Raw genomic sequence first — 57,671 nt, 5'->3', positions numbered from 1 at the left:
CGTTCATGTGGTGGGTCTCGGCGGAGAGGACCTGCTCGGCGTGCGGGTCGTAGATGACGACGTCGGCGTCGGCGCCGGGGGCGATGGTGCCCTTCGTGGGGTACATGCCGAACATCCGGGCCGGGGTGGCGCAGGCGATCTCGATCCAGCGACGGCGCGAGATGTGCCCGTCGACGACGGCCTGGTGGAGGAGGTCCATACGGTTCTCCACGCCCGGCATACCGTTGGGGATCTTGGAGAAGTCGCCCCGGCCCAGCTCCTTCTGGCCGCTGAAGCAGAACGGGCAGTGGTCGGTGGAGACCACCTGGAGGTCGTTGGTGCGCAGCCCCTTCCACAGCGCCGCCTGGTGGTCCTTGGGGCGCAGGGGTGTCGAGCACACGTACTTCGCGCCCTCGAAGCCGGGCTCGGCGAGGTTGTCGGTGGACAGGAACAGGTACTGCGGGCAGGTCTCGCCGAACACCGGCAGTCCCTCGTCGCGGGCCCTGGCCAGCTCGGCGACCGCCTCGCGCGCCGAGACGTGCACGACGTACAGGGGGGCGCCCGCGACCTGTGCCAGGCGGATCGCGCGGTGGGTGGCCTCGGCCTCCAGCAGGGCCTTGCGGACCTCGCCGTGGTAGCGCGGATCGGTCTCGCCGCGGGCGAGGGCCTGCTCCACCAGGACGTCGATGGCGATGCCGTTCTCGGCGTGCATCATGATCAGCCCGCCGTTGTCGGCGGCGCGCTGCATGGCCCGCAGGATCTGGCCGTCGTCGCTGTAGAAGACCCCCGGGTAGGCCATGAACTGCTTGAAGGAGGTGACACCCTCCTCCACCAGCAGGTCCATCTCCTTCAGCGTCTCCTCGTTCACATCGGAGACGATCATGTGGAAGCCGTAGTCGATGGAGCAGTGCCCCTCGGCCTTGGCGTGCCAGGCGTCCAGGCCCTCGCGCAGGGAGCCGCCGACGCTCTGGATCGCGAAGTCGACGATGGTGGTGGTGCCGCCCCAGGCGGCGGCCCGGGTGCCGGTCTCGAAGGTGTCGGAGGCGTAGGTGCCGCCGAACGGCATCTCCATGTGGGTGTGGCCGTCGACCCCGCCCGGGATCACGTACTTGCCGGTCGCGTCGATGGCCCGTTCGGCGGTGAACGCCTCGGCGGCCGGGGTGCCGGAGGCCGCGAGGGCGGCGATACGGCCGTCCTCGATCAGGACGTCGGCGTGGATCTCGTCTGCGGCGGTGATGACGAGGCCGCCGCGGATGACGGTACGGCTGCTCATGCTCCCTCTCCTGCCAGGTGGACGGTTGCGGTCACGGGGCGGTCAGCGGCGTGTAGGCCCCCGGCGCGCGGTCGCGGTAGAACTGCCAGCGGTCGCGGACCTCGCGCAGCTTGGCCAGGTCCAGGTCGCGGACGACGAGTTCGGTCTCCTTGTCGCTCGCCACCTCGCCGACGAACTGGGCCTCGGGGTCCACGAAGTAGGAGGTGCCGTAGAAGTCGTTGTCCCCGTACTCCTCGACGCCGACCCGGTTGATCGCGCCCACGAAGTACTCGTTGGCGACGGCCGCCGCCGGCTGCTCCAGCTGCCACAGATAGCCGGACAGGCCGCGTGAGGTGGCCGAGGGGTTGAAGACGATCTCGGCGCCGGCCAGGCCCAGTGCGCGCCAGCCCTCCGGGAAGTGCCGGTCGTAGCAGATGTAGACGCCGACCTTGCCCACCTTGGTGTCGAAGACGGGCCAGCCGCTGTTGCCGGGGCGGAAGTAGAACTTCTCCCAGAAGCCGCGGACCTGGGGGATGTGGGTCTTGCGGTACTTGCCGAGGTAGGAGCCGTCGGCGTCGATCACGGCCGCGGTGTTGTAGAGGACGCCGGGCTGTTCCTCCTCGTACATCGGCAGGACGAGGACGATGCCCAGTTCCTTCGCGAGCGCCTGGAAGCGCCGGACGATCGGCCCCTCGGGGATCTGCTCGGCGTACTCGTAGAAGGCCGGGTCCTGCACCTGGCAGAAGTACGGGCCGTAGAACAGCTCCTGGAAGCACAGGACCTGGGCGCCCTGCGCGGCGGCGTCGCGGGCGGCCTGCTCATGGACCTGGATCATGGATTCCTTGTCGCCGGTCCAGGCGGTCTGGAAGAGGGCGGCACGGATCACACGGCTCATCGGGACCTCCGCTCGTTCGGTGTGCGGGGTGTGCGGTGTCCGCAGAGCGTAGGAAGCCGGCCGGTCCGCTTTGAGGTGCACCGTGTCACGTCCGCGGGGGTGCGGCGTGCCACCGTGTCACTCGGGCTCCGTGCCATGTTTCACCGCCGTTTCCCCAGGTGGTCACGGGTTTCACTGCTGTTGCGCGTCGTGCGCGAGGAGGGCTATGTGCACCGAGGCGGCCTGTTCGAAGTCGTCGAGGTCCACCCCGAGGCGGGCCTGTATGGCCTCCAGGCGGCGGTAGAGCGCGGGCCGGGAGACGTGGTGGAGCTGGGCGGTGCGGGACTTGTTGCGGCCGGTGGCGAGGTAGGTGCGCAGCACGGCGAGCAGATCGCGGTCGGCCCGGCACAGCAGCCCGTTCAGCTCCCGCTCGGCGAAGGACTGCACATGAGGGTCGTCCCGCAGCAGCCGGACCAGGCCGCGCAGGTGCACGTCCCTCAGCCGCACGACGGCCGGGAGGTCGAAGGCGGGGGCGGAGTCCGCCACGGCGTCGGCGACGTGCCGGGCCTCGCGCAGCCCGGCGGGCACGTCGTCCCAGGCGGTGCGGGCGTCCGCGGCGGCGACGACCGTGCCGGCCCGGTGCGGCTCCACCGTGCCGGCCCGGTGCGACTCGGTGCGCAGCCGGACCGCGAAGCGCTCGGTGAGGGCGTCGGCGTCCTGGTCGCGGGCGAGGCTGAGCAGGACCGCGGTGGAGCCGTCGCCCTGCCCGCCGATCTCGGCGACCAGCCCGCGCAGCCCCAGCAGCCGCAGCAGCCGGTCGAGTTCGGCGGGCTCGCCGTCCCGCACCACGAGGGGCACGAACGTGCGCCGGTTGACGGGCAGTCCGGCGGCGCGCGCCCGGGGCAGCAGCTGCCGGGCCGGTACGACGCCGCTGAGCAGGTCGGTCAGCAGGCCCTGCGCGGACTGCTCCTCCCAGGTGCGGCCCGCGGCGCCGCCGAGCATCCGGTGCAGCACGAGGGCCTCGGCGGCGCGGTCGGCCAGCAGCCGTCCGGTGGCGATGTCCCCGCGGTGCCCGCACAGCACGATCCGCCCCCACCGCTCCCCGCGCCCGCCGAGTTCGGCGCGGATCCAGCCGTCGCCCTCGCTTCCTCCCCCAGTGCCTGAACGGCCTGGGTGGTGCCCCCATGCCTGTCGGGCGATGCGTTCCCAGTCGCGCAGCACGTCGTCCACCGCCGACCGCTCCCCCGCCGTGGCGAGGACGCGGTGGGCGAGGTTGGTGACGACGACGGGGCAGGCGCTGTGCTGGGCGATCTCGTCCAGCAGCGCCTGGAGCGGGGCGCCCGCGGTGATCAGCGCGGTCAGGGTGGTGCGGACGGACTCCGACAGGCTGACGGCGGCGAACTTCCGCCGCACCAGCCGGGACTGGACCTCCTCGGTCAGCTCGGCGAACGGGAACGGGCGGTGCAGGACCACCAGGGGCAGCCCGCACCGCTCGGCGGCCCGCCGCATCACGTCCGGCGGCCGCGGGAACGCCCGTCCGAGGCCGAGGACGACGGCGGCGGCCTCCGCGCGGTGCAGGGAGCGGATGTACTCGGCCTGTTTCTCCTCGTCGCCGGCGAGCAGCACGCCGGTGGTCAGCACCATCTCGCCGCCGTTGAGCATCACGCCGACGTCCGCCGCCTCGGCGACGTGCACCCAGCGCACGGGCCGGTCGAGGTGGCCCGCGCCGGCGACCACCTCGGGCTCCCCGGCGAGCACCCGCTCCAGGGCGAGCACCTGACGGACCGACAGGGGCGGTTCCGGGGAGTTCGACGGGGCCGGGGGCCGGTCCGAGACGGTGGTCATGGCGACGTTCCCCTCTGTTTGCGGCTCGGTTCACCTCTGCTTGCGGCTCGGTTCGCCTCCGGGGCGCGCCAGCCGGGGTCGAGGGTGCGACCGTGCTCGGTCCTCCGGGCCTCCGCGCTCCCCCACGCTCGAATCCGCTCGCGCGGGGGGACTCCCATCCCCCTCGACACCGGCGCGCCCCGTCGGCTCACTCGCCTTGCTCGGCGCTTTCCCGTGCGTACCTCAGTACGCGGCGCTCAGCGCGCCTTCCAGGATCGCGGCGCCCTCCTCGGCCTCCGCGACGGTCAGGGACAGCGGTGGGGCGATGCGCAGGGCGCTGGTGTTGTGGCCGCCGCCCTTGCCGATGAGCAGCCCGCCCTCGCGGGCCGCCTCCAGCACGGCGGCGGCCGCCCGCGGATCGGCCTCGTCCGTGCCGGGCCTGGCCAGTTCCACGCCGATCATCAGTCCGCGCCCGCGCACCTCCCGTACGCCGGGCAGGCCAGCCGCGACGGCCCGCAGCCGTTCGATGAGCAGGCCGCCGACCCGCCGGGCGTTGCCCTGAAGGTCGTGCTCCACCAGGTAGTTGAGGTTGGCGAGGCCCGCGGCCATGGTGATCTGGGTGCCGCCGAAGGTGGAGATGCTGTTGGCGTCCAGGCAGTTCATGATCTCGGCGCGGGCGACGACCCCGCCGATGGACATGCCGTTGCCGATGCCCTTGGCGAAGGTGAGCATGTCCGGCGGCCCGCTGCGCCCGTGCGCCTGCCAGCCCCAGAAGTGCTCGCCGGTGCGGCCCCAGCCGGTCTGCACCTCGTCGGCGATCCACAGGATGCCCTGCTCCCGCAGCACGTCCCGGAAGGCGGCGTACAGCCCGTCGGGGGGCGAGGTGAAGCCGCCGACGCCCTGGATGGGTTCGGCGATCAGCGCGGCGGGCGCGCGGGTGTGGCCGAGGAGGTCCTTGAGGTCCTCCACGCAGGCCGCGACGAAGGCGTCGTCGTCCAGGTGGGCGAACGGGCCGCGGCTGCGGACGCCTCCGTGGACGTACAGCGTCTGCAGCGGGGACAGGGAGGTCGGGGACCAGCCGCGGTTGCCGGTGATGCCGATGGAGCTGAACGAACGGCCGTGGTAGCTGTTGCGCATGGCCAGGATCGTGTTGCTGCGCCGGTAGGTCGTCGCCAGCAGCAGCGCGGTGTCGTTGGCCTCGGTGCCTGAGGTGGTGAAGAAGACCCGGGCGTCCGGGATGCCGCTGAGCTGGGCGATGCGCTCGGCGAGCTCCACCATGGGCCGGCTGAGGTAGAGCGTGGAGGAGTGGATGATCCGGCCGGCCTGCTCGCTCACCGCCTTGGTGACCTCGGGCAGCGCGTGCGCGGTCATCGTGGTCAGGATCCCGCCGAAGAAGTCCAGGTAGCGCCGGCCCTCGGCGTCCCACACGTACCGGCCCTCGCCGTGGGTGATCTCCAGCGGGTCCTCGTAGTAGAGGGCGAGCCAGTCGGGCAGCACGGCCCGGTGACGGTCGTACAGGTCGTTCACGGTGTGACCAGCCCTTCGTAGGCGTCGGGACGGCGGTCGCGGTAGAAGGCCCACTGCTGCCGCACCGCTTCGATGAGGTCGAAGTCGAGGTCGCGGACGACGAGCTCCTCCTTGGAGTCACTGGCGACGTCCCCGACGAACTGACCGCGCGGGTCGACGAAGTAGCTCGTTCCGTAGAAGTCGTTGTCGCCGTACTCCTCCTGGCCGACGCGGTTGATCGCGGCGACGAAGTACTCGTTGGCGACGGCCGCCGCCGGCTGCTCCAGCCGCCAGAGGTAGGAGGACAGGCCGCGGTGGGTGGCGGAGGGGTTGTAGACGAGCTGGGCGCCGTTGAGGCCGAGCTGGCGCCAGCCCTCCGGGAAGTGGCGGTCGTAGCAGATGTAGACGCCGACCCTGCCGACGGCGGTGTCGAAGACGGGCCAGCCCAGGTTGCCGGGTTTGAAGTAGTACTTCTCCCAGAAGCCCTTGACCTGCGGGATGTGGTGCTTGCGGTACTTGCCGAGGTAGCTGCCGTCGGCGTCGATCACGGCGGCGGTGTTGTAGTAGAAGCCGGACTGCTCGACCTCGAAGACGGGGACGACGATCACCATGCCGGTCTCGCGGGCGAGGTCCCGCATCCGGCGCACCGTCGGGCCGTCCGGGACCGGCTCCGCCCAGCGGTAGTGCTCGGGCTCCTGGACCTGGCAGAAGTACGGCGAGTTGAAGACTTCCTGGAACCCGATGATCTTCGCGCCCCGGCGGGCCGCCTCACGGGCGTGCTGCTCGTGCTTGGCGACCATGGACTCGGTGTCGCCGGTCCAGGTGGCCTGGACCAGGGCCGCACGGACGACGTTGGCCATGAGCTGCTCCTTCGACGTACGTCAGAGCCTGTGTCACCTCCGCGCCCGGCCGGGGTGTGACACGGACTCCCAGCCTCTACGCCCGTAGAACGAGCCTAGAGGCACGAACGTAAGCCTCCTGGGCGGCCTTGCCAAGACCATCGCCGTGAACCCGCTGAGTCGATCGCGTTTCGCAACTCCTGTGGGTGAGTGCCGGCGGGTGCCGGCGGCGCGGGGCCGCCCGTCACACCTCGACCGGTGTACAGCGCCCGACCAGCTCGTCCATCGACAGCCCGAGGGCGCGGGCCAGCGCGGCCACCGTGAAGAAGGCCGGGGTCGGGGCCCGGCCGGTCTCGATCTTGCGCAGCGTCTCCGCGGAGATGCCCGCGCTCGCCGCGATCTCCGTCATGCTGCGGCCGCCGCGCGCCTCGCGCAGCAGCAGCCCGAGCCGCTCGCCGCGTTCGCGCTCTTCGGGGGTGAGTGGGGTGCGCACCATGCCGTCATTCTACGGCGAAGACCGGGATTCAAATACCGGTATAGTAATTGGCATGGTGGAACTGAAGACGGACACATCGATCGACGCCATGTACGAGGCCGGCCAGGTCGTGGCGCGAGCGCTCACCGCGGTGAGCCGGGCCGCGGACGTGGGCGTCTCCCTGCTGGAACTCGACGAACTGGCACGTGAGGTGCTGCGCGAGGCGGGCGCGACCTCCCCCTTCCTCGGCTACCTGCCCTCCTTCGCCCCGACGCCCTTCCCCGCCGTGCTGATCGCCTCCGTCAACGACGCGATCGTGCACGGCATCCCCACCCGGTACCGGCTGCGCGACGGCGACCTGCTCTCCCTGGACTTCGGCGCCGAGCTGGGCGGCTGGGTCGGGGACTCGGCCCTCAGCATGGTCGTCGGCCGGCCGCGCCGCGCGGACCTGAAGCTGATCGAGACGGCCGAGCGGGCGCTGGCCGCGGGCATCGAGGCGGCCGTGGTCGGCAACCGCATCGGCGACATCGCCCACGCCGTCGGCTCGGTGTGCCGTGCGGCGGGCTACGGCATCCCGGACGGCTTCGGCGGCCACGGCGTGGGCCGCCGCATGCACGAGGACCCCGCCGTGCCCAACGAGGGCCGCCCCGGCCGGGGCCTGCCGCTGCGCCACGGCATGGTCCTCGCCATCGAACCCATGCTGATCGCCGGCGGCACCGACGGCTACCACGCGGCCCCCGACGGCTGGACCCTCCGCACGAACGACGGCTCCAGGGCGGCCCACGTCGAGCACACGGTGGCGATCACGGAGAGCGGCCCGAGGATTCTCACGCAACGGTGAGGTGAGAGCCCTGGGAGCGCGGGGCCGTGCCGATGTGCGGCCGCCGCCGCGTGGGCCCGACCGGCCCCGACGGAGCCGCACCCGCGCAAGGGACCACCCCCGAGCTCGTGGGCGCCCGACATGCCCGAAGAAACGGAACATGCAATCGTGGCATGAGCCCCACTTTTCCCGGTTACCCGGCGGGAGCCCCACGTCAGCGAAGGAACGGAAAACGATGACCAGCGGCTTCATCGGCCCGGAGGGCGACCCCTTCGGCGAATTCTTCGCCCGCTTCTTCGGCGGCGGACCACGCCCCGGTCCCCGGCACGTCGACATCGGCAGGCTGCTCAGCCAGCCCGCCCGGGAGCTCGTCAAGGGCGCGGCGCAGTACGCCGCCGACCACGGCAGCCGGGACCTGGACACCGAGCACCTGCTGCGGGCGGCGCTCTCCACCGAGCCCACCCGCAGCCTGCTCAGCCGGGCCGGCGCGGACCCGGACTCGATCGCCTCGCAGATCGACGAGCGCTCGGGCCCCGTCCACGGCCCCGCGGGCCAGGGCCCCGGGGGCGAGCCCCCACCGCCGACCTCCCTCTCCCTCACCCCGGCCGTCAAGCGCGCCCTGCTGGACGCGCACGACATGGCGCGGGCGAGCGGTGCCGGGTACATCGGCCCGGAGCACGTGCTGAGCGCGCTCGCCGCGAACCCCGACTCGGCGGCCGGCCACATCCTGAACCAGGCCCGGTTCGCCGCCTCCGGGCTGCCTCCCGAGGCTCCGGACACCACCGCGCCGCCGAGGGCGGAGCGGCAGCGCACCACAGCGACACCCACCCTCGACAAGTTCGGCCGGGACCTCACCGACCTGGCCCGTCAGGGACGTATCGACCCGGTGATCGGCCGGGACCAGGAGATCGAGCAGACCATCGAGGTGCTCTCCCGGCGCGGCAAGAACAACCCCGTGCTGATCGGTGACGCGGGCGTCGGCAAGACCGCCATCGTGGAGGGGCTGGCGCAGCGGATCGCCGACGGGGACGTGCCCGACATCCTGATCAACCGCCGGGTGGTGGCACTGGACCTGACGGGCGTGGTCGCGGGCACCCGCTACCGGGGCGACTTCGAGGAGCGGCTGAACAACATCGTCACCGAGATCCGGACCAACTCCGAGCGGCTGATCGTCTTCATCGACGAGCTGCACACGGTGGTCGGCGCCGGCGGGGGCGGCGAGGGCGGGTCGATGGACGCGAGCAACATCCTCAAGCCCGCCCTGGCCCGCGGCGAGCTGCACGTCGTGGGCGCGACGACGCTGGAGGAGTACCGGCGGATCGAGAAGGACGCGGCGCTGGCCCGGCGGTTCCAGCCGATCCTGGTGCCCGAGCCGTCCGTGGCGGACGCCATCGAGATCCTGCGCGGGCTGCGCGACCGCTACGAGGCGCACCACCAGGTCCGCTACACCGACGAGGCGCTGGTGGCCGCCGTGGAGCTGTCCGACCGGTATCTGACCGACCGGCGGCTGCCGGACAAGGCGATCGACCTGATCGACCAGGCCGGCGCCCGGGTACGGCTGCGGGCGCGGACCAAGGGCACGGACGTACGGGCCATGGAGCGCGAGGTCGAGCAGCTCACCCTGGACAAGGACCAAGCGGTCGCGGACGAACGGTACGAGCAGGCCACGCAGTTGCGTGACCGGATCGCCGAGCTGAAGCAGCGGATCTCCGAGACCGGCGGGGAGGAGGAGGCGGACGAGGGCCAGCTGGAGGTCACCGCCGAGTCGATCGCCGAGGTGGTGTCCCGGCAGACCGGCATCCCGGTCAGCAGCCTCACCCAGGAGGAGAAGGAGCGGCTGCTCGGCCTGGAGGAGCATCTGCACCGGCGGGTGGTCGGCCAGGAGGAGGCCGTCGGCGTGGTCGCCGAGGCGGTGCTGCGCTCCCGTGCCGGGCTCGCGAGCCCGCACCGGCCGATCGGCAGTTTCATGTTCCTCGGCCCCACCGGCGTCGGCAAGACGGAGCTGGCCCGGGCCCTGGCCGAGGCGCTGTTCGGCAGCGAGGACCGCATGGTCCGCCTGGACATGAGCGAGTACCAGGAACGGCACACCGTCAGCCGGCTGGTGGGCGCCCCGCCCGGGTACGTGGGCCACGAGGAGGCCGGTCAGCTCACCGAGGTGGTGCGCCGGCACCCGTACTCGCTGCTGCTGCTCGACGAGGTGGAGAAGGCCCACCCGGACGTGTTCAACATCCTGCTCCAGGTGCTCGACGACGGGCGGCTGACCGACTCCCAGGGCCGCACGGTCGACTTCACCAACACCGTCATCGTGATGACCAGCAATCTGGGCTCGGAGGTCATTTCCCGGCGCGGCGGCGCCGGTATCGGGTTCGGTCAGGGCGGCGCCGACGCGGACGAGGAGGCGCGGCGCGAGCGGATCCTGCGCCCGCTGCGGGAGCACTTCCGGCCCGAGTTCCTCAACCGCGTCGACGAGATCGTGGTCTTCCGGCAGCTCACCGCGGAACAGCTGCGGCAGATCACCGACCTGATGCTGGAGCAGACCCGTCGGCTGATGCACGCGCAGAGCGTCGCCGTCCGGTTCACCGACCAGGCCGTGGACTGGCTGGCGCAGCACGGCTACCAGCCGGAGTACGGTGCCCGGCCGCTGCGCCGCACCATCCAGAAGGAGGTCGACAACCAGCTGTCGCGTCTCCTGCTGGACGGCCGGGTCGGCGAGGGCAGCCGGGTCACGGTGGACGTGGAGGACGGCCGGCTGGTGTTCCGCACCGAGGACCGGGAGCCCACGGCCGCCCCTGCCGAGTGAGGGCCCCGCGGCCTTGCCGAGTGCCGAGTCAGGGCCTTGCGGTGTTCTACGGCGCCGGGTGCGCCCGCCATCGGCTACGGCGCCGGGTGCACCACCATCGCCGAGCCGCCGCCGCGCCGTACCTTCTCCGCCGCGGCCAGCCACCTGCCGTTCGGCAGGCGCTGTACGCCGGTGGCCGCGCCGATCTCCGGATTGAGCTTGAAGGAGTGCCCGATGGCCTCCAGCTGCTGCCGCAACGCGCTGTCGTAGAGGCCGGGTTCGAGTTCGGTCTGGGCCGCGTTGCGCTGGCTGGCGCGGGGTGCGGCGATCGCGTCGACCAGCGGGAGGTGCCGGTCGAGGAACCCGGTCAAGGTCTGGAGCACGGTGGTGATGATGGTGGCGCCGCCGGGCGAACCCAGCGCCACCACGGGCCGGTTGTGGGCGTCCAGCACGATCGTCGGCGACATCGACGAGCGCGGCCGCTTGCCCGGGCCGGGCAGGTTCGGGTCGTGCACGGCCGGGTTGGCCGGGGCGAAGGAGAAGTCCGTCAGCTCGTTGTTGAGCAGGAAGCCCCGGCCGGGCACGGTGATGCCGCTGCCGCCGGTCTGCTCGATGGTGAGGGTGTAGGAGACGACGTTGCCCCAGCGGTCGGCGACCGTCAGATGGGTGGTGTTCTCGCCCTCGTACGTCGTCGGGGCCGCGGTGCCCCCGGTGCCGCAGGCCGCGGGGTGGCGCGGGTCGCCGGGTGCGAGCGGGCTGGTGAGGACCGCGTCGTCCTTGATCAGGCAGGCGCGGGAGTCGGCGAACCGCTGGGAGAGGAGTCCCGCGGTGGGTACGTCCTCGAAGGCGGGGTCCCCGACCCAGCGCCCGCGGTCCGCGAAGGCGATCCGGCTCGCCTCGATGAAGTGGTGCAGGTACTGCACCTCGCTCGCCTTGGACAGGTCCGTGTTCTCCAGAATGTTCAGCGCCTCGCCCACGGTGGTGCCGCCGGAGGAGGAAGGCGCGATGGAGTAGACGTTCAGGCCGCGGTAGGACGCCCTGGTGGGGGCCTGGAGCTTGGCCTGGTAGGCCGCGAGGTCCTTCTCGGCGAGCTTGCCCGGGCGGGCGTTCCAGCCCGAAGCCGGGTCGACCGGCGGGTGGTTGACGGTCTCGACGATGTCGTCGCCGATGTCCCCGCGGTAGATCGCGCCGATGCCCTTGCGGCCGAGCTCTTCGTAGGTGCGGGCGAGTTCGGGGTTCTTGAAGGTGGAGCCGACGACCGGGAGCCGGCCACCCGGCAGGAACAGCTTCGCGGTGTCCGGGAAGTAGCGGAAGCGGGTCTCGTTCGAGGCCGTCTGCGAACGGAAGGTGTCGTCGACGGTGAAGCCGTCTCGCGCCAGCCGCTCGGCGGGCTTCAGGACCGTGCCGAGCCGCCTGCTGCCCCACTCCTCCAGCGCCTTCTGCCAGGTGGCGGGGGTTCCCGGCGTTCCCACGCTCAGGCCGCTGCTGACGGCGTCGCTGAAGGCGAGCGGCTTGCCGTTCTCCAGGAAGAGATCGGAGTCGGCGGTCAGCGGCGCTGTCTCGCGGCCGTCGATGGTGTGGACGGTGCGGGTGCGGGCGTCGTAGTAGACGAAGTAGCCGCCCCCGCCGACGCCCGCGGAGTACGGCTCGGTGACACCGAGGGCGGCCGCGGTGGCGACGGCCGCGTCGACGGCGTTGCCGCCCTTCTTCAGCACCTCGATGCCGGCCGCCGAGGCGTCCTGGTCCACGCTGGCGACGGCGCCGCCGTAGCCGACGGCCACGGGGACCTTCGGGGCCGGTCCGGGCCTCGCTGCCGGTCCGGGCTCGGCGTGGCCGGGGTGCGCGGTGGGCGGCGCTGCGGCCCCCAGCGAGACCACGGCGGCCGAGACCGCGAGAACAGCCAGTTTCCGAGCGACAGGGCGACGCATCCGCACCTCCTGGGAAGGGCCGTTCACGCAGCCTAATCCATCACCATGGTCACGTCAGGTCAGCGCGGAAACCGGTTTCGAACACGGGTTTGCGTCCGCCCGCTAACATGCGCGCCCATGAATGACGACGTGCGCAACATCGTCCTGGGCGTGATAGCGGCCGGCATCAGTGCCGCGCTCGGCTGGCTGACCCGCACCTACCTCTGGAAGCGGAAGCTGCGGCGCAAGCAGGCGTTCTTCGGGTTGCCGGAGAACTCCGAGTCGCTGCTGGTGGTGAACCGGAACGCCTCCGGACCCGAGCTGGCGGTGATGCGCCATGACGTGTTCGCGCTGCTGGAACTCGCCGCACTGATCAAGGAGTGCCGGGCCCACGCCCAAGTGCTGCCGCACGACACGGCACGTCAGGGCTTCGGTGAGCGCACCGAGTTCTGCGTCGGCGGACCGGCCTCCAACCGCCGTACGGCCGCGCACCTGGGCTCTCTGCTGCCCGGCGTGCAGGTGAACGTGGATGCCGAACCGGGGCCGGACCGCGGCGCCTTCCAGATCGGCTCCGAGCGCTATCGGCTGGAGGGCGGCCGAGCCGAGTACGTGCTGCTCGCCCGGCTCACCGTCGGCGACAGCCACGGCAACCGGCCGGTGTTCCTGTTCTGCGGTCAGACCGCGATCACCAACCAGGCCGCCACGCGCTACCTCGCCCGCAACCACGAGCGGCTGGCCCGCAAGCACGGCAGGAACTCCTTCGTCCTGCTGCTGAAAGTGGTGAACCCCCAGGCGTACGGCCCGGACGTGGTCGAACTCGTCGCGGACGTGACCCGGGCGGCCCGGACTCCGCTGCCCTCGCCGGAGCCCTCGGCCGATTCGGCGTCGAGCACCACCCGCCCGGCGCGCAGCTGACCTTCTGCTCACCGGCGGGCGACGCGTCGCAGCTGTCCGTCCCGCCGCGCGAGCAGTGATCTCCGGCTGCCGCCGGCCGGGTATGGCTCTGTGAACCGCTGTCCCCCTGCGAACGGCCGTGAACGGCACATCGTAGTCCCCGCCCTCAGTTCTCCGCGACCTCCGCGTACAGCTGGGAGAGTTCGGGGACACCGCTCTCGGCCCATGCGTGCCCGACCTCGACGACGTCGAACTCCCGTCCGGAGGCGAGCCGCACCACAGGACGGCTGCGGGGCCGGATCCGCCAGGCCGCGCCGGGGACGGTGCGCACGATGACCGTGCCCAGATACAGGCCCGCGTCGTTGCCCAGCCAGGACGCCTTCTCCGCGTCGTCCCGCCAGCGGGGCAGGAGCTGATCGAGCGCCTCCAGCGAGGCCGCCGACTCGTCGAGCCGGACGTCGGCCTCGGACGCCTGGGCGCGCAGCAGCTCACAGGTGGCGAGGAGGTCGGCGAGGCCATCGGGGTCGGGCGAGCCGTCGTCGGCGGAGAGCACCGTGCCACCGGGAGCCGGTGCCTGCTTCTTGCGCCGGTTGCCCACAAACGGGATGTTCATGGCTCCAGCGTGACACCGACAGTGTGGCGCACACCACAGGGCGTACGCCGATGTCCTGGCTACACGTCTGTCTACACGTCCAGGTCGACCACGACCGGCGCGTGGTCCGAGGCGCCCTTGCCCTTGCGCTCCTCCCGGTCGACGTAGGCGTCGGTGACCGCCTTGGCGAAGGGCTCGTTGGCGTACACCAGGTCGATGCGCATGCCGCGGTTCTTTGGGAAGCAGAGCTGGCGGTAGTCCCAGTAGGTGAACGGGTGGTCGTACTTCAGGGGCCGCGGGACCACGTCCGCGAGACCGGCCTCGCGCAGGGAGGTGAGGGCGGCGCGCTCGGCGGGGGTGACGTGGGTGGCGCCCTCGAAGGCGGCCGGGTCGTAGACGTCGTCGTCGGTCGGCGCGACGTTGTAGTCGCCGAGGACGGCGAACGGGCGGCTGCCGCCCGCGTCGCCCGCGACGGCCGCCCTCAGCGCCTCGAACCACTGGAGCTTGTAGGCGTAGTGGGGATGCTCCACCTCGCGGCCGTTGGGCACGTAGACCGACCAGACGCGGACCGGGCCGCAGGTGGCGGAGACGGCCCGGGGCTCCTGGACGCCCTCGTAGCCGGGGTCGCCGGGCAGACCCTTCACCACGTCCTGAAGGCCGACGCGGGAGAGCACCGCCACGCCGTTCCACCTTCCGGTGGCGTGCACCGCCGCCTCGTAGCCGAGGTCGCGCAGCTGGTCGAACGGGAACTGGTCCTCGGCGATCTTGGCCTCCTGGAGGCAGAGCACGTCGGTGCGGCTGCTCTCCAGCCAGGCCAGCAGCCTCGGGAGGCGGGCGGTGATCGAGTTCACGTTCCAGGTCGCGATGCGCATGCCTCACAACCTACCGGGCGGGACTGACAACGCCTCCAGCCCGGCCGTGGCGGCGGTGCAGCGGCGCTCAGACCTGCGCCGACGCGCCCGGCGCCAGCCTCAGGTGCTCCGCGCCGCCCAGGGCGCCGATCTGGTTGTCGTAGATCGGGCGGGCCAGGTCGGTCAGGAGCGCGTCGTGGATGTCGTAGGCCCGCCGCGGCTTGACCTCGCGGACGTACTCGATCACTTCGGCGATCTTGTTCCAGGGCGCCATCACCGGGAGCATCAGCGTCTCGACCGGCTGGTCGGGCACGGTGAGCGCGTCACCGGGGTGGAAGACCTTGCCGCCGTCGATCAGATAGCCGACATTGGTGATGCGCGGGATGTCCGGGTGGATCACCGCGTGCAGTTCCCCGTGGACCTGCACCTCGAAGCCCGCGGCGGTGAAGGTGTCGCCGTGCCCGACCGTGTGGACCCGGCCCGGGAACGCCGCCGAGATCTTCTCCGCGACCGACTTCAGGGTCCAGATCTCGGCGGCCGGGTCGGCCTCCATGCCGGCCCGCAGCCGGTCCTCGTTGAAGTGGTCGAGGTGCTCGTGCGTGACCAGGATGGCCTCCGCGCCGATCGCGGCGTCCTCCTCGCTGAAGGTGCCGGGGTCGATGACGAGCGTGCGGCCGTCCTTCTCCAGGCGGACACAGGCGTGGGACTTCTTCGTGAGCTTCATGCGTCCCATCCTGCCGCGCGCGACCGGCGCAGGAGCAGCATCAGGCTGGTGCTCGTGGTGCCCGGTTGACGATCACCGCGCTCACTCGGCGGGAGTCGTCTCCTCGCGTATCACCTGCTGGGCCACCCGGAAGGCGCTGCCCGCGGCGGCCATCCCGCAGTGGACGGCCGTCTGGAGCAGGATCTCCTTGATCTCGTCGGGGGTGAGGCCGTTGCGCAGGGCGGCCCGGGTGTGGGCGGCGAGCTCATCCAGATGGCCGCCGACGACCAGGGCGGTGAGGGCGACACAGCTGCGGGTACGCCGGTCCAGACCCGGCCGGTCCCAGATCTCGCCCCAGGCGCAGCGGGTGAGGAACTCCTGGAAGTCGCCGGAGAAGTCGTCGGCCCCGGCCAGTTCCCGGTCGACGTGCGCGTCGCCCAGCACCTCACGGCGGATCTTGAGACCGATGTCGTAGGTGCCGCCCCGGCCGCCGGTCCGGGGCGGTACGGCGGCCGGGGCGATCTCGGCGATCGGCGCGGCCTGCGGCGCCTGCGCCGGGGCGGCCAGGACCGGCTTGGGAGGTGCCGCGACGACGGCCATCTGTCCGGTGCCGGCCTCGACCGCGGGCTGCCAGGCGGTGGAGAAGTGCCGGACCAGCAGCTCGGTGACGGCGGCCGGCTGCTCCACCGGGACCAAGTGGGAGGCGCCGGGCACGACGGCGAGGCGGGCGTCGGGGATGCCGGCGACCAGGGTGCGGGCCTCGGCGGGCCCGGTGACCTGGTCCTCGGAGCCCACCAGGACGAGCGTGGGCACGCCGACGCGGCCGAGTTCGGCGCGGACGTCGAAGGCGGCCAGCGCCTCGCAGGCGGCGATGTAGCAGCCGGGGTCGGTGGTGCGCACCATCTGCACGGCCCAGTCGGTGATCGCGGGCTGGGCGGCGGCGAACCCGTGGGTGAACCAGCGGTCGGGCGACGTACGGGCGATGGGGTCGAGCCCGTTGGTGCGGACGATCACTCCGCGCTGCCGGAACTCGTCGGCGGTGCCGAACCGGGGCGAGGCGGCGATCAGCGCGAGCGAGGCGAGGCGTTCGGGGTGGCGCAGGGCCAGTTCTACGCCGACGGCCCCGCCGAGCGCGCAGCCCGCGTAGCCGAAGCGCTGCACGCCCAGGGCGTCGAGAGTGGTCAGCAGCCGGGCGGTCAGATCGGTGACCGACCCCGCCGGGTGCGCGGGCGCGCCGCCGTGGCCCGGCAGGTCGTACCGCAGCACACGCCACTGCTTGGCCAGCTCCGGGACCTGGCGGTCCCACATGTGCCATGTGGTACCCAGTGAGGGACCCAGGATCAGGACCGGAGCGTCTTCTGGCCCGTCAAAGCGGTATTGCAGGGTGTTCGGGGGTGTCTCACTCACGCCCCAGACCCTCTCACGTCTCACGGACGCCCCTATAACGCGGGGATGTGGGAAACCGGTCTGACCAGGTTGAATACCTCCCGGGCGGCATATCGCTTGAGGCATCGGATGATCTCACGCCGGGTCTTGCCCTCCTGGGTGCGGCGTTCGTAGTACGCCTGGGTGCGGGGGTCGTGGCGCAGGCGGGTGAAGACGATGCGGTGCAGGGCTGCGTTGGCCTGCCGGTCGCCGCCGTAGTTGAGCCGGTGTGTGCTCCGTCGGCCCGACGAATACTCGACGGGGTTGACTCCGCAAAGAGCAGCAAAGGACGCCTCGGTGTTCAGCCGCTCGGGGTTGTCTCCCATGGTGATCAGCAGGGTGACGGCACTGTCTGGACCGATGCCCACCGGTACGAGCAGTTGCGCCGCGTGGCGTTCGATGAGCCGGGTCAGTCGCTGGTTCAGCTCATTGATCTGTCCGGTGAGCTGCTCAATGCGTCCGGCCAGCATGCGTAATGTCATGTGGGTGGCCTGGGCCACCACGTCCTCGTCTCCCCCACCGTCGGGTGGGCCGAGGGTCGCGCAGGTGCGGAACAGCTCGGCATTGCCCAGGCCGGACAGCCGTTCCCGCAGGACGGGATCGGCGATCACTAGGACGGCCTTGAGCTGGTTGATCGCTTGGGTGCGGGCCTTGACCGCGGAGTCCTTGGCGAGTTTGTAGATCCGGGCGCTGTGCACCGGACCGTCGCCGGATTTCGCCTGGGCCCGGGCGCGACCGCTGAGCACGGCTCGCGCGGCGGCCTGCGCGTCGAGCGGATCCGACTTCCCGAGCAGCCGGCGGGCCGACCGGTCGGGCCGGTTCACTTCGAACACCTGGATCTGCTGGGCCAGCAGATAACGGGACAGCCCCGCGCCGAAGGTACCCGTGCCCTCCACACCGGCCCGGCGCACCGTCCCCCGCTTGCGGGCCCAGACAAGCAGTCGTCGGTAACCGGCCGCCGTCGCCGGAAAGGACTCGATTCCCAAAACCTTCCCGAGCAGGGAGATCACGGCGGCGACATGCACCTCACCGTGCGTGTCCACGCCCAGAACGACCTCGCGCCGAACGGGAGGATCCGTACTGGAGGAAGTATCGCGCTGTCCGGTCATGATGGTTCGCCTCCCGCTGTGTGAGGTGCAGGGTTATGGCACCGGCCCGCTCGGGCGGTCTGAACCGTGATGGCGCCTGAAACTCGGCAAGGCCCCTATAGGGACACACCCTGTGGCTCGGTGGCAGGCAGCATTCCGCAACGGCAGTCGACAGGTCTGTGACTGGACACTTCGGTCATAGATCTCACGAGTCAGACCCCCGCACGGGACGGCACTGCACAACCGTCCCATCGATCCCGGTACCGCGGCATGACTCGATCACTGCCGGACGACTCGGAACGAACCTATGCCAACTTGGCCCGGTCAGACTGTCATAGAGTCAACTTGTCAGGCATGCGTGACCGGCATTGACGAACGACTTGTGGCCCTGCGGAGCACTATCGTGAGCAGCCCATTGGGAATCTGAATGTGCCTGAACTCACCGACCCTATGGTTCTCTTCCGCGGCAACGAAAGCCTCTTGCTGGAGGCCGAACGAGATGTGAGCAAGCGGACCGGCCGAACCCGCACCACTACGATCCAGCAAAGACTGAACGCCGGGGTCGGCGAGAGTCGGCGAGCCGGCCACTCGGCCTCAGGAGCCGGGCCGCGACCGGCTCATCGGCGGTGCCACTCCTCTGCGAGGAGTTGGTAGGAGCGCACGCGGTCGGGGTGGTCGTGGGTGATGGTGGTGATGATCAGCTCGTCGGCGCCGGTGGCCTCCTGCAGTTGTTCGAGTTGGTCGGCGACGCGCCCCGGGGAGCCGACGAACTGGGTGTCGACACGGTCGGCGACCAGGGCCCGGTCCGCATCGGTCCAGGTGTGAGCGCGGGCCTGCTCCGGGGTCGGGAAGGGGATGGCGCCCTCGGCGGTGCGGATGCTGCGGACCCATGGGCCGTAGCCGGTGGCCAGTTCGCGGGCGGTCTCGTCGTCCTCGGCGACGACGACGTCGGCGGAGACGCTGACGTAGGGCTTGTCGAGGTGGTCGGACGGCTGGAAGGCGGCGCGGTAGCCCTCGGCTGCTTCCAGTACGGTGGCCGGGCTGACGTGGTAATTGGCCGCGAAGCGCAGGCCGTTGCGGCCCGCCACGTCGGCGCGCTGTCCGCCGCTGCTGCCGAGGATCCATACCTGCACCGCGGCGCCCTCGCCGGGGATGGCGTGTGCTTCGACCCCGTCCGGGGAGCGGTAGTCGCCGCGCAGGAGCGCGAGGATGTCGTCGACCTGCTCGCCGTAGTCCTGGGGGCCGGCGCCCGGCTGGTGCAGGAGCTGCTGCTGGAGCAGGAATCGGGGCGATCCGATCAGGTGCTCGAAGGAGAAACGTGGCGGGATCTTCAGCCCGTTGGGGGCACGCCCGTCGACGACGGGGGTCGTGGTCGGCCGGGGCCCTGCCGTCTGTCCAGGGGGACGTCCGCCCGAGCGGCCGAGGCCCAGGTCGAGTCGCCCGGGGTGCAGGGCGTCGATCAGTCCGAACTCCTCGACGGTGGACAGAGCGGTGCGGTGACCGAGCTGTACGGCACCGGCGCCGATCCTGATCGTGGAGGTCGCGGAGGCGGTCAGGGCCAGTACGACGGCGGGAGAGGTCCCGGCCACGCCCGGGTTGAGGTGGTGCTCGGCGAACCAGTAGCGGGTGTAGCCGAACCGCTCGGTCTGCCGGGCGAGGTCGATGGTGTTGCGCAGCGCCTCTGTGGCGGTGGAGCCGGACGGGATCGGGACGAGGTCGAGGACCCCGAGAGGGATGCCGGACATGGTCGGGTGGTGCTCCTCAGCGGTCGGTGGGCGCGGGTGCCCATGCGGGCGCGGATACGGACTCGGGCTCAGGTTCGGGGCCGGGCTCGGGCTCGGCGGTGACCGGAGGCCAGGGGAAGGGCGGGTCGGGGATGTCGCGTCGTAGAACGGGGGCGATGTCGGACTGGAAGAGTTCGAGTGAGGCGCGGTGCTGGGCTTGAGTGAGGCCGCCTGCGTCGGCGTGCAGATGGAGCACGCTGTGTCCGAACTGCTCGTGGTAGCGGTGCACCTTGTCGATCACCTGCTGCGGGCTGCCGATCAGCGCCGAGCTGCGTTCGACGAAGTCCTCCAGCGTGGCGAACACCGGCTCGACTCCCAGCTGCTTCTGGAACGCGAGATAGCCCTCGAAGACCGGCCGGTAGACGGCGATCGCTTCCTGCGAAGTACGGGCCGCGTAGTAGCCGGCCGTCCCTGCTCCGACGACGGCCTGAGCCGGGTCGTGCCCGTAGTGCTCCCAGCGCTCCCGGTAGTGGCGGATCAGTTCGGCGTACGGCTCGATCGGATGGGTGACGTTGGCCGAGAAGAGCGGATCTCCGTAGCGGGCGGCGAGGTCGACCGATTCCCGACTGGTCGCGCTGCCGTGCCAGACCCGGATGGGTTGCTGGAGCGGTCTGGGCCAGACCTCGGCGTCCGTCAGCTCGGGGCGGAAGCGCGGGGAGGCGCTCACCTTGTCCTGCCGCCAGATCCGGCGGAACAGCTCGTAGCTCTCGGCGTTGCGGTCCCACTGGTCCTCGGGGGTGACGTGGAACAGCTCGCGTTGGGCGGTGCCGTTGCCCTTGCCGATGATCAGGTCGAGGCGGCCCATGGACAGGTGGTCCAGGGTGGCGTAGTCCTCGTACGCGCGTACCGGGTCGAGCAGGCTGAGGGTGGTGACGGCGGTGAACAGCCGGATCCGGGAGGTCAGCGCGGCGATGTGGCTGAGTACGACCGGTGGCGAGGAGGAGATGAAGGGCCGCTCGTGGCGTTCGCCCACGCCGAAGCCGTCGAATCCGAGCTCCTCGGCCAGCAGCGCGTTGTCGATCACCTCGCGGAAGCGCTCGTTGGTGGACTTCTGGACGCCGGTCACCGGATCCGGGGCGTGCACGATGAGGGTGATGGCCAGGAACTTCACGACGCCGCCCGCCGGGTCTCCGCCTCCGCGCAGGCGTCGGGGTGTGCCAGGCCGAGGTGGTCGCGGAGCGTCGTGCCCGTGTAGTCGTGGCGGAACACACCGCGTTCCTGGAGCAGCGGGACGACGGTGTCGGCGAACTCGTCCAGGCCGCCTGGGGTGATGTGCGGGACCACGATGAAGCCGTCGGCGGCGTCCGTCTGGACGTATTGGTTGATGGTCTCAGCGACGGTGGCGGGGGAGCCGATGAACGACTGGCGGCCGGTGGTCTCGATGACCAGCTCGCGGATCGACAGGTTCTCCGCGGCGGCTCGCTCGCGCCACTGCCGGGCGACGGCGAGCGGGTCGCGGAACATCCGGACGCTGGCCCGGCCGCGAGCGATGGTGTTCTCGCCGGGGGCCGGGTCAATGTCGGGGATCGGGCCGTCCGGGTCGTAGGCGGACAGGTCCCGGTTCCAGACATGTTCCAGGTACTTGATCGCCGTCTGGCCGCTGACCTGCTGACGTCGTACCTCATGCGCCAGCTCCTGCGCCTCGGCGTCGGTGTCGCCGAGTACGAAGGTCGCCGCGGGGAGGATCAGCAGTTGGTCGTGGGTTCGGCCGTGGCGGGCCAGGCGCCCCTTGACATCGGTGTAGAAGGCCCGGCCCGCCTCCAGGGTGCTGTGCCGGCTGAAGATGGCGTCGGCGCCCGACGCGGCGAACTCGCGGCCCTCGTCGGAGTCGCCGGCCTGGAAGATCACCGGGCGGCCCTGCGGGCTGCGCGGGACGTTGAACTGGCCGGCGATGTCGAAGTGCTGTCCTTGGTGGACGAAGGCGCCGGCTTGTGCGTCCTTGAGGAAGATGCCGGACTGCTGATCGGCGACGATTTCGTCGCCGTGCCAGGAGTCGAACAACTCGCTGGCGGTGGCCAGGAACTCCTTGGCCCTGGAGTAGCGCTGATCCTGCGGGAGGAAGCCGCCGCGCCGGAAGTTCTCGCCGGTGAAGGCATCCCAGGAGGTGACGACGTTCCAGGCGGCGCGCCCGCCCGACAGGTGGTCCAGGCTGGCGAACTGGCGGGCCACCTCGTACGGCTCGTTGAAGGTGGAGTTGATGGTGCCGGTCAGGCCGAGCCGTTCGGTGACGGCGGCGAGCGCGGACAGGACGGTGAAGGTGTCGGGGCGCCCCACCACGTCCAGGTCGTAGATCTGGCCGCCCTGTTCGCGCAGCCGCAGTCCCTCGGCGAGGAACAGGAAGTCGAACTTGGCTCGTTCGGCGGTCCCTGCGAAGTGCGCGAACGAGCTGAACTCGATGTGGCTGCCCGCCCGCGGGTCGCTCCACACGGTGGTGTTGTTGACGCCGGGGAAATGGGCCGCGAGATGGATCTGCTTCAGGGGCCTGCCCGAAGCCGCCTTGCTCGTAGCCCGCGTGCCGGTGGTCGGCTTGCTCATGGTGGTACGACTCCCCCTCAGACGGCGGCGTAGCGGTTGGCGGGGCGGGGGAGCCCGAGCAGCGCGCGTAGGGTGTCCGCCTCGTAGGCGCGGCGGAAGGCGCCTCGGCGTTGGAGTTCGGGCACGAGGCCCCGTGTGATCTGCTCCAGGTCGTGGCCGATCACTCCGGGGCGCAGCCGGAAGCCGCTCAGGCCGGCCCGGCGCCACTCCAGCAGCAGGTCCGCCAGTTGTCCGGGCGTACCCGTGAACACCTCGGCGTCGCTGGTGTAGGGGTAGCCCGCGAGGCCGTCCAGGCGGGCCTTGCGGTCCTCCGCCGCCGCGGGTTCGTCGTCCAGGAACACGACCAGGTCACCGAAGATGTGCAGTGGCTCCTCCGCCCGCCCTGCGGCGGCCTGGGCGGCACGGATCTCGGCGACGACGGTGCGGGCCTGGTCGGTGTCGTGCGGGGTGACGTAACCGATGTCGGCCGAACGGCCGACCAGTTGGTACGGCACGCTCTGGTGCGCGAGCGCGCTGACGACGGGCTGTCCCTGCGGGGGCCGAGGGGTGATCGAGGGCCCTCTGACGCTGAAGTGCCTGCCCTCGAAGTCGATGTAGTGCAGCTTGTCGCGGTCGATGAAGCGCCCGGTGGCGACATCGCGGATCTCCGCGTCGTCCTCCCAGCTGTCCCACAGACGGCGCACCACCTCGATGTAGTCGGCGGCCTCCTCGAAAAGTTCGGCGATCAGGTTCCGGCCGGCCGGGGTGTCCCGATCCTCGGCGCGGAGAGGCGGGAAGGTACGGCGGCCGAAGTGCGCGGCCTCGTGCTGCCGTGCCGTCACCTGCACGCGCAGGCCCGCGCGGCCGGTACTGACGTAGTCAAGGGTGGCGATCGCCTTGGAGATGTGGAACGGCTCGGTGTGGGTGGCGACCACGGTCGGCACCAGCCCGATGTGCCGGGTCAGCGGTGCGACCCGCGCGGCGACCAGCACGGCGTCCAACCGGCCCCGCACCTGGTCGGTGCGCCCGTCCGGCTCCGTGAGGTGCGAGGACTGCGGGCCGAGCGCGTCCTCGAACGTCACGAAGTCGAGCAGGCCGCGTTCGGCCTCGGTCACGAGGTCGGCCCAGTAACCGGCAGTGAACAGGTCGTGGGGCCGGGCGCCCGGCTCACGCCATGCGGCCGGGTGCCAGCCGGTGCCGTCCAGCGCCACGGCAAGGTGAAGAGGGGGATGTGCGGACACGAGAAGGGTGCCTTCCTGGTCGACCGTACGTGATCACCAGTCCTCGTGCGGAAGGACTCGGTGGCGAGGAACAGGTCAGGAACGACAGAGGGCGCCCGCCACCCGTTGCAGATCGATGTGAGGCCGGGAGTACAGGCGGACGCAGCCGCGCGCGACGAGAACCCCGGCAGCCGGGACGAGCACGCGGGACACGGGGGACAACACCGTCACCTCCGCTCTGCCGGCTGTTTGTCCTGCTCGGATCGGGACTCGCCGCGCTCCTGCATGGCAGGCCCCATGTCGTCGCAGGTTAGGCGGAGCCGGACGGAGGAAGGTGGAGAGCGTGTTGCGGTTCCATGAAACCGTCCAGAGGCTCCTGGCAGGGCTGAGCGGCAGCACCGTCCGCGATGTGCACCGCCCAGTCCAGGATCTGCACGGCCGCCCCCGCGGCCTCCAGTCCTCGGCAGTGGGCATGGTGCCTGCGGGAGATGCCGTCCAGGTCGAGGTGTCGGCCGAAGGCGGAGTGGGCGGCGAGTCGTCGTGCGTAGGCCCACAGGTATGGATGCTCGGCGATGCGGTGCACCGCGGCGGCGTCCAGGTGCAGTCGGTGCACGGTGTCGAGCTGCACCAGGGTCACCCACAACTGCACGTCGGCGGCCGTGATTTCGTCACCCAGGATGAAGTCCTGAAAGGCGAGCAGCCCCTCCAGTGAACCCAGGGCACGGAGCAGGGATGTCAGGGCGGTCCGGCGCACCCCGGCATCGGTGTCGGCCTGCCCGGCGTGCTGTGCGGCTGCGTTGATGCGGTATTCGCAGAAGTGCTCGACGGCCTCGATCTCCACCTCCGTCCCGGCGCCGTGCGGGTACAGCGTGGGCCGGTCGGGGTGGTCACAGCCGAAGTACCGGGCCAGGTCGTGCAGGATGTCGGGGGTGTGGGTGCTGACGATCCGCCCCGTCCAGTCGTCGCTCAGCACCGGTGCCGCGGTGGGGTCGGAGTACCGGTGCGAACTGGTCTCGTACAACGGGCGCAGAGCGGAGTGTCCACCGTCGGGTCCGTCGGGCACGGCCGGCAGCAGCACCACGGGGAGGGTCTCTTCCAGGCCGAGCAGGCTGTGGGTGATGGCGATCCGCAGACAGTGGGGGCAGGACAGCGAGAGGTGGAGGCGGTAACGGCGCGGCACAGCGTAGTAGCCACTGCTCGCGTCACGGCCGATCCTGCCCCGGAACGACGGCACCGAGGGACGGGACGGCACGGTGGTCGAGGGTGCGGCGGGCATGTGTCTCCCTGGGTCCGGCTTCTGGTTCTCAGAGGTGCGGCGGGCGGCGCGCGTGGGGTGATGGGCGCGCGGCGGCGTCGGCGCGTACCCGTACGCGGCGGGGTGCGGTGCCGGTGGGCACCGCCGGTTCAGCGCAGAGGGCTCGCCGCGCTGCAGACACGCAGGAGATCGATGTGGAGGCGGGAGGTCAGGAGGAGAGACGACCGGCCCGCGCGCATGGCACGGTCGGCGGACGGCTCCAGACGCTCCATCATTTCCTACCTGTCCACTAGGGATTCTGTTGTGGAGTGTCCAGCGGCTTTCGAGCCTCGTCAAGAGGGCCTCCCCGGCCTCCCGCACCGCCGGGGCGGGGCTCATCGCTGAGTTCGTGAGTCCGCGAGGGGGACCTGGGTGAGAAGCCGGGCGGCTGTGTCCGAGCGCGTGGCTCGGGTCCACATTCCCTGGGCGGCAAGGCGCGGCAGGACGTTCTCGCCGAACCAGTAAGCCTCCTCCAGGTGCGGGTAGCCGGAGAGCACGAACTCGTCGATGCCGAGCCGGTGGTACTCGGTGATCCGTTCGGCCACCTCGGTATGGCTGCCGACCAGTGCTGTGCCGGCTCCGCCGCGCACCAGACCGATGCCGGCCCAGAGATTCGGGTGGATCTCGAGGCCGTCACGGCCGCCGCCGTGGAGGGCGAGCATGCGCTTCTGTCCTTCGGACTCGCTGCGGGCGAGCCCGGCCTGTACGGCGGTGACTGTCTCGGGGTCGAAGCCGTCGAGGAGTCGCCGTGTCTCGGCCCACGCCTGCTCGGAGGTGTCGCGTGTGATGACGTGGAGGCGGATACCGAAGCGGATGTTCCGCCCCTCCTTGTCGGCCAGGGAACGGATCCAGGCGATCTTCTCGGCGACGGCGGCAGGGGGCTCGCCCCAGGTGAGATAGACCTCCGCGTGGCGGGCGGCCACCTCCCCCGCGGCGGGCGAGGAGCCGCCGAAGTAGATCTCCGGCACAGGGTCGGGTACCCGGGCGAGTCGCGCGTCCTCGACCCGGAGGTGCTCGCCCGCCAGATCCACGGTCCCGCCGTCCCACAGCGCCCGGACGACCTGAAGGAACTCGTCCGTGCGGGCGTAGCGGGCATCCTTGTCGAGGAAGTCACCGTAGCCGCGCTGTTCGTGGCTCTCCCCGCCCGTGACGACGTTGAGCAGCAGCCGACCGCCGGTCTGCCGCTGGAAGGTGGAGCCCATGTGCGCGGCGAGCGTGGGCGAGATGAAACCGGGCCTGAAGGCGACCAGGAACTTCAGCCGCTCGGTGTGCTGGCTGACCATGGCGGTGGTCAGCCAGGCATCCTCACACCAGGCGCCGGTGGGGGTCAGCACGCCGGTGAAGCCGAGGTCCTCGGCAGCGCGGGCGATCTGGGTGAGATAGCCGATGCTCGGCGGCCGGTCACCGCCGGCTGTGGTGACCGGGGTGCCGTGGCCGCCGCCGACGACATGCCGACTGTCGCCGTTGGTGGGCAGGAACCAGTGGAAGGTGAGGCTCACGGAGGCTCACGCCTTTCGTTCTTCGTCGACGGTCACGCTCAAGCTGCTTGTCCTGCGGGCGCCGGCAGGGCCGTACGGCTGACGAGGGCGCTGGAGAACTGGTCGACGACCTGGGCGAGGGCCTCGGCCGGCCCCGGCGCGACGGTCAGGATGCCGTCCTCGCCCACCGCGATGTCCTTGTCGAGCGTGAACCAGCCCTGGACGATGTGCGCTGCGCCCATGGAACTGAGCACCGGGCGCAGGGCGTAGTCGATGGCCAGGACGTGCGCCGTGGTCCCGCCGGTCGCCAGCGGAAGGACGGTCTTGCCGGACAGGGCGTACTGCGGCATCAGGTCCAACAGGGACTTCAGCAGCCCGGAGTAGGCGGCCTTGTAAACGGGCGTGCCGATCACGACGCCGTCGGCGCGGTCGAACAGGGCGGTCGCCTCGACGATCGCCGGGTGCCGGAAGTCGGCACCGAGCAGCGCCTCGGCGGGGATGGTGCGGACATCAAGGGGGATCACCTCGTGCCCCTGGACCGTGAGCCGCGCATCCAGGTGGCGCAGAAGGCGGGCGGTACGGGAGGTGGCGGAGGGGCTTCCGGAGACGGACAGGACGGTGGCCATGGCGGACCCTTCGGGGGCGTGAGATTTCTTCGTGGGGTGTGGGGCCGCCTACGGCGGCGTACTGCGGCCCCGCATCCAGGGACGGCTACTTGTTGGTCTTCGGCAGGCCGGGCGGATTGATCTCCGATTTGGTCACGGCCTCGTTGGACAGGCCCCAGCGCTTCAGCACCTTGGCGTATGTGCCGTTGCGGATGATCTTGTTGAGTGCATCGGCGAGCGGCTTGACCAGGCCGCAGTCCTTCTTGGTGGTGGCCGCGATGAGGCCCTGGAGGGTGGCGCCGGCGCCGGAGTAGGTGCCGACGACCTCGCTCTTCCCGGTGGTGGCCGCGTGGTAGGCGGCGGTCGGGTTGGGGCCGAGGTAGAGGTCGATCCGGCCGGACTGGAGGGCGAGGTAGGTGTCGCTGTCGTTCTGGTAGTACTTGATGTTCACCGGCTTCAGGCCGGCCTTCACGTCCTCCTTGCTCCACTCGATCAGCAGCTTCTCCTGGTTGGTGCCGCTGCCGACGGCGACCGTCCTGCCCGCCACGGCCTTGGGCCCGGTGACCTTCAGACCGCTGCCCTTCCTGGCCTCGAAGCCGAGGTTGTCCCGGCGGTAGCTGGCGAAGTCGTACTTCTCCTTGCGCTCCTCGGTGTCGGTGATGTTGCTGAAGCCGACGTCGTACTTGGCGCTGTCGAGGCCGACGAAGATGTTTTCCCAGGAGACGGTGTTGATGTGCGGCTTGAGGCCGAGTACGTCGGCGACCAGGTAGGCGATGTCGGGTTCGACGCCGATGACGGTCTTGTTGTCGGTGGCGTAGAAGGTCAGCGGGGCCGCGGAGCCGGACGAGCCGACGATCTCCAAGGTGCCTCTCTTGCGGATCTTCTCCGGGACCTCGGCGGCAATGGAGTCGACCTGGTCGGTGGTGATGCGGTGCTGGTCAGGGCTCAGGTTGATCTTCGTGCCGGCGCCCTTGGCGGCCGCGACCTCGGTCGTGCCGCCGTCGGAGGGGTTGCTGCACGCGGCGAGGACGAGGGCGGCGGTCAGTCCCAGCGCGGCTGCGGAGGTGCGGCGGGTGATCGAGGTGGACACGGTCGTGCTCCGGCGAACAGCACCCGGTCCCAGCCGTGGTCCTCGTGCCCGGGCGATCCGGAGCGTGTACTCCTTGTCGAAGGCGGCGCCGGAGCGCGGGGTGGTCTCTGAGCCGTCGTTGGTGGCGGCGATGCCAAGGAACTCCACGGGCATGGGAGATGGCCTTTCCTCAAGTCCTCTGGGGCCGTGCCGCTCCGTGGGCAGTACGCGGCCAGGGCGAAGCAGCCCTCGGTGCCGCCGTGTGTGACGACGCTTCAGGGTGCTGGGAACCAGGTAGTGAGCAGGTGTGATGACGCCGGGGCGTGGGCCTCGGGCGGGGCAGGGCGACGGCAGCGTGTGTCAGGTCTCGCAGGACCGCCCGTACGCGGGTTCAGCGCATGTTCAGCGATTGCGTACGACGGCGCTGCGAAGGGAGGAACTCGGCCCGCGACGGGGTCACCGAGGGAGGGAAGGGCCGGTCAGACGGCCCGCTGCCGCGTCAGGCGCAACACGCGGCGGACCACACCCGACCGAAGTCGATGTGGTCACGGGTGACCAGGTGCTGCTCGGCATTCATGCGATTAATTGAGCAGTACATCTCGCTTCTCGTCAACCACGGCCCGGATGCCGGACCGGCGCCCGGCAGTTGCTGTGCGTGGTTGACACATGCGCACGGTGCGCCCATACGATCGAGGACGGACCGGCTCCGCCGCGCTGCGGCGGCCGTACCAGCCGCGTTGAGGGACGCGGCGAACGTGATGACGCCGAAACCCAGCCACCGCCCCGTACCCGCGCTGTGTCTGCGCGGCATCCACGTACGCGCGCCGCCGGGTGGTCACCGGCGCCCGCGCCTCCCTCCCCTGGAGAGCCTCCTGATGGTCTCGTCATCCGACATCACCGTTTCCTCCCGCGTCTCCGCGGCCGTCCCGCCCCCAAGACACCTCAAGGGCTCCGGCGGCCAAGGCCCCGACGACGATCTGCCACGGATCGTGCCGCGCCGACACGCCGGCCGCTGGCTGACCGCTGCCGCCGCGCTGCTGGTCTTCGCGATGGTGGTCAACTCCGTCGTGCGCAACCGCGCCTTCCAGTGGGATGTGGTGGGCCGGTACTTCACCACCGCCGCCGTGCTCGACGGGCTGGTGCTCACCCTGTGGCTGACCGGAGTGGTGATGGTGCTCGGCTTCCTGCTCGGCACCCCGCTGGCCGTGATGCGGCTGTCCTTCAACCCGGTTCTGCGCACGCTGAGTTGGGGATACGTGTGGATCTTCCGCTCCACTCCGCTGCTGGTGCAGCTGCTGTTCTGGTTCAACATCGGCGCCCTCTATCCGACGCTCGGCCTCGGCATCCCCTTCGGGCCTCAGTTCGTCACGGTCACGACGGTCAACCTGCTCGGCCCCACCCTCACCGCCGTCATCGGCCTGACCCTGCACGAAGCGGCCTACGCCGCCGAGGTGGTGCGCGGCGGCATCCTCTCCGTCGACTCCGGCCAGACGGAGGCCGCCCAGGCTCTCGGCATCGGCAGGCGGCGCACCCTGCGCAGGATCGTCATCCCGCAGGCGATGCGCTCCATCGTCCCGACCGCGGGGAACATGCTGATCGGCACCCTGAAGGGCACCAGCATCGTCAGTGTGCTGGCCGTGCACGACCTGCTGTACTCGGTGCAGCTGGTCTACAACCAGACCTACCAGGTCATCCCGCTGCTGATGGTGGCCACTCTCTGGTACGTCGCCGTCACGACCGTGCTCAGCGCGGGGCAGTTCTACGTCGAGCGCCACTACGCGCGCGGCTCCTCACGCACGCTGCCGCCCACGCCTCTGCAAAGGCTCAGGGTCCGTCTGGCCGCACTTCGTGCCCGGCCGGCCAGGGCGACCGCGCCCGACGCCCGCCCGGCGGCCGACGGTGGCCGGTGAGCCCACCCACGGTGTTGCGTTCCCTACATTTCCTATCGATTCACTAGGAAAGCATTGACGGCCCGCCCAACGGGTGCGCAGGATGATGCACATGGCCCACACGCAGCAGCGACTCGTTCGTCGTCGGCATGTCGACTTTGGTCACGTCGTCAGCGCCGCCTGCTGTCGCGTGTGAGGCACGCGGTCACACGTTGCGCGTGCCGTTCCGCTCCTTCTCTCTCATCCCAGGTCATCGGGCGCGCGCCTACCCGCAGCGCCTGATGGCCCGACGTACTCCTTGAAGGACGACCGCCATGACCACGGCACTTCCGGCCCAGGCCACTCCATCGGACTCGCTGCTTCCCGACCTGCGCCATCTCCGCCTCGTGGGCGACACCGCTCAGGAAGGCGACGAGGGAAACGGTTCCGCTCCCCTCGTCGGTTACCTCGTGCTCGTCCCCGAGGGAACCGACCCCGCCCAGCTCTTCGCCAAGGACGTGGCGCGACCGGAGATCCGGCCGGTCGCCCTCACGGACTCGCCTCCCGTGCAGCAGACGGGAGGCGGCGTCATCCACATCGATCCCGCGCGACATGCAGCAGAGTTGGACGGGCGCGAACTCGACCTCACCTACCTGGAGTTCGGGCTGCTGGCCCATCTCGTACAGCAACCCCACCAGGTGCATTCGCGCGAGCAGTTGATGGCCGGCATCTGGGGCTACGACCACATCGGCGACGGCCGCACCGTGGATGTCCACATCGCGCGCCTGCGCCGCAAGCTCGGCACGGCTCACCGGCACCGGATCGTCACCGTACGGCGCGTGGGCTACAAGTACGTGCCCGACCGGCAAGAGAGCCCCAGCCAAGCGAGCCCCAACACCGCATCCTGCCACCGGCCTTGAGGAGACCACCACCATGGGCGTTGCCACTGCGCCGTCTGGCCCCGCCTCGGGTTCCGACCGGACCGGGCCCGGCCGTGCGCACTGGCTGCGCGTGGCCCGCGAGACGGCGGACGACCTGGCCACGGACGCGGCGGCCAGGGAGCAGGCAGGCAAGGCCCCGTTCGACGAGGCGTCCCGGCTGCGTGAGTCGGGACTGCTGACTCTTCTCGTACCGGCCGGGCTCGGGGGAGGCGGCGCGGACTGGCCCACGGCCTACGCCGTCGTCCGGGAGATCGCCGCCGCCGACGCTGCGATCGGTCAACTCCTGGGCTGTCACTACTTCCTGTCGTGGAGCGCCCGGTTCTTCGCCGAGCCCTCTCTCGCCGCTCAGGTCGAGCGGCAGTCCGCGGCGGAGCAGTGGTGCTGGGGTGGTGGTTTCGCCCGCCAGGAACCACCTCTGACGCTGACCAGGACAGCCGCCGGCTTCGTGCTCGACGGTCGGCAGAGCTACACAACCGGGGTCCTGGTCGCCGACCGCCTCGCCGTGCGGGCCGTACGGGCCGACACCGGAGAACCACTCGCCGTCGTCGTCGATCCCGCCCATCACGGGGTGGGTTTCGACGGCGACGCCGACACTTTCGGCCAGCGGCTCGCGGCCGGCGGGAGCGTGGAGTTCGACGGCGTACCGGTCGCCGCCGACGACGTACTCGGCTCCCTGTCCGCGGACGAGGATGTCCTGTCGCCCCTGGCCGCTCTGGCATCGCCGGTCGGGCGCCTCCTCTCCGTCCAGCTCCGTCTCGGCATGGCCGAGGGAGTGCTCGCCGAAGCCCGTGACTACAGCAGGGCAGGCCACTCCCCCTGGCACCCGGACTGGCCGGCCGGCTCCCCCCAGGACCCGCAGATACTGACCGCCTACGGCGAACTCACCGTCCTCACCCGCTCCGCGTCCGCACTCACCGATCAAGCACAGGAAGCCGTGCACGGCGGGCTGGCACGCGGCGAAGACCTCACCTACGACGAGCACGCGGAGATCTCCGTCCTCGTGGCCATGGCCGAAGCCGCCGCCTCCAGGGCTGCACAGGAGTCCACCGCCCGCGCCCTCGACATCATCGGCGCCCGCTCCGCGTCCTCGCGGCTGGGCTTCGACCGCTTCTGGCGCAATGCCCGGACCCACACCTTGCACGAGCCCGTCACGCACCGGCTCCGCGATGTCGGGGACTATTTCCTCAACGGTGCGCACCCTCCGTTCATCCTGCCCGTCTGACTGTGCGATGCCACTCGGATTTCCCGGCGGCTCGGCACGAGCGATGTTCGCCATGCAACTCGGCATCCAGGCAATTGTGAACGCCATACTTCACTCACATGTCGAGCTGTTCAGAATATGAGATGTCCGCGCAGGCTACGTTGACTTGGCCGGATTCCGCTGCAACTCTCATGCATGTGAGCAAGTCCGAGAACCTCGCCGCCCGCCTGCACGTCGATCTGCGACGTCAGGCCAGCGCCATCTGTACCGTCGGCCGCTGAACGCGCTGACGGGCGCCGCTCTCCCGCTCCGCTTTCACAGTCGCACCACGACCGTTTTCGACGTAGACGACTGATTCCTGGCAGGCATTCCTGATGGGTCCCTTTCCCCTTTCAGCGTCCGCCTGAGTTGCGCCCAATTGCCGAGCGCCCCTCTCAGTTATGGCTTCTTCATGCCATCGATTCCACCTCAGTCCCCATTCGTGTGAACAGGACCTTTCCATGGCCACTACGGCATCGACCCGACGCCAGTTCCTCTCCCTGCTCGGTCTTTCTGCGGTGGCCGTGAGCTGCGGCACGACCGCCGGAGCCGCTTCTGGCAAGAGCCAGACCAAGACGCTCCGGTACCAGGGCTGGGCGGGTCAGGTGACCTTGCCGGAGCTGGCCGAGGATCTCGGCTATCTGGAAGACGTGAAGCTGAAATGGGTCGGCAACACGATCAGCGGGCCGCAGGACATCCAGTCCGCGGCCACGGGCCAGGTCGACTTCGGCGGCGCGTTCAACGGCGCGGTCGTCAAACTGGCCGCGAACAACGCCCCCGTCAAGGCCGTCATCAGCTACTACGGCTCCGACAAGTACGCCTACAACGGCTTCTACGTCCTCAAGGACAGCCCGATCCGCTCGGCTCGCGACCTGATCGGAAAGAAGGTGGGGATGAACACCCTCGGGGCCCACTCCGAGGCCATGCTCGACATCTATCTGCAGCGAGGCGGCCTGTCCCGGGCGGAGACCGCAAAGGTGGAGCCACTCGTGGTTCCACCGGTCAACACCGAGCAGACGTTGCGGCAGAAGCAGATCGATGTTGCCGTCCTCGGCGGCATTCTGCGCGACAAAGCCCTGGCAGCCGGGGGCATCCGCCCGCTGTTCACCGACTATGAGCTTCTCGGCGCGTTCAGCGCAGGCACCTACGTGATGACGGACCGCTTCCTGAAGCAGAACCCCGACACGGCCCGGATCTTCGTCACCGCCGTGGGACGGGCCATCGAGTGGTCCCGTTCCACTCCGCGCGAAGAGGTCGTCGCCCGGATGACGGACATCGTGAAGAAGCGCGGCCGCAATGAGGACACCGCACCCCTGAGGTACTGGCGGTCCTACGGCGTCGCCGAGAAGGCGGGCCTGATCACCGGCAAGGAATTCCAGCTGTGGATCGCCTGGCTGGCCGACCGCGGTGACATCAAGAAGGGCCAGGTCACGTCGTCGGACCTCTACACCAACGCGTTCAACGGCAACCAGAAGTCCTCCTCTACCGCGAAGAGCGGGAGCTGATCCCATGCCGGAATCCACTACGCCACCCACCACACCCAAGATCGTGTTCGAGGACGTACGGAAGGACTTCACCGTCAAGGACCGGACGGGGGCTCGACAGGCGCCCCGGTTCACCGCCCTGGACGGCATCGATCTGGAGATAGCAGCCGGCGAGTTCGTCGTCCTGGTCGGCCCCAGCGGCTGCGGGAAGTCGACGCTGCTGGATCTGCTCGGCGGCCTCGCCCAGCCCACTGGCGGACGGATCCTGTTGGACGGCGAACCCGTCACCGGCCCGGGCCTGGACCGGGGCATCGTGTTCCAGCAGTACGCGCTGCTGCCGTGGCGCACGGCGCAGGGCAATGTCGAGTTCGGCCTGGAGGCCACCAGCGTCCCTCGACGTCAACGTGCCGCACGGGCCAGGGAGTTCCTGGATCTGGTCGGCCTGGCCGGGTTCGAGGACCGCCATCCGCACGAGCTGTCGGGCGGGATGCGGCAGCGAGTGGCGATCGCCCGCAGCCTCGCCTACGACCCCGATGTGCTGCTGATGGACGAGCCGTTCGCCGCGCTGGACGCCCAGACCCGGGAGTCACTGCAGGACGAACTGCTGCGCATCTGGCAGCGCACCGGCAAGACCGTCGTCTTCATCACGCACGGTATCGACGAAGCCGTCTACCTGGGACAGCGGGTCGCCGTCATGACGTCGCGGCCGGGCCGCATCAAGCAGATCGTGCCGGTCGCCTTCGACTCCCGTACGGCGACGGACGACCTCCGCTCCAGTCCCGAGTTCGCGCGACACCGGCACGAGATCTGGTCGCTGCTGCACGACGAGGTGGCCAGGGCCCAGCAGTTGGAGAAGGAGGAGGCTTCCGTATGAGCCCCACGACCGGAACGGCCACCGAGAAGACCACGACGCCGGACTCCCTGAGCACCACCGAGCCCGCCCCGGCCCCTTCCGCTGCCGAATCCGCTGCTACGTCCGCTGCGTCCGCGCCAGACGACGCCTCGCCGTCGGGGGTGCGCCAACTCCGCTCCACGGCGGCGCCGGTCCGCCGGGCCGTCCGCCGACTGCCCTACCTGCTGGTCAAGGGGGTGACCAAGTCCGTTGCGGTCGTGGCTCTGCTGCTGCTGTGGGAGACCGCGCCGCGACTGGGTCTGGTCGACCGGATCTTCCTGCCGCCGTTCAGCGAGGTCGCCCACGCCTGGTGGGGGCTGGCCGCCGACGGCCAGCTCGCCGACAACACCCGCGCCAGCCTGGTGCGCTCGTTCAGCGGATTCGGTCTCGCCGTGGCCCTCGCCGTGCCGCTCGGCCTGCTGATCGGCTGGTACCGGCCGGTCGCCGACCTCCTCGGACCGCTGCTGGAGGTGTTCCGCAACACCGCCGCCCTGGCCCTGCTGCCGGTGTTCGTCCTGCTGCTGGGCATCGGCGAGACCTCGAAGATCTCCATCGTGGTGTACGCGTGCACCTGGCCGATTTTGCTCAACACCATCAGCGCGGTCCGCAACGTCGACCCGACCCTGCTGAAACTTGCCAAGTCGATGGCTCTGCCCGCCCCCCGGTTGTTCCAGAAGGTCATCCTGCCGTCCGCGGTGCCGGTCATGTTCACCGGCATCCGGTTGGCCGGAGCGGTGTCCATTCTGGTGCTGGTCGCCGCCGAGATGATCGGTGCCAAGGCAGGACTCGGCTATCTGATCAACGCCTCGCAGTACAACTTCGCGATCCCGCAGATGTACGCGGGCATCATCACGATCTCCGCCATCGGCGTGGCCTTCAACCAGTTCCTGGTGGCCGTGGAACGGCGGCTCAGCTCCTGGCGCGTACCGGCCGACGGCTGACCTCGGCCACGTTCTCCCCTCACTGCCTCCCGGTCTGTCGCCCTACTCGTCCCCTGGCCCATTGGTCTCACTGCCCCCGATCCGAGGAACGCCATGCCCGCGACCAGCCCACGTCGGCTGCACCTCAACGCCTTCCTGATGAACGCCGGCCACCACGACGCCGCCTGGCGCCACCCACGCACCCAGCCCGAACGCGTCACCGACCTGCGCTACTTCCAGCAGCTCGCGCAGACCGCCGAGCGCGGTCTGCTCGACTCCGTCTTCCTCGCCGACGGCCTCGCCCTGTGGGGCAAGGTCCGGCACAACGCCCTCGGCGGCTTCGAACCCCTCACCCTGCTGTCCGCCCTGGCGGCGGTCACCGAGCACGTCGGCCTGATCGCCACCGTCTCCACCACCTTCAACGAGCCCTTCCACACCGCCCGCAAGTTCGCCTCCCTGGACCACATCAGCGGCGGCCGGGCCGGCTGGAACATCGTCACCTCCGGCACCGTGAACGAGGCCCGCAACTTCGGGCAGGACGAGCACCTGGAGCACCGGCTGCGCTACGAGCGGGCACGGGAGTTCGTCGACGTCGCCACCAAGCTGTGGGACAGCTGGGAGGACGACGCGATCCTGCTCGACCGTGAGCGCGGCATCTACGCCGACACCGACAAGGTGCGGGAGATCAACCACCGCGGGCAGTACTTCGGGGTGCAGGGCCCCCTGAACGTACCGCGCACCCCACAGGCATACCCGCTGCTGGTGCAGGCCGGTTCGTCGGAGGACGGCAAGGAGTTCGCCGCCCAGTACGCCGAGGCCGTCTTCACCGCCCAGCAGACCCTCGCCGACGGCCAAGCCTTCTACAAGGACCTCAAGTCGCGGCTCGCCCGCTACGGCCGTACCGAGGACCAGCTGCTGGTGCTTCCCGGCATCGCCCCCGTCATCGGCTCGACCGAGGCCGAGGCCCGCGCACTGGAACAGGAACTGACCGGCCTCCAGGTACCCGAGTACGGGCTCGCCCAGCTCTCCGGGATGCTCGGCACCGACCTGACCGGACTGCCACTGGACGGACCGCTGCCCGAGCTCCCCGAAGAGCGGAACATCAACGGCAACAAGAGCCGCTTCACACTCGTCGCCGAACTCGCCCACCGCGACGGCCTCACCCTGCGCGAGCTCATCGCCCGCCTCGGCGCCGGACGCGGCCACCGCGTCTTCGCCGGCACCCCGGAGCAGATCGCCGACCAGCTCCAGGAGTGGTTCACCCAGGGCGCCGCCGACGGCTTCAACATCATGCCGCCCCATCTGCCGGGCGGCCTGGAGGACTTCGTCGACCACGTCGTGCCGATCCTGCAGCGGCGCGGCCTGTTCCGCACCGAGTACACCGGCCGCACCCTGCGAGAGCATTACGGCCTGGCCCGCCCCGCCAACCGGCTGACCGCGCCGGCGGTAGGAGAAGGACAGCCCGCATGAGCGAGCTGGACCTCACCACGGACGTCCTGGTGGTCGGCGGCGGCCCCGCAGCCACCTGGGCCGCGCTCAAGGCGGCCCAGGACGGAGCGGACGTCCTCCTGGCCGACAAGGGCTACTGCGGCACCAGCGGCGCCACCGCCTCCGCCGGAACCGGCGTCTGGTACGTCCCCCCGGAGCCCGCCGCGCGCGAGGCGGCCATGGCGAGCCGGGAGGCACTGGGCGGATTCCTGGCCGACCGGCGCTGGATGACCCGGGTCCTGGACCAGACGTACGCGGGCGTGAACGAGCTGGCGGCAGCCGGACGCTACCCCTTCCCCACCAGGCCGGACGGACAGCAGCTCAGGAACGGGCTGCAGGGACCGGAGTACATGCGCAGGATGCGCATCCGCGTCCAGCGCGCCGGGGCCCGCATCCTCGACCACAGCCCGGTCACCGAACTGCTCACCGACCCCTCCGGAGCGGTCGCCGGGGCCAGGGGACACCGGCGCCAGGCCGGTCAGCCCTACCGGGTGCGCGCCGGGGCGGTCGTCCTGGCCACCGGCGGCTGCGCGTTCCTCAGCGGCACGCTCGGCTGCAACGTCAACACCGGTGACGGCGCGCTGTTCGCCGCCGAGGCGGGCGCGGAGCTGTCCGGGATGGAGTTCTCCAACGCGTACGGCATCGCTCCCGAGGGCACCTCCGTCACCAAGACCGCGTTCTACTCCTTCGCGACCTTCTACCACGAGGACGGAACCGTCCTGGAGGGCGCCGCGAGCCAGGGCGGCCGGTCCGTCATCGCGAAGGCGCTGCTCAGCGAGAAGGTGTACTGCCGCCTGGACCGGGCGGACGCGGCGGCCCGGCAGGCGATGCGGCTGGCCCAGCCGAACTTCTTCCTCACCTTCGACCGGCTCGGCATCGACCCCTTCACCCAGCGCTTCGCCGTCACGCTCCTCGCCGAGGGCACCGTGCGCGGCACCGGCGGCATCCGCATCACGGGTGACGACTGCTCCACCACCGTCCCCGGGCTGTACGCGGCCGGGGACGCGGCGACCCGTGAGCTGATCTGCGGCGGCTTCACCGGTGGCGGCAGCCACAACGCGGCCTGGGCCATCGCCTCCGGCACCTGGGCCGGCCGGGGCGCGGCCCGCCACGCACGCTCACTCGGCGTCCGCGCCGGTACGAGGCGCCTGGTGGCCGCGGGCGGAGCCGGGCTCCGGCCCACCGGCACCCCGGGCTCCGCCGACGGCTTCCGGAACGTCATCGCCGCGGTTCAGGGCGAGGTGCTGCCGTACGAGAAGAACTATCTACGCCGAGGCGACCGGCTCACTGCCTCTCTGGAGGTACTCGACAGCGTGTGGAAGGAGGCGCGCGCCTCCTTGCACGCCGAGGGCGGAGACACAGTACGGGCCCGGCAGGCGGCGGCGATGGCGGCGCACGCCCGCTGGATGTACGCCTCCGCGCTGGCGCGCACGGAGACCCGCGGCATGGCCAAGCGGCTCGACTTCCCCACACAGGACCCCGGACAGCACCACCGCATCGTCACGGGCGGCCTCGACGGGGTGTGGACCCGCACCGAGCCCCTGACAACCGCCCCGTCGGCATCAGCGGCACCAGCCGCACCCTTGGAGGTGGCCTCGTGATCGAACTGGTCTCGGCGGAACGCTGCATCACCTGCGACAAGTGCATCAAGGTCTGCCCCACTAACGTCTTCGACCGCGGCGAGGACGGCATCCCCGTGCTCGCGCGCCGCGACGACTGCCAGACCTGCTTCCAGTGCGAGGCCAACTGCCCGGCCGACGCACTGTACGTCGCACCCCTGACCCGCCCGCTGCCCGACGACTCCACCGCCCGCGACGAGGAGCACCTGGACCGTACCGGCCTGCTCGGCAGCTACCGCCGGCACATCGGCTGGGGACGAGGCCGCACCCCCGGCGCACTACGGGCCGTCGGCCCTCCCCTTGGACCACCGGGGGCCAAAGGACCGTCCCTGCCCATCACCTCCTGACGACCTCCCGACCGATCACCTCACTGATCACCTCCTGAAAGGAACACCCGCGCATGACCACCAGCACCGGCTTCGACATCCGCAGGATCGGCGGCCGTATCGGCGCCGAGATCCTCGGCGTGGATCTCTCCGCCGACCTCGACCCGGCCGTCGTCACCGAGATCAACTCCGCCCTCCTGGAACACAAGGCGCTCGTCTTCCGCGACCAGAACCTCGACGACGCCGGCCAGCTCCGCTTCGCCTCCCTCTTCGGCGAGCTCACCACCGCGCACCCCACCGTCCCCTCCGCCGACGGCCAGCCCCACATCCTGCCCGTCGACGGCGACGAGGGCATCCGCGCCAACCAGTGGCACACGGACGTCACCTTCGTCCGTACACCCCCGAAGGCATCCACGCTGCGCAGCATCGTGGTCCCGCCCTACGGCGGCAACACCCTCATCGCCAACGCGGCCGCCGCCTACCGTGACCTGCCCGAACCGCTGCGCGAGCTGGCCGACAAGCTGTGGGCGGTCCACACCAACGACTACGACTACGCCGCCCCGAAGAGCGAGAAGGCCGCCGAGCACCGCAGGCGGTTCGTCTCCCGGAAGTACCGCACCGCTCACCCGGTCGTCCGCGTCCATCCCGAGACCGGGGAGCGCGGGCTGTTCATCGGCGGCTTCGCCCAGAGCATCGTCGGCCTCGGCCCCTCCGACTCCCGCGACCTGCTGCGCCTCTTCCAGTCGTACGTCACCAGCCCCGAGAACATCCTGCGGGTGGCCTGGACGCCCGGTGACCTCGTCCTGTTCGACAACCGCATCACCCAGCACTACGCCCCCGACGACTACGGCGACCTCCCGCGCCTGCTGCACCGGGTGACCGTCGCGGGCGACGTCCCCTCCGGTGTCGACGGCACCCTCAGCCACGTCATCGAGGGCGACAACGCCGCCCACTACACGCCCGCCGCCGCGGCCTGAACCCCTCCGGCCCGCCGGGCGGGGCACCCGCCCCGCCCGGCGGTATGCCCGCGGCCGATGCCGACCGAAGCCGTACGGAATAATGGGCGTATGCGGATCTCAGCCAGGGCGGACTACGCGGTACGTGCCGCACTGCAGCTCGCCGCGTCACGGGATGACGCGCCACTGAAAGCCGAGGCCATCGCCGACGCCCAGGACATCCCGCACAAATTCCTCGAAAGCATCCTGAACGACATGCGCCGGGGCGGCCTCGTGCTCAGCCAGCGCGGCGGCAACGGCGGCTACCGGCTGGCCAAGCCCGCCGAGTCCATCAGCATCGCCGACGTCATCCGCACCGTGGACGGACCACTGGTCTCGGTGCGCGGCGTCCGCCCCCCGGAGCTGTCCTACACCGGCCCTGCCGAGTCGCTGCTCCCCCTGTGGATCGCGTTGCGGTCGAACGTGCGCGAGATCCTGGAGGGCGTATCGCTCGCCGACGTCGCGTCGGGCCAACTGCCCGCCGATGTATGCGCGTTGACCAACGCCCCCAGCGCCTGGGTAAACCCCTGACACGCTGGGCCACTCACCGTTGCTCTCAAAAGCCGAGATAGCGACGTCCAGCATGCGAACTGCCCCTTGGTGCGGAGGCCGCCTTCTGCCACGATCCCTAGCAACCAGGTAGGAAAACTAGGGATTGTGGGGGTGGCCATGCGAACGCTCGACCGCACAGGCCGGATGCTGCCCCTTCTGACCTCGCGCCGTCACATCGACCTCGCCCGTACGTCCAGTGCCATCTGTCGGCCCCTCTGACGCCACAGAACCTGACTCTCTCCGCACCAGCGCCGCCTGCCCGTCGCCCGCTCCTGCCGGCGGATCGGACACCCTCGGCTGACCACGCCCCCATGTTCCGCTTCTCAGCCCGCGACAGCATGCCTGCCGCAGACGGCAGAGGAGTGGGGTGTCGGTGCGTGCTGAGAAGCAGTACGCCCCGCATTGTCGTACCTCCCTGATCGCCCATCCCCTGAGAGGACACCTCCGTGTCTGCCGCAAGACCGCTCACCGCCCTGCGCACCCTCGCCGTCATAGCCGCGCTCCCCGTCCTGCTCACCGCCTGCGGCTACGGTTCCAAGGCCACCGACGACGGCAAGCAGACCGCGGTCGCGGCAGGCGCCAAGAAGCTCTCCGCCGACGAGGTGAAGATCGGCTACTTCCCCAACCTCACGCACGCCACCGCTCTGGTGGGTGTCCAGGAGGGTCTGTTCCAGAAGGAGCTCGGCGGCACCAAGATCAAGGCGTCGACCTTCAACGCCGGCCCCTCCGAGATCGAGGCGCTGAACGCCGGCTCCATCGACATCGGCTGGATCGGCCCCTCCCCCTCCATCAACGGCTACACCAAGTCGGGCGGCAAGAACCTGCGCATCATCGGCGGTTCCGCCTCCGGCGGCGTGAAGCTCGTCGTCAACCCGACGAAGATCAAGTCCCTGGACGACCTCAAGGGCAAGAAGATCGCGACCCCACAGCTCGGCAACACCCAGGACGTCGCGTTCCTCAACTGGATCGCGGACAAGGGCTGGAAGGTCGACCCGCAGAGCGGCAAGGGCGACGTCTCCGTCATCCGCACGGACAACAAGATTACCCCGGATGCCTACAAGTCCGGTTCCATCGACGGCGCCTGGGTGCCGGAACCGACCGCCTCCAAGCTGGTCGCCGACGGCGCGAAGGTGCTGCTCGACGAATCGACCCTGTGGCCCGACAAGAAGTTCGTGATCACGAACATCATCGTGTCGCAGAAGTTCCTCAAGGAGCACCCCGACGTCGTCGAGGCCGTGCTGCGCGGCTCCGTGAAGACCAACGCGTGGATCAACGCCAACCCGGACAAGGCGAAGGCATCCGCCAACGCGGCGCTGGAGAAGCTGGCGGGCAAGGCACTGCCCGACAAGGTCATCGACCCGGCCTGGAAGTCCATCACCTTCCTCGACGACCCGCTGGCCTCCACCCTGAACACCGAGGCCGAGCACGCGGTCAATGCCGGCCTGCTGGAGAAGCCCGACCTGAAGGGCATCTACGACCTCACGCTCCTCAACAAGGTCCTCAAGGCCGCCGGCAAGGACGAGGTCGACGACGCCGGTCTCGGCGCCCAGTAACGACGATCGGATCCGATGAGTACCCAGGAGGTGACGGCCATGGCCACCACGATCGCCAAGGCTGCCCAGGACGCCACGGCGGTGACGCGCGCCGCCCGTATCGAGCACGTCTCGAAGTCCTTCCCCGCCCCGGGCACGCCCGGCGGATCGCAGCTCGTGCTGGACGACATCACCCTCGACGTCGCACCGGGCGAGTTCGTCACCCTCCTGGGAGCCTCGGGCTGTGGCAAGTCCACGCTGCTCAACCTGGTCGCGGGACTGGACCGGCCGTCCGCCGGCTCGATCGACACGGATGGCCGGCCCGCCCTGATGTTCCAGGAACACGCCCTGTTCCCGTGGCTGACCGCGGGCAAGAACATCGAACTGGCCCTGAAGCTGCGCGGCGTGGCCAAGCCGGAGCGCCGACAGGAGGCGGAACGGCTGCTGGAACTCGTACGGCTGAAGGGCGCGTACGGCAAGCGGGTGCACGAACTGTCCGGCGGTATGCGGCAACGCGTCGCGCTGGCCCGTGCGCTGGCCCAGGACAGCCGGCTGCTGCTGATGGACGAGCCGTTCGCCGCGCTGGACGCCATCACCCGTGACGTACTGCACGACGAACTGACCCGCATCTGGCAGGAGACGGGCCTGTCGGTGCTGTTCGTGACGCACAACGTGCGCGAGGCCGTGCGGCTGGCACAGCGGGTGGTGCTGCTGTCCTCACGGCCGGGGCGCATCGCCCGGGAGTGGACGGTCGGCATTCCGCAGCCGCGCCGCATCGAGGACAGCGCGGTCGCCGAACTGTCCGTCGAGATCACCGAAGAACTGCGTGGGGAGATCCGCCGCCATGGCCAGCACTGACACCGGTGTCGACATCGGCAAGGACGGCCTGCCGGCCGCCGCGGAGCCCCGGGATCCGCACGATCTGACGCGGCTGGAGGCCGGGCTCGACGCGCTGGAGTCAGTGCAGGCCGGTCGTACGCCGCTGCGCGAGACGCTGATCCGCAAGGTGCTGCCGCCCGTCACCGCCGTCGCCCTGGTACTGGTGGTCTGGCAACTGCTGGTGTGGGCAAAGGTCGCCGTCGACTACAAACTGCCCTCGCCTTCCGAGGTGTGGGGCGAGGTCCGCGATGCCTGGGCCCAGGGCACGCTGCTCGGCTGCATCTCGACCAGCGTCTCCCGCGGCCTGCTCGGCTTCCTGCTGGCGCTCGCCATCGGTACGCCGCTCGGCCTCCTGGTCGCCCGGGTCAGCTTCGTCCGGGCGGCCATCGGCCCCATCCTGTCCGGCCTGCAGTCACTGCCGTCGTCGCGTCGTGCCCAGCGATGCGCAGGCGGCGGAAGCCGTGCAGCCAGGCGATAGTCCTTTCGACGACGTACCGGAAGATGCCCAGGCCGGTGCCGTGGGGCTGGCCTCGTTCGGCGATGACCGGGCGGATGCCGCGCTGCCACAGCAGGCGCCGGTACTTGTCGTGGTCGTAGCCGCGGTCGGCGAGCAAGGCGTCGGGGCGGTGCCGGGGCCGACCAACGGTCCCGGCAACGGACGGGATCTTGTCGACAAGAGGCAGCAACTGCGTGACGTCGTTGCGGTTCCCGCCGGTCAGCGACACCGCGAGCGGGATGCCCTGGGCGTCGGTGATGACGTGGTGCTTGCTGCCCGGCCGTGCGCGGTCGACCGGGCTGGGACCGCTTTTGGGCCCCTGCGAGCCGCCCGCACGTGGGAAGAGTCGATCACGGCCCGCGACCAGTCCAGCTTCTTCGCCGCCCGCAGCTTCTTCAGCAGCACCAGATGCAGCTGGTCCCACACGCCGGCCTCGTTCCAGGCGGCCAGGCGCCGCCAGCAGGTCATACCCGAGCCGAAGCCCAGCTCCTGCGGCAGGTACTCCCACTGAATGCCGGTGTGCAGCACGAACAAGATCCCGCACAACGCCTGCCGGTCCGGGACCCGCGGTCTGCCCTCGACCAGCTTCGGACCCGGCACGGGCAGCAACGGCTCGATCAGCGACCACAGTTCATCCGACACGATCCACGGCCGCGACTGACGATTCCCCACGACCAGACCAACGACCATCCAAGCTGAAAGTCACATGATCAACGGCTTCTGTTAGGACCTCTAAGGCCGCGCTGGAGAGCCAGCGCCGTCCTGCGCTCGCGGGTGTAACGGCGGGCGTTGTCGATGCAGACCGCAGCGCGCGCCGCCAGCTCCTCGGCGATCTGCAGGTCGTCGAATCCGTACGGCGCGGCTGAGGGAGCCAGTCGGGTGAAGAGGGCGACGCCGAGGTTGGTACCGCGAGCGCGGAGCGGCACCGCGATCAGCGACTGCGCGCGATTCCGAGCCACCCAGGCAGCCCGGTCGGGGTCGTGGGCCAGTCAGCGGGTGATCTCCGGCTCCCCGATCTGGTGCACGCTGCCGTGGCCGGTGGCCAGGCACCGGACCGGCGGTGAGAACTCCGGGTAGCGGGCGAGCTCGCCGACTGTGACCGCGGGCTTCACACCGGAGCGGATGGCTGTGCGCCGCAGCAGCAAGGGCCCGTTGACAGGGATCGGCGGGGGCTCGTCGCCGCGCAGGACGGCGTCTAGGAGATCGACGGAGACGAACTCCGCCAGGGCAGGCACGGCTACGTCGGCCAGCTCCTGGGCGGTCCGGGGCACGTCCAGGCTGCTGCCGATACTCCTGCTGGCCTCGTTGAGCAGCGCCAAGCGCTCACGGGCCGCGTACTGCTCGGAGAAGTCCAAGGCGGCCAGCTGCACGCCGTGCACCAGTCCGAGGGAGTCCTTGAGCGGGGTGAAGTGGACGATCCAGGCGTGCGCGTGAGGCTCTCCCGGGACTCTGACGTAATTCTCGATGTGCTCGGGCTCACCGGTCTGCAGCACACGATCGACAGATCGCTCGGGAGCCTGGAAGCCCTGATCCGGCATGTGCTCAGTGATCCGGAGCTCCCGAAGCTCCCGCTCGGAGGCGGCCAGTTGCTTGGCCATGGGCTCGTTGACGCGAAGGAATCGGCCCTCGGAGTCGTAGATCGCCAGAGAAAACGGGGACTGGTCGAACGACCAGCGGATCAGTGGGTCCGTGTCGCGCTCCGTCCCCTCCCGCACCCGGACTCCCTCCAGCAGCCAACCGGCCCGACCGTCACCCAGGGGCAGCGGGCACACGCGCAACCGGCACTCCATCGCGCTGCCATCCTGGTGGCGGAGTGCCACCAGCCCGGTCCAGCCCTCCTGCCGGGCGAATCGCTCACGAGCAGCCGCGGGGAGGGCCGACGCGAGGAGCTCTGCCGCAGGCAGACCGACAGCCTCGGCGGCGGAGAGCCCGAGCAACTGCTCCGCACCGGTGCTCCAACAGGTCAGCACACCGTCCGGAGCCGCCACTGCCAGAGCCCCAGCGGCGGGAACCAAGTCACCAGGGCAGCGCTCCGGTGGATCCACAGTCGCTCACCTCCCCTTCGAGTCCCCTGCCGATTCCAGGATCTCTCGGTCCTGTAGCTGGTTCCCGTCAAGCGATCGCACGCGTGGGACGGCGCTGCCGGACGGCTGGCCGGCTGGGTCTCATGGCCTGCGTGTAATGGTGGCCGCGGCAGGACGCACGGCAGGTTGCGGCCGCCGGTGACGGCCAGACCGGCAACGGCCCACGGGCCCAGGCGTACTCCGGCGCGATGCACTGCACGTCGGCGGGCGCGGGTGAGCTCGGCATCTTGCGGGACGGCCGTGGCGTTCGCCGAGTGAGTGGTTTCCCCGGGATTCGCCGTGATCAAGTCGGTGATTCTGCGGAGCGCCGGAGACCGGGGCGGCGGTCCTTGCAGTGGGGCGGAGAACTGCGACTGGCCGCCCGAACGCTGCAAATAGACCACCAGGGCGCGGGCGACGTCGCGGGTGAGATCAGGGCCGTGATCCTCCTCGACGAGTGCCAGTGCCAGGTCGATGCCGGCGGTCACGCCCGCCGAGGTGTAGGTGGTGCCGTCACGGACGTAGATCGCGTCGGGTTCGACGCGGCTGGCGCGGCAGCGGACGGCGAGTTCCTGCGCGACCTTCCAGTGCGTGGTCGCGCGCTTGCCGTCCAGGAGTCCGGCGGCGCCGAGGACGAATGCTCCGGTGCAGATGGACGCGACCCGGTGCGCCCGGCCCGCCAGCGTTCGCACGGCCTCGATCAGATCACGGGGGACAGGCGTGCGCGGGTAGAGGTCTGCGCCGGCCACCAGGAACGTGTCGGGAGCAGTCTCTGTGGCGGCGGTGTCGACCGAGATCCGGATCCCGATGGACGAGGTGACATCGGCACCGGTCGGTGACACCAGAACCATCTTGTAGTCGGCGCCGAGCCGGTTCGCTTCCCCGAACACCTCCGCGGGGCCGACGACGTCCAGGAGTTTGACCCCCGTCGTAGACGAGGATCGCGACCCGATGCGTGGCGGAGCCCACAACCCCGCTGCCCGCCTGTCCGGATTCGGGTGACTCATGGCCGGACCGAGGGAGCGCCGGACGCCGGGTGGTCGGCAGGGTGGAAGACGGACGCACCGTCCATTCGTAACACACCGATACCGGAAGGAGCAGAGGTCATGAGCAAGATCATCGCGGGGGTGGAGATTCCTGAAACGGCGGCGGTCGCCGAGGCCACCCGCCTCATGCAGGAGATGACCAGCCCCCTCATCTACCACCACTCCCGGCGCGTTTTCGCCTTCGGCGCCCTGCACGCTCACCGGCTCGGCCTGAAGCCCGATCCGGAGCTTCTCTACCTGTCCGCCATGTTTCACGACACCGGCCTCTTGACGCCGTTTTCCGACGTCGAGCAGCGCTTCGAGGTCGATGGAGCCGACCACGCACGCAAGTTCATGCTCGACCACGGCTTCCCGGCCACGGCCGCCGACGTGGTGTGGACGGCGATCGCGCTGCACACGACCCCGGGAATCCCCGGCCGGATGGGCCCGGAGATCGCCATCACGTACTTCGGGGTTCTGACGGACGTACTCGGCGTCGGTCTGGACGAGCTGGATCGCAGCCAGGTGGACGAAATCATCGCCGCCCATCCGCGGGGCGACTTCAAGAACGAGTTCCTGCAGGCCTACGTCGACGGACTCAAGCACCGCCCCGAGACCACGAACGGAACCGTGAACTCGGATGTGCTGGAGCACTTCGTTCCCGGCCTCCGTCGCACCACCACGGTCGAGCGCATGCTGGGCGCTCCCTGGCCGAGCTGATCAGGACCCCAGAAGAGGCAACGTGATGAAACGTGCGAGTCGCTCCCGCGACGGGCGTCGTCTCGGACGAAGTCCGGCTTTCGCCGTGCTGGCCTGCGCCAATGTGGTGATGATGGCCACGGCAAGTGCACCGTCACCGATCTACCCGCTGTACCGGGAGCGGTGGGGCCTGACGGTCACGATGCTGACAGGGATCTTCTCGGTGTATGTCGCGGGTCTGCTCGGCGCGTTGTTGACGGTCGGATCGCTGAGCGACCACCTGGGGCGCCGCCCTGTGCTGGTCGCCGCCCTTCTGGTGGCGGCGACCAGCACGGCCATCTTCTGGACGGCCGACGGCGTCGTCTCTCTCCTGTTCGCCCGGGTCGTGCAGGGCATCGCCACGGGGACGGCCACGGGCGCTCTTGCCGCCGGACTGGTCGACCTCTCACCCGAGCGACGTCCGCAGCTGGGGCCGACGACGACAGCAGTGGGCACGAGTATCGGCATGGCCACCGGTGCCGGAGTCGTGGGATTGCTGGTTCAGTCGACTTCACGTCCCGATGTGTATGTCTTTCCGGTCCTTACGCTGACCTTCGTCGTTTTGGCCGCGGTCGTCCTCAGGATCCCTGAGACACCGGCCCCGCTAGCGTTTCGGCTGGCGTTGTTGCGGCCGAGAGTCCGGGTTCCTCGGGAGGTCCGGCCGGCGTTCCTCGCCTCGATTCCCACCCTTGTCGCGGGGTGGGGCGTCACGGGTCTGTTCCTTTCGCTCACTCCGTCACTCGTGAGCAACGTCCTGCATGTGCGGTCCGGTGCTGCGGGCGGGCTCAGCATCGCGGCGCTTTTTCTGGCCAACAGCGTGGGCGGGGTGTGGTCCGTTCGGCATACGGCACGGCTCGCCACCTTGCTGGGGGCGGTTCTCCTGACTCTGGGTGCGTCCGCACTGGCGGTGGCCATCGCTGACGCGTCGCTGGTCGTATACGTGGGCGGATCGGTCGTGGCGGGTCTGGGCGTCGGCCTGACGTTCAACGGCAGCCTCCGCGCCATCAGCGCGGTCACCACCGTGAAGTCGCGGTCGGAGGTCTTCTCGGCCGTGTACGTGATCAGCTATGCGGCGGTGAGTCTTCCGGCCCTCGCGGCCGGGGTCGCGGCGCCCTCATGGGGGCTGGAGACCACGGGCTATCTGTACGTCGGCTTCGTCGGGGCGCTGTCCTTTGGTGCGGCCCTGCACGCCGGACGATCGCGTGCTTACCGGCCGATGGGAGACCCGATGCGGACGGCCGGGGAATGCGAGCCTCGCAGCGAACTGACCCGCTCCTGAGCCTGCCGCATCGAGTCCCTTCCGGGTGGGGTTGCCCCAGGGAGAGTGGCCCCACCATGAAACACCGCCGTACGCCGACAGCAGCCCCGGAGCAGCTTGATCACGACTTACGACCGCCGTGTCAGAGCGGACGTCCTGAGCTCGGGAACTACGCTGGCTCCGCAGGCTGGAGGAGGTTGCGATCCGTATGGGTGATGGGCACGGGCCCGGGCGGTCTGAGCAGGAGGGCCTGCTCGGAGCCGAATGGGAGAGGCACCGGCCCGCGGTCTTCGGAGTGGCCTACCGGCTGCTGGGGACTGTGGCCGATGCCGAGGATGTCACCCAGGACGTGTGGCTGCGGGCGGCCGGAGCGGCTCTGCAGGAAATCGATGATCTGCGGGCCTGGCTGGTGACGGTGGCCGCGCGACGGTCGTACGACATCATCAAGAGCGCCCGCTTCCGCCGGGAGACCTATGTCGGGCCGTGGCTGCCGGAGCCGCTGCTGACAGGGCCGGACGCGTCGCAGCCGGTACTCGTCGACGAGTCCGTCAGCTCGGCGATGCTGCTGATCATGGAAGAGCTGAGCCCGCCGGAGCGGGTGGCCTTCGTCCTGCACGATGTCTTCGGCCTGGAGTTCGGCCGGATCGCCGAAGTGCTGGACGTCTCCGTGCCGGCCGCCCGGCAGCTCGCCTCGCGGGCACGTCGGCGGGTGGCCAAGGCGAAGCAGTCCACATCTCGGGCGTCGAAGGCGGAGCACGAACGGGTCCTCCAGGTCTTCCGTGCCGCCTACGAGGCCGGGGACCTGGCCGGCCTGGTCAGGCTCCTGCACCCGGACGCGGTCTACGTCACCGACGGCGGCGGCAAGATCTCGGCGGCACGCAAGCTCATTCACGGCGGCGAGCGCGTCGCCGAGGTCATGGTGCGTACGGGGCGCCAGTGGCGCCCCGACCGCATCGACTTCGCGGAGGTCGGCGGCGAGCTGGCGCTCGTGTTCCACCGGCAAGGCCGCATCTACTCCGTCGACACGGTACAGATCACAGACGGTCTGATCACCGCGTACCGCAGGGTCCTCAACCCCGACAAACTCGTGCACGTCTGAGCTGTCACACACGGAGGGGCTACCTCGTCTCCCTGCCGAGAACGCATAACGGGCGACGAAGGAATACGCGCGAGCAGGTGAGATCAATCATGCAGAACGGCATACATCCACCTGCAGCCGCTATGAGCCCCGCGCGCGAGTGCGCTGTGCACTCGGGTTGCCCCTTCCAGTAAGGATCTGTATGCAAGCCATCACTGTGCGAGACCGTGACGCTGGTCTTGCCGGGATGTCCTTGACGGACATTCCCTACCCTCACGCGGCCGAGAACGACGTCATCGTGAGGGTGCACGCCGCCGGCTTCACCCCTGGCGAGCTGGACTGGCCCGCCACGTGGACCGATCGCGCCGGCCGCGACCGGACGCCGAGCGTGCCCGGGCACGAGCTGTCCGGTGTCGTCGTGGAGCTGGGGTACGGCACCACCGGCCTGAGCGTCGGACAGCGGGTGTTCGGCCTGGCCGACTGGACCCGCGACGGCGCCCTCGCCGAGTACACCGCGGTGGAGGCCCGCAACCTCGCCCCGCTGCCGGCGGACGTCGACCACACCGTGGCCGTCGCACTGCCCATCTCGGGGCTGACCGCCTGGCAGGGCCTGTTCGACCACGGCCGCCTCACCACAGGCCAGACCGTCCTGATCCACGGTGCCGCGGGCGGCGTCGGCTCGATCGCGGTACAGCTCGCCCGCGAGGCCGGCGCCCGCGTCATCGGCACCGGCCGCGCCTCCGGCAGGGACAGGGCACTCGCACTCGGCGTCGACACCTTCATCGACCTGGAGGCCGAGAAGCTGGAGGACGCCGGCGAGGCCGACGTCGTGTTCGACGTGATCGGCGGCGACATCCTCGACCGCTCGGCCGCCCTCGTCCGGGCCGGTGGCACGCTCGTCTCCATCGTCATGCCGCCCAAGGTCCAGCCCAAGGCCGGGCGGGCAGTCTTCTTCGTCGTCGAACCCGACCGCGCCCGGCTCGCCGACCTGGCCACACGGCTCAGGGACGGCCGGCTCAAGCCGGTCGTCGGTGCTGTGCGGCCCCTCGCCGAGGCAGCCGACGCGTTCGCCCCCGGCAAACGCACCCCCGGCAAGACGATCATCCGCGTCACGGAAGACTGAATAAGGAGACCCATCGTGATCGGAATGCGAATCGCCACCGGCCTGCTGGCTGCGGCCACGCTGACCGGGACCACGGCCTGCTCGGCCTCCGACCAGCCCGCCCACGCCAAGGCGCAGGCGACGGTCGCAGCATCGACGCGCCCCGTCGAAACCTTCACACCGCTGCTCCAGCAGGACCTTCCGAATGTGAAGGGTAAGACGTTCACCTCAGCGATCGTCGCCTTCCCGCCCAACGCAAGCGCGCTGCCGCACCGGCACGGCCAGGCGTTCGTCTACGCCTACGTCCTCGAAGGCACCGTGCGCAGCCAGCTCGACGGCAAGCCCGTGACTACCTACCACCAGGGCGAGAACTGGGTCGAGCAGCCGGGCGCCCACCATGTCCTCACCGAGAACACCAGCCGGACCAGGCCGGCAAAGCTCCTGGTCGTCTTCGTCTCCGACACCGGCGCCAAGCTCAAGGTCGACGACCCGAAGTCGTAACCCCCGGGGCATGCAGCGGGGCGGCAACACCCTTCACGAGCCCCGCCCCTGCCGGAGCGCGCCCCATCCACCACCAGACGTGCCCGACAAGCGCGGCGCGGACCACACGAAGGAAGCAAAGGAACCATGACCGATCCTCAGCGCGTCAACATCGGCGAGCAGCACCCGGCCGCCTACAAGACCCTCATCGCCCTGTCGGCGGAGGTGGAGAAGGCCGCCGCCGCAGCGGGCCTCGACCCGCTCCTGGTCGAGCTACTGAAGATCCGCACCTCCCAGATCAACGGTTGCTCGTTCTGCCTGCGCATGCACACCCGTGACGCCCTCAAGAAGGGCGAGAACCCCGACCGTATCGCGGTGCTGCCCGCCTGGGCAGAGACCGGCTACTTCTCCGAGACCGACCGCGCCGCCCTCCGCCTGACCGAGGCGATCACACGAGTGCCGGACGGACACGTCAGCGACGAGGACTTCAACGCCGCCGCGGCCGTACTCACCGCAGACCAGGTCTCGGCAGTCGCCTGGCTGGCAACCGTGATGAACGCCTTCAACCGCGTCGCGATCACCAGCCGGTACCCCGTCGGCAGCTGACCTCGACGGCGCTAACCGCGGTGATGGGCGCTGCCGAAGCCTCCACGTCGTGCAATTGCTGGTGCAATCAGCCGGGCGGCTTGTGCGAGCCGCCCCGGCTCGCACAAGGCGGAGGCATCCGACGACGTACGCACGTGCACGGGGAACAGCCAGGGAGCGGATCGCGCCCCCGCTTGTCCGGGCGGAAGGTGCCGTACGGGTTGACGTTGGGCCTGAACAGGGCGGTCAGACCGCGCCGGTCCTCGTCCGCCGGCTTCTTCGCCACTCTGTCTCGGCCAGAACCTGCTGGAACAGCAGCGGTTTGACGTGCACGTGGCTGCCTGGCGCAGGTGCAGGGACGGCATCGACGTTTCCGGCTTGCTCCTGGTACCCCGCTGATCGGCCGGAAGTGCCACTTCTCGTACGGCGTCTCCGTCGTCACGCGGCTGCTGCACCGCACGGGCTACAGCGTGCAGATGACCGCCCGGCCAAACCGGGCCTGCCCGCCGGCCTGTGCTGCCGGCTGCGCCGGCACGCGGGTTGCAAGGGCGGGCGCCGCGCTCTCACCAAGAGCGACTACATCCCGCCTGGACGACGCCCACCATCTGCTGAAGGCCCTGATCGTGGTGTGGGGCCGACTGGGCACTCACTGTGCTGCGTGGCCTGGCGTCTGTGCCGGGATCGCCCGCGATGCGGCGGCTGACCGTCCAGGGCGACGACCGCCCGCTGCGGGTCACACCCGCTTCCCCGAGGCGCTGGCCGCTCTGGCCCAGCGTGCCGCCCGCCGGCACCGGAACGTGCTCGCCGCGGCGGTGCCCGGTTGTCCTGGGCGGTCGAGTGGACCACCGAATCGCTGAGAGCCCTGCCGACGACCCTCGCAACCGCAAGTGACGGCGGCGATCTGGGACATGTGCGGACCCGCCGGGGAGCACCACACGGCCGAGCTGACCAACCTCTTGTACCGCGACCGCCGTTCCTATGGTCGTCGACCACACTGCCGGAGGAGTTCGCGCCTGTGGAATCGGGTCAAGGCGGTGTCGCCCGGACCGGTCCGCACGCCGGGCTGGACAGACAACTGCCGACCGGCACACGGCGTGGTCGCCGCGTTCGGCGTCGCACGGGAGCGAGCATGTACTCGCCGAGGGCGTGCCGAAAGCATGGGTGCCGTGCTCGGAGGGATGGCCGAGGCCGACGAGTTCGCCTCAGCCGTCGCATTTCTGCTGGGGCCTGATGCCCGGTGGATCAGCGCAAAAGCGTATTCAGATGAGTTCGAGGCCTCCGTCGATCGTGAGAACCTGGCCCGTCAGCCACGTTGCGGTGGGATCTGCGAAGTGGACGACCCAGGACGCGACTTCCTCCGGTTCTCCCCTCCTCCCCAGAGGGATCCGGGATGCCTGCTCCTTCTTGACCTTCATCACCTCCTCCTCCGTGAGTCCGCTGACGTACAGAGCCTCGCTCTCGGTCGGACCGGGGGCAATGGCATTCACTCTGATCCCGTCCCTGGACAGCTCGACCGCCCAGGTCCGCGTCAGCTGTTCCAGGGCGGCCTTGGTCGCCCCGTAGTGGGCACCACCCGGGTGGGGGCGATGGCCGTAGGTGCTGGAGATGTTGATGATCGAGCCCTTGCTGCGACGCAGGTGAGGCAACGCTGCCTGGGAGATCATGGTGGGTGCGATGACGTTGAGGTCGAACAGGTCGGTGATGCGCGAGCGTGTCACCTCGTCGAACGAGACACGTGCGGTGGCGCCGGCGTTGTTCACCACCACGTCAAGCTGCTTCCACCGGTCGATCGCCGTACCGATGATCAGCTCAGGAGCATGCTCCAAGCGCACGTCCGTGGCGAGAGTCTCGATGCCGGGGTGCATGGCGGCAGTCTCCTCCAGGGCCACCTGGCGCCGTCCGACACCGAGGACGTGCGCCCCCGCTTCGGCCATCGCGACCGCCGTTGCTCGGCCGATCCCAGTGCCGGCTCCGGTGACGATGACGACGCGGTCATGAAGGGGTCGGGCGTGCTGGTGTTCCATCATGTGTCTTCCTCTTGCTGTACGACTGGCGTCAGGACACGACCGCCCGGCAAACATCGCCGCAGTCGGTTGTCCACGATGGGGACGTCCAGGACTTTCATCCGCCATGGACGAGGATCGCACCCGATGCGTGGCGGAGCCCACAACCCCGCTGCCCGCCTGTCCGGATTCGGGTGACTCATGGCCGGACCGAGGGAGCGCCGGACGCCGGGTGGTAGGCAGTGTGGAAGACGGATGCACTGTCCAACTGATACCGGGAGGAGCAGAGGTCATGAGCCAGATCATCGCGGGGATGGAGATTCCTGAAACGGCGGCTGTCGCCGAGGCCACCCGCCTTACGCAGGAGATGACCAGCCCGCTCATCTACCACCACTCCCGGCGCGTTTTCGTCTTCGGCGCCATTCATGCTCACAAGCTTGGCGTGGACCCCGACCCGGAGCTTCTCTACTTGTCCGCCGTGTTTCACGACACGGGCCTTATGACGCCGTTTTCCAACGTGGAGCAGCTCTTCGAGGTCGATGGGGCTGATCACGCATCGAACCACGTCTGACGAGTCGAGATCACCGCCGCAGCCACCGTCGGGGGCGGTGTGAACGGACTGCTGGCCCCCGTGCCTGGTAGCTCGATCACTCCTGCTCTGGATTTGTCCATCCACCAGACAGCCGAGCAGTTGGGGGGACCACATCGCCGGGGGACACAGAAGGGAGAAGCGGTGGGCAGTTCCGCAGCGACAGCAGTCTCCGAGGCTCAGACGGCCATCAAGAGAGTCCGCCCAGCGATAGCTCTCCTGGACGAGCAGGGGACGGTGGTCGGATGGTCACAGGCCGCTCAGCAGCTCGTGGGCTATTCGGCCATGGAGGTGGTGGGGCGGCCCGCCGGTGTCCTGTTGGTGGCCGCCGACGACCGAGCAAGGGCTTCACAAGCCGCACGAGAGAGCACCCTCCGGGGCTGCTGGTCCGACCTTGCGCAGGTGCGCCACCGCGACGGCCGCAGCATCGACGTGTTTCTGTGCGTGTCATCGCTGTCCGGGCATGACGGCCGGGACTGGTGGGTGGTCTGCGCGGCCGACAAGGCTTCGCTTCCCGCGTGGCCGGCCAAGGTCACAGCGGCGGAGCCGCTCCACGCTGGGCTGCCGCTGCCGAGCCGCCTGCCGATCGGCGTCGTCATACGGGACACGCACCTACGCTGCATCCAGGCGAACGACACCCAGGGCTCCAAGGACGGCATCCCTCTCCACAAGCGGCTGGGCCGCAGGCTGACGGAGGCGGCGCCCGGGGCGAAGGCCGAAATGGTGGAGGCAGTGATGCACCAGGTGCTGGAGAGCGGCGACCCGGCGATCGACGTGGACTACCAGGCTTTCCTGCCGGCCAATGTGCGAAGCAACCGGATGTTGACGGCGTCCTACGTCCGCCTCGACGACGCGCAGGGGCGCGCCCTGGGCGTGTGCGTCGTGAGCGTGGACGTCACCGACAGCTGGCGGGCGCGAGAGCATCTGGCAATCCTCGGCGAGGCCAGCAGGCGCATCGGCACCACTTTGGATGTCATGCAGACCGGGCAGGAACTGGCCGACCTAGCCGTGCCGCTCCTCGCGGACTACGCCACCGTCGATCTGGCGGAGTCGGTCCCACTCGGCGAGGAGCCCTTGGCCCATCTCAGCCCACAGGGCGGGCGGATCCCCGTCTTCCGCCGTGCGGGCCTGGCCTCGATCCACCCGGGAACGCCGGAGTCTCTGTTCGCTCGCGGAGAGCCGGTCTTCGTTCCGCCCACTTCGCCCTTCACCGGCGTCCTGCGCTCCGGGAAATCCCACTTCGAGCCCCTACTGGACGCATCCCCCGGCACATGGCTGGATCACCACGACGCGGCGCGGGCGCAGAAGCTCCGCGAGCACGCCATGCACTCGTTGATGATCGTTCCGATCAAGGCGCGGGGCGCAATGCTGGGTGTGGTGGTGTTCGTGCGGACCAAGGACGCCAGGCCGTTCGAGGAGGACGACCTGCTCTTGGCGGAGGAACTCGTCAACTGGGCAGCGCTGGCCCTGGACAACGCCCGCCAATACGTGCGCGAACGCTCCGCGGCTCTCGCCCTGCAGCGACTGCTGCTCCCCCACCGCCCCACAGGCGGTTCTGCCGCTGATGTGGCCTGGCGCTACCTGCCGGCTGACAGCCACCACGGCATCGGGGGTGACTGGTTCGACGTGATCCCCCTCTCCGGCGCCCGCGTCGCCCTGGTGGTCGGCGACGTGGTCGGACACGGCATCAATGCGGCGGCGAAGATGGGACAACTCCGCACCGCCATGCGCACCCTCGCCGACATGGACATGCCTCCCGACGAAGTACTGTCCCGCCTCGACGATCAGGTCATCCGCCTCACCGAGGCGGAAGCCGAGCCCCGGCACCAGGCCGCCACCGCGATGGCCGCCACGTGCCTGTACGCCGTCTACGACCCGGTCACCCGAACCTGCACCATGGCACGGGCCGGTCACCCTCTGCCCGCGATCATCGATCCTTACGGCCACGTCACCTTCCCCGACCTGCCCACCGGAGCACCGCTCGGCCTCGGACTGGTCCCCTTCGAGTCCGTAACCTGGGAACTCGCCGAAGGAAGCGTGCTCGCCCTCTATACCGACGGTCTCGTCGAGGTCCGCGACCAGGACATCAGCGCCGGCATGAACCGCTTGCGCGCGGCGCTCGCACGGCCCGACCTCGCACTGGACGATCTGTGCTCTTCCGCAGTGGACACACTGCGGGCCCAGCCGCCGAGCGACGATGTCACTCTGCTCCTCGCACGGACCCGCTCGCTGAACGCAGACCAGGTCGCCTCCTGGCAGTTCCCCAGCGACCCCGCCATCGTCGGCCGTGCCCGAACCCTCGCTACCCGGCAACTCACCCAGTGGGGGCTAGAACAGCTGGCCGAGTCCACGGAGCTGATCGTCAGCGAACTGTTCACCAACGCCATCATCCACGGCAGCAGCGACTGCAACGGCGACCGCACGATCGGCCTACGCCTCATCCGACACGAGACGCTGACCTGCGAAGTCTCCGACGCCAGTAACAGCCACCCGAGTGCGCGCCACGCCCGCACCACCGACGAACACGGCCGCGGCCTCTTCCTCGTCAATCAACTGTCCCGCCGATGGGGAACCCGCCACACCTCGGACGGCAAAATCATATGGGCTGACCAGCAACTGCCAACCAGTGCGTGAAACCACTGGGTCTGTACGGTGCAGGCACAGACGAACCCGCCCTCGTTCCTGTCCTCAACCCGGCGGCAACGCGCGGGTTCAGCGGTTCGCCCGCCAGTCCAGCATGGGTGAAGCGACTGTCGGCACCGTTCACGCCTAGCTCGACGACGTGTCTGCGACTGCTCTCCCCGGAGCTCGGATCGGACCTGACGCACTAACGGTGACGCTCCGTCACCACCGAATGTGAGCCAGGGCCGTTAGGTTTACACTCCGCCATCGCGCCAGCCATGCCGCCGAGCCAAACAAAAACACAACCAGCCGACGGGGGCTTCGTCACACTGCTAGCTGTCACGGGCGAGTCACAAACCCCGTGGACACCCTCTCGGCGCAGGAGCCCGAACCTAGACATATGTGCCCGCACAGGACTGGATGGACGCCAGCGGTATTGCAGGGTGTTCGGGGGTGTCTCACTCACGCCCCAGACCCTCTCACGTCTCACGACTGCCCCTATGACGAGGGTTGCGGCTGCACAGGTCTGACCAGGTGGTAGACCTCCCGGGACGCGTAGCGCTTGAGGCTTCGGACTATCTCGCGCTGAGTATTGCTCTCCCTGCTGCGGCGTTCGCAGTACTCCTGGGTACGCGGGTCGACGCGCAGGCGGGTCTGCACGCACCGCCCCCGGCCGGTCGTCGACACAGTGTGAGCAGGACACTTCCGGTCAGGCATCTCAGGAGTCAGACCCCGCCGCAGGACAGCACCCACCTACCGTTCTCCTTCCATCCGGCTTGCAGCCACGTCAGCTCGTTCGTTCGGGCGAATCGAGCCGAAGCACCGGTCGTCTACCAACGGAACTGACACCATGCCGCCGTCGTACGTCACTTCGAGTCGAAGGCGGACCATTGGAACGGCAGGTCAACGAGCGACAGCTCTCAGTGCTGCAGTGGGCGGAAGCCGGGTGCCCTGCCGGCGCATGGGAGACCAACTCCTACAAGACCACCTGCCAGGCACTGCACCACCGTGGCCTGGTCACGGTCTCCCGGAAGGCCGGGCAGGGGTGTCGACACGGTCGGCGACCACCTCCCGCACGAGGATCGACCTCTTCAGACAATGCCGCGGAGTTAACCCGCCGCGGT

General features: G+C 69.9%; 51 protein-coding genes and 3 pseudogenes (1 of these 54 running past the window's edge). 27 read left to right on the top strand and 27 right to left on the bottom strand.

Annotated elements, in window-relative coordinates:
- The 6 genes from hydA to R2S09_RS31615 all read right to left on the bottom strand — a co-directional run.
- A protein-coding gene (hydA, locus tag R2S09_RS31640) for a dihydropyrimidinase (RefSeq protein WP_306187953.1) crosses the window boundary here: on the bottom strand, positions 1-1,252 show its 5' portion. The gene continues 152 nt to the left of window position 1, outside the view; 1,252 of the gene's 1,404 nt are visible here — the first part of the coding sequence; its start codon is at positions 1,250-1,252; its stop codon lies beyond the left edge, outside the window.
- A 31-nt stretch (positions 1,253-1,283) separates the two neighbouring features.
- Positions 1,284-2,126: a nitrilase-related carbon-nitrogen hydrolase gene (locus R2S09_RS31635; RefSeq protein ID WP_189899866.1), complete on the bottom strand. Its 843-nt coding sequence runs from the start codon at positions 2,124-2,126 to the stop codon at positions 1,284-1,286.
- A 171-nt stretch (positions 2,127-2,297) separates the two neighbouring features.
- Complete coding sequence (locus tag R2S09_RS31630; protein ID WP_316744704.1) at positions 2,298-3,950, bottom strand: PucR family transcriptional regulator; 1,653 nt, start codon at positions 3,948-3,950, stop codon at positions 2,298-2,300.
- Positions 3,951-4,172: 222 nt separating this feature from the next.
- On the bottom strand, positions 4,173-5,456 hold the full coding sequence (locus tag R2S09_RS31625; protein WP_316744703.1) for an aspartate aminotransferase family protein: 1,284 nt from the start codon (positions 5,454-5,456) through the stop codon (positions 4,173-4,175).
- A complete protein-coding gene (locus R2S09_RS31620; protein WP_316744702.1) occupies positions 5,453-6,295 on the bottom strand; it encodes a nitrilase-related carbon-nitrogen hydrolase in 843 nt (280 codons plus the stop codon). Before R2S09_RS31620 ends, R2S09_RS31625 begins: the two co-directional genes overlap by 4 nt.
- A gap of 223 nt (positions 6,296-6,518) precedes the next feature.
- On the bottom strand, positions 6,519-6,770 hold the full coding sequence (locus R2S09_RS31615; protein WP_316744700.1) for a helix-turn-helix transcriptional regulator: 252 nt from the start codon (positions 6,768-6,770) through the stop codon (positions 6,519-6,521).
- Between the two features lie 52 nt (positions 6,771-6,822).
- Here R2S09_RS31615 and map point away from each other — a divergent pair, with 52 nt between their 5' ends.
- Positions 6,823-7,590 carry a type I methionyl aminopeptidase gene (gene map, locus R2S09_RS31610; RefSeq protein ID WP_316744699.1) on the top strand — a complete coding sequence of 256 codons (768 nt, stop codon included), beginning with the start codon at positions 6,823-6,825 and terminating at the stop codon, positions 7,588-7,590.
- Positions 7,591-7,804: 214 nt separating this feature from the next.
- The gene (locus R2S09_RS31605; protein WP_316744698.1) at positions 7,805-10,369 is read left to right on the top strand and encodes an ATP-dependent Clp protease ATP-binding subunit; all 2,565 of its coding nucleotides are present in this window, start codon (positions 7,805-7,807) and stop codon (positions 10,367-10,369) included.
- 74 nt (positions 10,370-10,443) lie between these two features.
- Here R2S09_RS31605 and ggt read toward each other — a convergent pair whose 3' ends face one another.
- Positions 10,444-12,276, bottom strand: a complete 1,833-nt coding sequence (gene ggt / locus R2S09_RS31600; protein ID WP_316744697.1) for a gamma-glutamyltransferase — start codon at positions 12,274-12,276, stop codon at positions 10,444-10,446.
- A gap of 117 nt (positions 12,277-12,393) precedes the next feature.
- On the opposite strand from ggt, the gene R2S09_RS31595 reads away from it, so the two are divergent.
- Positions 12,394-13,170 (top strand): hypothetical protein, encoded by a 777-nt coding sequence (locus R2S09_RS31595; protein WP_306187966.1) that lies wholly within the window; start codon positions 12,394-12,396, stop codon positions 13,168-13,170.
- Positions 13,171-13,315: 145 nt separating this feature from the next.
- Here R2S09_RS31595 and R2S09_RS31590 read toward each other — a convergent pair whose 3' ends face one another.
- From R2S09_RS31590 to R2S09_RS31530, 14 genes are all read right to left on the bottom strand, one after another.
- Positions 13,316-13,762, bottom strand: a complete 447-nt coding sequence (locus tag R2S09_RS31590; RefSeq protein WP_316744696.1) for a DUF6278 family protein — start codon at positions 13,760-13,762, stop codon at positions 13,316-13,318.
- Between the two features lie 71 nt (positions 13,763-13,833).
- Positions 13,834-14,613: an exodeoxyribonuclease III gene (locus tag R2S09_RS31585; RefSeq protein WP_306187968.1), complete on the bottom strand. Its 780-nt coding sequence runs from the start codon at positions 14,611-14,613 to the stop codon at positions 13,834-13,836.
- A gap of 67 nt (positions 14,614-14,680) precedes the next feature.
- Positions 14,681-15,316, bottom strand: coding sequence for an MBL fold metallo-hydrolase (locus tag R2S09_RS31580; protein WP_316744694.1), 636 nt, complete (start codon positions 15,314-15,316; stop codon positions 14,681-14,683).
- Positions 15,317-15,397: 81 nt separating this feature from the next.
- On the bottom strand, positions 15,398-16,702 hold the full coding sequence (locus tag R2S09_RS31575; protein WP_306187970.1) for an alpha/beta fold hydrolase: 1,305 nt from the start codon (positions 16,700-16,702) through the stop codon (positions 15,398-15,400).
- Positions 16,703-16,734: 32 nt separating this feature from the next.
- Positions 16,735-17,829, bottom strand: a complete 1,095-nt coding sequence (locus R2S09_RS31570; protein WP_316744693.1) for an IS110 family transposase — start codon at positions 17,827-17,829, stop codon at positions 16,735-16,737.
- A gap of 596 nt (positions 17,830-18,425) precedes the next feature.
- Positions 18,426-19,553 (bottom strand): LLM class flavin-dependent oxidoreductase, encoded by a 1,128-nt coding sequence (locus tag R2S09_RS31565; protein WP_316744692.1) that lies wholly within the window; start codon positions 19,551-19,553, stop codon positions 18,426-18,428.
- Between the two features lie 16 nt (positions 19,554-19,569).
- Positions 19,570-20,703 carry an LLM class flavin-dependent oxidoreductase gene (locus tag R2S09_RS31560; protein ID WP_316744690.1) on the bottom strand — a complete coding sequence of 378 codons (1,134 nt, stop codon included), beginning with the start codon at positions 20,701-20,703 and terminating at the stop codon, positions 19,570-19,572.
- The gene (locus R2S09_RS31555; RefSeq protein ID WP_316744689.1) at positions 20,700-22,127 is read right to left on the bottom strand and encodes an NtaA/DmoA family FMN-dependent monooxygenase; all 1,428 of its coding nucleotides are present in this window, start codon (positions 22,125-22,127) and stop codon (positions 20,700-20,702) included. The genes R2S09_RS31560 and R2S09_RS31555 overlap by 4 nt, the downstream gene beginning before the upstream one ends.
- A 17-nt stretch (positions 22,128-22,144) precedes the next feature.
- Positions 22,145-23,347, bottom strand: a complete 1,203-nt coding sequence (locus R2S09_RS31550; RefSeq protein ID WP_316744688.1) for an LLM class flavin-dependent oxidoreductase — start codon at positions 23,345-23,347, stop codon at positions 22,145-22,147.
- A gap of 75 nt (positions 23,348-23,422) precedes the next feature.
- Positions 23,423-23,530, bottom strand: a complete 108-nt coding sequence (locus R2S09_RS40720; RefSeq protein WP_389171996.1) for a putative leader peptide — start codon at positions 23,528-23,530, stop codon at positions 23,423-23,425.
- 106 nt (positions 23,531-23,636) lie between these two features.
- Positions 23,637-24,602: a glutathione S-transferase C-terminal domain-containing protein gene (locus R2S09_RS31545; protein WP_316744686.1), complete on the bottom strand. Its 966-nt coding sequence runs from the start codon at positions 24,600-24,602 to the stop codon at positions 23,637-23,639.
- Between the two features lie 353 nt (positions 24,603-24,955).
- Positions 24,956-26,119: an LLM class flavin-dependent oxidoreductase gene (locus tag R2S09_RS31540; protein WP_316744685.1), complete on the bottom strand. Its 1,164-nt coding sequence runs from the start codon at positions 26,117-26,119 to the stop codon at positions 24,956-24,958.
- Between the two features lie 38 nt (positions 26,120-26,157).
- Positions 26,158-26,724, bottom strand: coding sequence for an NADPH-dependent FMN reductase (ssuE, locus tag R2S09_RS31535; RefSeq protein WP_316744684.1), 567 nt, complete (start codon positions 26,722-26,724; stop codon positions 26,158-26,160).
- A gap of 85 nt (positions 26,725-26,809) precedes the next feature.
- Positions 26,810-27,793 carry an ABC transporter substrate-binding protein gene (locus R2S09_RS31530; RefSeq protein ID WP_316744713.1) on the bottom strand — a complete coding sequence of 328 codons (984 nt, stop codon included), beginning with the start codon at positions 27,791-27,793 and terminating at the stop codon, positions 26,810-26,812.
- A gap of 854 nt (positions 27,794-28,647) precedes the next feature.
- Here R2S09_RS31530 and R2S09_RS31525 point away from each other — a divergent pair.
- The 15 genes and pseudogenes from R2S09_RS31525 to R2S09_RS31460 all read left to right on the top strand — a co-directional run.
- On the top strand, positions 28,648-29,682 hold the full coding sequence (locus R2S09_RS31525) for an amino acid ABC transporter permease (RefSeq protein ID WP_316744682.1): 1,035 nt from the start codon (positions 28,648-28,650) through the stop codon (positions 29,680-29,682).
- Between the two features lie 293 nt (positions 29,683-29,975).
- The gene (locus R2S09_RS31520) at positions 29,976-30,560 is read left to right on the top strand and encodes a winged helix-turn-helix domain-containing protein (protein WP_316744680.1); all 585 of its coding nucleotides are present in this window, start codon (positions 29,976-29,978) and stop codon (positions 30,558-30,560) included.
- 13 nt (positions 30,561-30,573) lie between these two features.
- Positions 30,574-31,803: an acyl-CoA dehydrogenase family protein gene (locus R2S09_RS31515; protein WP_316744679.1), complete on the top strand. Its 1,230-nt coding sequence runs from the start codon at positions 30,574-30,576 to the stop codon at positions 31,801-31,803.
- Between the two features lie 479 nt (positions 31,804-32,282).
- On the top strand, positions 32,283-33,326 hold the full coding sequence (locus R2S09_RS31510) for an ABC transporter substrate-binding protein (protein WP_316744677.1): 1,044 nt from the start codon (positions 32,283-32,285) through the stop codon (positions 33,324-33,326).
- Positions 33,327-33,330: 4 nt separating this feature from the next.
- Positions 33,331-34,179 carry an ABC transporter ATP-binding protein gene (locus tag R2S09_RS31505; protein ID WP_316744675.1) on the top strand — a complete coding sequence of 283 codons (849 nt, stop codon included), beginning with the start codon at positions 33,331-33,333 and terminating at the stop codon, positions 34,177-34,179.
- A complete protein-coding gene (locus R2S09_RS31500; RefSeq protein WP_306188022.1) occupies positions 34,176-35,138 on the top strand; it encodes an ABC transporter permease in 963 nt (320 codons plus the stop codon). Before R2S09_RS31505 ends, R2S09_RS31500 begins: the two co-directional genes overlap by 4 nt.
- A 93-nt stretch (positions 35,139-35,231) precedes the next feature.
- Entirely contained in the window at positions 35,232-36,587 is a 1,356-nt protein-coding gene (locus R2S09_RS31495; RefSeq protein WP_316744672.1) for an LLM class flavin-dependent oxidoreductase, read from the top strand.
- Entirely contained in the window at positions 36,584-38,206 is a 1,623-nt protein-coding gene (locus R2S09_RS31490) for an FAD-binding protein (RefSeq protein ID WP_316744671.1), read from the top strand. The genes R2S09_RS31495 and R2S09_RS31490 overlap by 4 nt, the downstream gene beginning before the upstream one ends.
- Positions 38,203-38,571 carry a ferredoxin family protein gene (locus R2S09_RS31485; protein WP_316744669.1) on the top strand — a complete coding sequence of 123 codons (369 nt, stop codon included), beginning with the start codon at positions 38,203-38,205 and terminating at the stop codon, positions 38,569-38,571. The genes R2S09_RS31490 and R2S09_RS31485 overlap by 4 nt, the downstream gene beginning before the upstream one ends.
- A 53-nt stretch (positions 38,572-38,624) precedes the next feature.
- A complete protein-coding gene (locus R2S09_RS31480; protein ID WP_316744668.1) occupies positions 38,625-39,527 on the top strand; it encodes a TauD/TfdA family dioxygenase in 903 nt (300 codons plus the stop codon).
- Positions 39,528-39,617: 90 nt separating this feature from the next.
- The gene (locus R2S09_RS31475) at positions 39,618-40,076 is read left to right on the top strand and encodes an Rrf2 family transcriptional regulator (protein WP_316744666.1); all 459 of its coding nucleotides are present in this window, start codon (positions 39,618-39,620) and stop codon (positions 40,074-40,076) included.
- Between the two features lie 138 nt (positions 40,077-40,214).
- Complete coding sequence (locus tag R2S09_RS40715) at positions 40,215-40,316, top strand: putative leader peptide (RefSeq protein WP_399145112.1); 102 nt, start codon at positions 40,215-40,217, stop codon at positions 40,314-40,316.
- A gap of 227 nt (positions 40,317-40,543) precedes the next feature.
- Positions 40,544-41,650 carry an aliphatic sulfonate ABC transporter substrate-binding protein gene (locus R2S09_RS31470; RefSeq protein WP_316744665.1) on the top strand — a complete coding sequence of 369 codons (1,107 nt, stop codon included), beginning with the start codon at positions 40,544-40,546 and terminating at the stop codon, positions 41,648-41,650.
- A 39-nt stretch (positions 41,651-41,689) separates the two neighbouring features.
- Complete coding sequence (locus R2S09_RS31465; RefSeq protein WP_316744711.1) at positions 41,690-42,487, top strand: ABC transporter ATP-binding protein; 798 nt, start codon at positions 41,690-41,692, stop codon at positions 42,485-42,487.
- Positions 42,474-42,932: pseudogene (locus R2S09_RS31460) on the top strand (ABC transporter permease); the annotation flags it as partial. The gene R2S09_RS31465 and the pseudogene R2S09_RS31460, both read left to right, overlap by 14 nt.
- Here the strand turns inward: R2S09_RS31460 and R2S09_RS31455 are convergent.
- The 5 genes and pseudogenes from R2S09_RS31455 to R2S09_RS31445 form a co-directional block, all read right to left on the bottom strand.
- Positions 42,874-43,694 (bottom strand): IS5 family transposase gene (locus tag R2S09_RS31455; RefSeq protein ID WP_399145091.1). Its coding sequence is split into 2 segments (ribosomal slippage): positions 42,874-43,325 and positions 43,325-43,694, totalling 822 coding nucleotides; the frame shifts between segments, so codons are not numbered across the junction. The pseudogene R2S09_RS31460 and the gene R2S09_RS31455 sit on opposite strands and share 59 nt — an antisense overlap.
- A 20-nt stretch (positions 43,695-43,714) precedes the next feature.
- Complete coding sequence (locus tag R2S09_RS40710) at positions 43,715-43,963, bottom strand: GAF domain-containing protein (RefSeq protein WP_399145089.1); 249 nt, start codon at positions 43,961-43,963, stop codon at positions 43,715-43,717.
- A 30-nt stretch (positions 43,964-43,993) separates the two neighbouring features.
- Positions 43,994-44,719: a PAS domain-containing protein gene (locus tag R2S09_RS31450; RefSeq protein ID WP_316744662.1), complete on the bottom strand. Its 726-nt coding sequence runs from the start codon at positions 44,717-44,719 to the stop codon at positions 43,994-43,996.
- A gap of 75 nt (positions 44,720-44,794) precedes the next feature.
- Positions 44,795-44,974: pseudogene (locus R2S09_RS40705) on the bottom strand (hypothetical protein); the annotation flags it as partial.
- Positions 44,975-45,334: 360 nt separating this feature from the next.
- Positions 45,335-46,036, bottom strand: a pseudogene (locus tag R2S09_RS31445) (GlxA family transcriptional regulator); the annotation flags it as partial.
- Between the two features lie 137 nt (positions 46,037-46,173).
- On the opposite strand from R2S09_RS31445, the gene R2S09_RS31440 reads away from it, so the two are divergent.
- The 7 genes from R2S09_RS31440 to R2S09_RS31410 all read left to right on the top strand — a co-directional run bounded on the left by R2S09_RS31440 (position 46,174) and on the right by R2S09_RS31410 (position 52,190).
- Positions 46,174-46,812 carry an HD domain-containing protein gene (locus R2S09_RS31440; protein ID WP_316744661.1) on the top strand — a complete coding sequence of 213 codons (639 nt, stop codon included), beginning with the start codon at positions 46,174-46,176 and terminating at the stop codon, positions 46,810-46,812.
- Between the two features lie 85 nt (positions 46,813-46,897).
- A complete protein-coding gene (locus R2S09_RS31435; RefSeq protein WP_316744660.1) occupies positions 46,898-48,109 on the top strand; it encodes an MFS transporter in 1,212 nt (403 codons plus the stop codon).
- 187 nt (positions 48,110-48,296) lie between these two features.
- Positions 48,297-49,187: an RNA polymerase sigma factor SigJ gene (gene sigJ, locus R2S09_RS31430; RefSeq protein ID WP_316744659.1), complete on the top strand. Its 891-nt coding sequence runs from the start codon at positions 48,297-48,299 to the stop codon at positions 49,185-49,187.
- A 181-nt stretch (positions 49,188-49,368) separates the two neighbouring features.
- Positions 49,369-50,289, top strand: coding sequence for an NADP-dependent oxidoreductase (locus tag R2S09_RS31425; protein WP_316744658.1), 921 nt, complete (start codon positions 49,369-49,371; stop codon positions 50,287-50,289).
- Between the two features lie 24 nt (positions 50,290-50,313).
- The gene (locus R2S09_RS31420; RefSeq protein WP_316744709.1) at positions 50,314-50,769 is read left to right on the top strand and encodes a cupin domain-containing protein; all 456 of its coding nucleotides are present in this window, start codon (positions 50,314-50,316) and stop codon (positions 50,767-50,769) included.
- Between the two features lie 126 nt (positions 50,770-50,895).
- Entirely contained in the window at positions 50,896-51,354 is a 459-nt protein-coding gene (locus R2S09_RS31415; protein ID WP_316744656.1) for a carboxymuconolactone decarboxylase family protein, read from the top strand.
- A gap of 329 nt (positions 51,355-51,683) precedes the next feature.
- The gene (locus R2S09_RS31410; RefSeq protein ID WP_316744654.1) at positions 51,684-52,190 is read left to right on the top strand and encodes a winged helix-turn-helix domain-containing protein; all 507 of its coding nucleotides are present in this window, start codon (positions 51,684-51,686) and stop codon (positions 52,188-52,190) included.
- A 402-nt stretch (positions 52,191-52,592) separates the two neighbouring features.
- Here the strand turns inward: R2S09_RS31410 and R2S09_RS31405 are convergent, their stop codons facing one another.
- Entirely contained in the window at positions 52,593-53,360 is a 768-nt protein-coding gene (locus tag R2S09_RS31405; protein ID WP_316744653.1) for an SDR family oxidoreductase, read from the bottom strand.
- 268 nt (positions 53,361-53,628) lie between these two features.
- Here R2S09_RS31405 and R2S09_RS31400 point away from each other — a divergent pair, with 268 nt between their 5' ends.
- Together R2S09_RS31400 and R2S09_RS31395 are read left to right on the top strand one after the other, a co-directional pair.
- On the top strand, positions 53,629-53,907 hold the full coding sequence (locus tag R2S09_RS31400) for an HD domain-containing protein (RefSeq protein WP_306188036.1): 279 nt from the start codon (positions 53,629-53,631) through the stop codon (positions 53,905-53,907).
- Positions 53,908-53,946: 39 nt separating this feature from the next.
- Entirely contained in the window at positions 53,947-56,559 is a 2,613-nt protein-coding gene (locus R2S09_RS31395; RefSeq protein WP_316744651.1) for a SpoIIE family protein phosphatase, read from the top strand.
- Positions 56,560-57,671: the final 1,112 nt, after the last annotated feature.

Origin of the sequence: Streptomyces sp. MK7 (assembly GCF_032658145.1) — a bacterium.
GTDB lineage: Bacteria > Actinomycetota > Actinomycetes > Streptomycetales > Streptomycetaceae > Streptomyces > Streptomyces spiralis.
Note: the sequence above shows the minus strand (reverse complement) of the source record. Positions and strands in the feature narration are given on the sequence as shown.

Coding starts and splice junctions, on each gene's coding strand:
- R2S09_RS31635 (WP_189899866.1), bottom strand. CDS start 2,126: ATGAGCCGTGTGATCCGTGCCGCCCTCTTCCAGACCGCCTGGACCGGC.
- R2S09_RS31630 (WP_316744704.1), bottom strand. CDS start 3,950: ATGACCACCGTCTCGGACCGGCCCCCGGCCCCGTCGAACTCCCCGGAA.
- R2S09_RS31620 (WP_316744702.1), bottom strand. CDS start 6,295: ATGGCCAACGTCGTCCGTGCGGCCCTGGTCCAGGCCACCTGGACCGGC.
- R2S09_RS31615 (WP_316744700.1), bottom strand. CDS start 6,770: ATGGTGCGCACCCCACTCACCCCCGAAGAGCGCGAACGCGGCGAGCGG.
- map (WP_316744699.1), top strand. CDS start 6,823: ATGGTGGAACTGAAGACGGACACATCGATCGACGCCATGTACGAGGCC.
- R2S09_RS31605 (WP_316744698.1), top strand. CDS start 7,805: ATGACCAGCGGCTTCATCGGCCCGGAGGGCGACCCCTTCGGCGAATTC.
- ggt (WP_316744697.1), bottom strand. CDS start 12,276: ATGCGTCGCCCTGTCGCTCGGAAACTGGCTGTTCTCGCGGTCTCGGCC.
- R2S09_RS31595 (WP_306187966.1), top strand. CDS start 12,394: ATGAATGACGACGTGCGCAACATCGTCCTGGGCGTGATAGCGGCCGGC.
- R2S09_RS31590 (WP_316744696.1), bottom strand. CDS start 13,762: ATGAACATCCCGTTTGTGGGCAACCGGCGCAAGAAGCAGGCACCGGCT.
- R2S09_RS31585 (WP_306187968.1), bottom strand. CDS start 14,613: ATGCGCATCGCGACCTGGAACGTGAACTCGATCACCGCCCGCCTCCCG.
- R2S09_RS31580 (WP_316744694.1), bottom strand. CDS start 15,316: ATGAAGCTCACGAAGAAGTCCCACGCCTGTGTCCGCCTGGAGAAGGAC.
- R2S09_RS31570 (WP_316744693.1), bottom strand. CDS start 17,829: ATGACCGGACAGCGCGATACTTCCTCCAGTACGGATCCTCCCGTTCGG.
- R2S09_RS31565 (WP_316744692.1), bottom strand. CDS start 19,553: ATGTCCGGCATCCCTCTCGGGGTCCTCGACCTCGTCCCGATCCCGTCC.
- R2S09_RS31555 (WP_316744689.1), bottom strand. CDS start 22,127: ATGAGCAAGCCGACCACCGGCACGCGGGCTACGAGCAAGGCGGCTTCG.
- R2S09_RS31545 (WP_316744686.1), bottom strand. CDS start 24,602: ATGCCCGCCGCACCCTCGACCACCGTGCCGTCCCGTCCCTCGGTGCCG.
- ssuE (WP_316744684.1), bottom strand. CDS start 26,724: ATGGCCACCGTCCTGTCCGTCTCCGGAAGCCCCTCCGCCACCTCCCGT.
- R2S09_RS31525 (WP_316744682.1), top strand. CDS start 28,648: ATGGTCTCGTCATCCGACATCACCGTTTCCTCCCGCGTCTCCGCGGCC.
- R2S09_RS31520 (WP_316744680.1), top strand. CDS start 29,976: ATGACCACGGCACTTCCGGCCCAGGCCACTCCATCGGACTCGCTGCTT.
- R2S09_RS31515 (WP_316744679.1), top strand. CDS start 30,574: ATGGGCGTTGCCACTGCGCCGTCTGGCCCCGCCTCGGGTTCCGACCGG.
- R2S09_RS31510 (WP_316744677.1), top strand. CDS start 32,283: ATGGCCACTACGGCATCGACCCGACGCCAGTTCCTCTCCCTGCTCGGT.
- R2S09_RS31505 (WP_316744675.1), top strand. CDS start 33,331: ATGCCGGAATCCACTACGCCACCCACCACACCCAAGATCGTGTTCGAG.
- R2S09_RS31500 (WP_306188022.1), top strand. CDS start 34,176: ATGAGCCCCACGACCGGAACGGCCACCGAGAAGACCACGACGCCGGAC.
- R2S09_RS31495 (WP_316744672.1), top strand. CDS start 35,232: ATGCCCGCGACCAGCCCACGTCGGCTGCACCTCAACGCCTTCCTGATG.
- R2S09_RS31490 (WP_316744671.1), top strand. CDS start 36,584: ATGAGCGAGCTGGACCTCACCACGGACGTCCTGGTGGTCGGCGGCGGC.
- R2S09_RS31480 (WP_316744668.1), top strand. CDS start 38,625: ATGACCACCAGCACCGGCTTCGACATCCGCAGGATCGGCGGCCGTATC.
- R2S09_RS31475 (WP_316744666.1), top strand. CDS start 39,618: ATGCGGATCTCAGCCAGGGCGGACTACGCGGTACGTGCCGCACTGCAG.
- R2S09_RS40715 (WP_399145112.1), top strand. CDS start 40,215: ATGCGAACGCTCGACCGCACAGGCCGGATGCTGCCCCTTCTGACCTCG.
- R2S09_RS31465 (WP_316744711.1), top strand. CDS start 41,690: ATGGCCACCACGATCGCCAAGGCTGCCCAGGACGCCACGGCGGTGACG.
- R2S09_RS31440 (WP_316744661.1), top strand. CDS start 46,174: ATGAGCAAGATCATCGCGGGGGTGGAGATTCCTGAAACGGCGGCGGTC.
- sigJ (WP_316744659.1), top strand. CDS start 48,297: ATGGGTGATGGGCACGGGCCCGGGCGGTCTGAGCAGGAGGGCCTGCTC.
- R2S09_RS31425 (WP_316744658.1), top strand. CDS start 49,369: ATGCAAGCCATCACTGTGCGAGACCGTGACGCTGGTCTTGCCGGGATG.
- R2S09_RS31420 (WP_316744709.1), top strand. CDS start 50,314: ATGCGAATCGCCACCGGCCTGCTGGCTGCGGCCACGCTGACCGGGACC.
- R2S09_RS31415 (WP_316744656.1), top strand. CDS start 50,896: ATGACCGATCCTCAGCGCGTCAACATCGGCGAGCAGCACCCGGCCGCC.
- R2S09_RS31405 (WP_316744653.1), bottom strand. CDS start 53,360: ATGATGGAACACCAGCACGCCCGACCCCTTCATGACCGCGTCGTCATC.
- R2S09_RS31400 (WP_306188036.1), top strand. CDS start 53,629: ATGAGCCAGATCATCGCGGGGATGGAGATTCCTGAAACGGCGGCTGTC.